Origin of the sequence: Roseovarius sp. THAF9 (assembly GCF_009363715.1) — a bacterium.
Taxonomy (GTDB): domain Bacteria; phylum Pseudomonadota; class Alphaproteobacteria; order Rhodobacterales; family Rhodobacteraceae; genus Roseovarius.
Map to the genome: position 1 here is coordinate 166,914 of NZ_CP045404.1, position 53,284 is coordinate 220,197.

Here is a 53,284-nt window from a genome sequence, read left to right on the forward strand (position 1 = left end):
TCTGGGCTTCATCGACATAGACGTGGAAGATGTGGTCGTCCTCGCCGGTGCCATGCACCTCGCTCGGCAGGACACGGCCGCCGGGGGCGCCATCGTGGCTGTCTTCACCATCGGTGAAATCGCCGGGCAGGTCGGGGCGGTCGCCCAAGCTGAAAATGCCGTCATTAGGGGACTTCGTGCCGGTGAAGTCGTCGCTGGCACTGTCGATGAATTGGAGGCTGTCGCGTTTCATTTTTGGTCCTCTGCGTTGAATCTGACGATGTGTCGGGTCGCAGAGCCGAAGCGTTCAAAGAAAGCGGCCCGGGATGACGACGCCCCGGGCCACACCTTTGCATCTCAGGTCAGCAGGCGCCGCAGCGGTGGGATGCGGGAGATCACCAGCACGTCGAGCGCGATGACCGCAATCAGGGTCAGGCCCGCTAGGGGGAAGGCCAGCGACACCAGAAGCCCCACCAGCACCGCGCCGGACCAGAGCGGCATGTTGGACGGCATCGGCGGCGGGGCGAGGCGGGCGCTGCCTGACGGGCGGCGTTTCCACCACATCACCACCGCCGTCACGCAAAGCATCAGCACGGTCAGGCAGAAGGCGGTGTTGGCCAGAACGCTCCACAGCCCCAGCGTGCCCATGTGAAGGGCGATGCCTACGGCCATGGCCTTGCCTGCCAGCGAGTAATCCTCGTAGCGGATATCTGCGAGAATGCGGCCGGTGTAGCGGTCCACATGGGTGGTGCGGTCGGTTGTGGGATTCACGTCGTCGGTGTTCATCGAATCCCGCCCGAACGTGTAGACGCCCGTTTCGCCCGAGGGCAGGTTCATCTGGTAGCGCCCGTCAAAGCCGATCTGCCGCGCGAGCGCGTCCATACTATCGATATTGACCGGGGTGCCGGGGGCGAGGCCGTCGGTGCCGGCTTGGCTGCCAGAGGCGGGCAGGGGTGTCTGTTCCAGCACCCAGGGCACGTCGGCGCGGCCCGCGTTGAGGCTGGCATGGGTGGCGTCGGAAAGGGGAACGCTGTCCCATTTCTCGGCTGGGAACTGGCTCCAGGCTTGGACCATCTTGGCGCCCCAAACACCAGTCCATGCGAGGCCCGACAGCAGGAAGAAGGTGAATATGATCGAGATCCAGAAGCCCGCTGCGCCGTGCAGGGCACGCCAGCCGGCGCGACCTTTGCCAAGCCGGGGCAACAGAGCCTCGCGCCAGGTGCCGCCGCCACGAGGCCACCACAAGTAAAGGCCGGTGGCGATCAGGACCATGCCGATGGAGGCGGCGATTTCCAGCATCCGGTCGCCGGTCACGCCAAGCTTGATATCGCTGTGCAGGCTGTCGGCAAAGTCGTACCAGCCGCTGCGGCGCGGCCAGCTTTGGATGACCTGAGCCGTGTAGGGATCGATGGCGACCATCTGCGGGCCGGTGGCGTCGTCCACGCGGAAGACGGCTGCGACATCATCGGTGCGGGGCGCGATATAGGCCCGCAACTCGCCGCCCTCGATGGCGGCGAGGGCGGCCTTGGCCTGGTCTGAGACGGCGGTGGGCGCGTCCAACGCGGTGACGGGTATGCGTTCGCCGTCGCGGCCATCGAGGTGCGCGATCCAGAGCATCATGAGGCCGGTGATGGCCAGAAGGGTGAAGAAGGGGATGACGTAGAGCCCGGCGTAGAAGTGCCAGCGCCACGCCGCGCGGTAGAGTTTCTGCGGGTCATGCGCAGCGGTCGGGGCCGCGCCCATGGGGGTTGGGTCGGAAACCATGACGGTTCTCCTTTGATGTGAAGCAGTTGGGTAAGTGCAGTCAGATCAAAGGTATGCAGGGGGTGCGCGGGGCTGCGCCGGCGGAAAGCCGGGGCGCGGAAGCGGGGCTGCCGCGAGGATGCGAACCGCGTCGCGATGGGTGGCGCGGATTGTGCGCGCTGCGACGATCGGGGCGATGACCGGATCGGCGGCCTTGGCGTGTGTGACCCAGGGGCAGGGTACATCCTTTGCCTCGACCGGGGTGCCGGTTTCATCGACGGTTATGCTGCGCTGGGCGTCGCCGGTACACAGCACGACGGTGATGCCACCGGGCTGGAACTGGGGCATGGTGCCCGGTGCGAAGGACGAAAAGGCGGTGAAGACGGAAAGAAACGCCCAGAGCAACATCAGGCTGATGCCGCAGGTCGCGCCGGACCGGGAAGGGCGTTTCGTTGTCATGGAAGATCAGTAGCGCGCCCTGACGGGGCGCGCCAGACCTCAAAGCGTTTCGCCTTTAACGAGAGCCATCCGCTAAAGGCGAAACGCCTGCCACGATCGAGAGTTTCGCGGCGTTTCACGACAAGCTGCACATCAGGTTTGCCGCGAAACGCTTCAGAAGCTGTAGCTGATGCCGAAATTGACCGCGTGGGTCAGCAGGTCGGTGCTGAGGCGGCCATCGGGCTGGCCGGGGTCGCCATCGATGGTGATGTCGTTCTCGGAATACGTCATCTGGTATTCGCCAAAGAGCGCCCAGCTTTCAGTGAAGTCGTACTTGATGCCCGCGATGCCGCGCACCGCGACGCCGGTGTTTTCGTAATCGTAGGTCCGGTTGGTCGCACCCACGGCCAGCGCATCCACATGCGGTATGGCGACGCCGAGGCCACCGCCGACATAGGGCGTGAAACGGCCCTGATTGAACGCGCCGGGCCAGCGTTTCATGACGTTGGCGGTGAAGATATTGTGGCCGTCCGACAGCTCGAACCGGGTGAGACCCACGGCGGCGGCGTCACCGGCAGGCATGTAGGCCTTGGTGTGCGTGCCCTCAAGCCCGAAGCCCCAGTTGGTGTCGGTCCAGTACATGACGCGGCCACCGTAATATATAGGCGCGTCGAAGGGCTTGCCTTCCCAGCCGATGTTGCGGCTGAAGCCGCCGCCGCCATTAGGCAGTGTGCCACTGGCGGTGCTTTCGGTCACGCCTTGCGCGCCAAGATAGAAGCTGAGCTCGATCTCGGCAGCGGCGGGGCTGGTCATGGCGACGAGGGCGAACAGGGAAACACGAACGGAATTCAGCATGATACGGGCCTTTTCAGCGACAGGGCAGGTTGGCTCGTGCTTACACCCACGTTCCGGACGTCACAAGCGCGACAGATGAGCGCCCTCTTCAAATGATTGGCATTGTGCACTGGACGCCTCAGGCAACCTTGGATAAATACCCGCATGACCGCGGTTTCGGGGGAGTCGTCCGTCCGCCGCATACGGGAATTTGCCGAGAAGGCTCAGACAGATTGGAGATTGGCTCGTGTCCCACGCAGAAGATCACGAAGGTACACGCAGAGATTTCATTTACTACGCGACCGGCGGCGCCGGTGCCGTGGCGGTCGGGGCAGCCGTTTGGCCGCTGATTGACCAGATGAACCCCTCTGCCGACGTTCAGGCGCTCAGTTCGATCCGTGTGGATGTATCCGGTGTCGACCAGGGCTCGCAGCTGACGGTGAAGTGGCTGGGCAAGCCGGTCTTCATCCGTCGCCGCACCGAGGCCGAGATCGAAGCCGCGCGCAGCGTGGACGTCTCCAGCCTGCCCGACCAGGTGGCGCGCAACGAGAACCTGCAGGGCGAGGCCGCGGCCACCGACGAGAACCGTGCGCTGGACGAGACCGGCGAGTGGCTGGTTCAGATCGGCGTTTGCACGCACCTTGGCTGTGTGCCGCTGAGCAATGCCGGCGATTACGTGCTGGACAGCGGCGTGGGCGGCTGGTTCTGCCCCTGCCACGGGTCGCACTACGACACGTCGGGCCGCATCCGGAAAGGCCCCGCGCCGGAAAACCTGCCGGTGCCGGTTGCCGAATTCGTCGACGAAACGACCGTTAAGCTGGGATAAGGAATAACACTCATGGCTGGAATTCCTCACGACCATTACGAACCGAAAAGCAGTGGTGAAAAGTGGCTGAACCGCCGCCTTCCCATTGTCGGTCTTCTCTATGACACGATCATGATCCCCACGCCCAAGAACCTGAACTGGATGTGGATCTGGGGGATCGTGCTCACCTTTTGCCTGGCGTTGCAGATCATCACCGGGATCGTCCTGGCGATGCATTACACGCCGCACGTGGACGAAGCGTTCGCGTCGATCGAGCACATCATGCGCAACGTCAACGGCGGGCACATGCTGCGGTACCTGCACATGAACGGTGCCTCGCTGTTCTTCTTTGCGGTCTACCTGCATATTTTCCGCGGTCTCTATTACGGCTCCTACAAGGCGCCGCGCGAGATCACGTGGATCGTGGGCATGCTGATCTACCTGTTGATGATGGGTACGGCCTTCATGGGCTACGTGCTGCCCTGGGGTCAGATGTCGTTCTGGGGCGCCACGGTGATCACCGGGCTGTTCGGGGCGATCCCGCTGATCGGTGAGCCGATCCAGACCTGGCTGCTGGGCGGACCGGCGGTGGACAACGCCACGCTGAACCGCTTCTTCAGCCTGCACTACCTTCTGCCCTTCGTGATTGCCGCACTGGTTGCGGTGCACATCTGGGCGTTCCACACCACGGGCAACAACAACCCCACTGGCGTCGAAGTGCGCCGCACGTCGAAGGCCGAGGCCGAGAAGGACACCGTTCCGTTCTGGCCCTACTTCGTGATCAAGGACCTGTTCGCGCTGGCCGTGATCCTGGCGGTGTTCTTCGCGATCGTGGGCTTCATGCCGAACTACCTGGGCCACCCCGACAACTATATCGAGGCGAACGCCCTGGCGACGCCGGCGCATATCGTGCCCGAATGGTATTTCCTGCCGTTCTACGCGATCCTGCGGGCGTTCACGTCGGAAGTGTGGGTGGTGCAGTTCGCATCGTTCATCACCGGCGGGATCATCGATGCCAAGTTCTTCGGCGTTCTGGCTATGTTCGGCGCGATCGCCGTGATGGCGCTTGCCCCGTGGCTGGACACCTCGATGGTGCGGTCGGGCCGGTATCGTCCGATGTTCAAGTGGTGGTTCTGGCTGCTGGCGCTCGACTTCGTCATCCTGATGTGGCTGGGTGCGCGTCCGGCGGAAGAGCCCTATGCGACCTACTCGCTGATCGCCTCGACCTATTGGTTCGCCTATTTCCTGGTGATCCTGCCGCTGTTGGGCGTGATCGAGAAACCGTTGCCGCAGCCTGAGACGATCGAGGAAGACTTCAAGGCGCATAAGGCGGCAAGCGGCGGCACGGCCACCGTAGCCAGCCCGGCAGAGTAAGAGAAAGGATCAGGCAAATGATGAAGACATTCGCGATCAGCGCAGTCACGGCCCTGGCCCTTTCGACTGGCGGCGCATTCGCCGCCGGTGAGGGCGGCGAGACCAAGGACGTGGACTTTTCGTTCGAAGGACCGTTCGGCAGCTTTGACCAAGCGCAACTTCAGCGTGGGCTCCAGGTTTATACCGAGATCTGTTCTGCCTGCCACGGCCTGCAATACGTGCCGCTGCGCACGCTCAGCGATCCGGGCGGTCCGCAGTTTTCGGACGCCGAGGTGCGCGCCTATGCCGAGCAGAACTATGAAGTGTTCGACGAGGAACTGGACGACTTCCGTGCGGCACGCCCGGTCGATCACTTCCCGGGGTCCAATCTGGAAAACGCGCCGGACCTGAGCCTGATGGCCAAGGCCCGCGCCGGTTTCCACGGGCCGGCCGGCACCGGGATCAACCAGTTGGTCAAAGGCATGGGCGGTGCAGAATACATCTATTCCCTGCTGACCAGCTATACCGGCGAAACCAAAGAAGAAGCGGGCACCACGTTCTACGAGAACAAGGCCTACCCGGGCACCTGGATCGCCATGGCCCCGCCGCTATACGGTGAAGACGTGGAATATGCCGATGGTCACGCAAACGACCTGAGCGCCATTTCCAAGGACGTGTCGGCCTTCCTGATGTGGACGGCGGAACCCAAGATGATGGACCGCAAGCAGGCGGGCCTGACCGGTGTGATCTTCCTGACGCTTCTGTCGGTGCTGCTGTACCTGACCAACAAGCGGATCTGGAAGCCGATCAAGAAGAAATACGAAAGCTGAGAGATCGGCCTTTGCTAAGATTTGGAAGTCCCCGTTGCGATGCAGCGGGGGCTTTTGCTTGGAGGGCCGCGCATAGGCGGGCCGTGGTGCGGCGACGCGCAAGGCTTTGATCGCTACCTTGGCAAAGGGTTCAGCGCCTTGTTGTAGGGCTTCCAGTCGGTGATCTCTGGATAGTATTTCTCGCGCCAGCGCCGCACGCGGGGGTTCATCACCCGGCGCCACAGCGGCGGGATCATCGCCGCCACTGTCATTACCGGGTAGCCGTAGGGCAGTTGCGGTGCCTCATCCTCGGAGTAATTCTGCAAGAGCGGGAAGCGGCGGTTGGGCTTGTAGTGGTGGTCGGAATGCCGTTGCAGGTTGATCAGCAGCCAGTTCGAGGCCTTCTGCGCGGCATTCCAGCTGTGGTGGGGCTTCACATGTTCATACCTGCCGCCGCCAAGGTGTTTGCGGGTCAGGCCGTAATGCTCGACGTAGTTGACCAGTTCCAGCTGCCAGATGGCGATGAAGGCCTGCCAGACAAAGAGTGCGAGGCCGATCCACCCGCCGATGAGGGCGGCGAGAAGCAGCATGAAGCCTTGCAGAGCCCAATACTTCCAGAACGGGTTCTTGAGGTCCCACCAAGGCTTGCCCTTGCGGGCCAGCATGGCCTTTTCGGCTTCCCACGAGGACACCAGGCTTTCGCGCAGGACGCGGGGGAAGAAACGATGGAAGCCCTCGTTGTAGCGGGCCGTCACCGGGTCGCGCGGGGTGCCGACGTGGCGGTGGTGGACCTGAAGGTGCTCGGACCGGAAATGCGAGTAAAGCACCATCGACAGGAGCGCGTCGCCCAGGAAACGCTCGCCCTTGCCCTTCTGGTGCATGAGTTCGTGCGAGAAGTTGATGCCGACGGTGCCGGAAATCACGCCCATGCCGAAGAAAAGCAGGATGGTTTCCAGCGCGTTCAGATGCGCGTCGCCGGGGCCGGTGGCGTACCAGATCATCCAGAAAAGCAGGGCGAACTGCACCGGCGGCCAAAGCACGGTAACGGCGGTGTACATGCGGATGTGGCTCTCACGCGTTTCGGGGTCGAGGTTGTCGAGTTCCAGACCCAGCACTGCGTCGAGCGCGGCAAAGAAATACCAGGTGAAAAGCGGCAGCAGGATCACCGTCCAACCGCCCTGCGTGGCGCTGACGATCGCCAGCGGGACGAGCGAGAAGGCGGCCCAGAAGGGCAGCGCACGTTGCAGGCGCGCAACCTTGTCGGGGCCGAGATACTTGGGCGTGGTGGTCTGCATGGCCTTCACCTTTTTGTCCGCGATTATAGCGCGATGCGCGGGGGCGGGGCGATAGCGGAAATCGCCTCAGGACGTGTTCGCGGCGCAGTCTTGCAAGGGTTCGCGCGCCAAGTCAAAAACCTTGCGCATGACGGTGGGTAACTCCGTCGGTTTGAAGGCGTGGGCAGGGACAAAGCGGGTGGTTTCACCCGGATTGTTTTCCTTCGCGCCGACGCAGGCATAGGCGATTTTCAGGCGCAGGTGGAAATGCGTGAAGGTATGGCGGGCCTCTGCATCCAGCATCTGCCAGTTTGCGTCGAGCGGCGGGGCGGGGGTGGGCGCGTCGGACCAGTCGCTGCCGGGCCAGCCGAGCATGCCCCCCAGCAGGCCGCTGTCGGGGCGGCGCTCCAGCAGCCAGGCGCCATCGGCGCGGCGGGCGACATAGGCGATGCCAAACCGGGTGGGCTTGGCCTTTTTGGGAGTCTTCTTGGGCAGTTCCGCCTGCGTGCCATTCGTGCGGGCAATGCAGGGCGTGCGCCACGGGCAGATGCCGCAGGCGGGCGAGCGGGGCGTGCAGATCGTGGCGCCAAGGTCCATCACCGCCTGGGCATAGTCGCCGGGGCGCTCGGGCGGCGTGAGGGTCGCCGCGGCCTCGGTCAATTCGGGTTTGGCGGCGGGAAGGGGGGTGTGGATTTCATGCAGTCGGGCCATGACCCGCTCGACATTGCCGTCGACCACCACCGACGGCTGATCGAAGGCGATGGCGGAAATGGCGGCGGCGGTATAGGGGCCGATGCCAGGCAGTTTTTGCAATTCGGCGGCGGTGCCGGGGAACTGGCCGTCATGGTCCGAGGCCACGACGCGCGCGCATTTCAGCAGGTTGCGGGCGCGAGCGTAATACCCAAGGCCCGCCCATTCGCCCATGACCTGCGCATCCTCGGCGGCGGCGAGGTCGGTGACGGTGGGCCAGAGCGCGGTGAAGCGTTCGAAATAGCTTTTGACGGCGGCGACGGTGGTTTGTTGCAGCATCACCTCCGACAGCCAGACGAAATAGGGATAGGGGCGCACGCCGGCCTTCTTGGCATCGGGGGGCACGCGCCAAGGCATCTGGCGTGCGTGGCGGTCGTACCAATCCAGCAGTGCTGTGCTCATCTCGCTGTCACGCATCTGTTATCCCGCCTTTGCCAGCTTTGCGTTTGTTGTTCACCCTCATACCCCCTACATTAGAGCGAGGAAACGGGAGGTCAGCCATGCCCGCATATCGGGGCACGACGAAAGGCTTCAAGCGCAGCGGCGCCCTGTTGGGGGCGCAGATCAGGAAAGCCTCGGAAAGTCGCGGCTTCGCGGTGTCGCGCGTTGTGACCCACTGGCCCGAGATCGCGGGCGAAGAGATCGCCGCCATCTGCCGCCCGGTCAAGGTGAGCTATGCACGTCAGGGGTTCGGTGCGACGCTGGTCGTGCTGACCACCGGCGCACAGGCGCCGATGCTGGAGATGCAGAAGGAAAAACTGCGCGCGCGGGTCAACACCGCCTATGGCTATAACGCCATCGCGCGGGTGCAGATCACGCAGACCGCGCCCACCGGCTTTGCCGAGGGGCAGGCGCGTTTCGAGCACCGGCCCAAGGCGGCCGAAAAGCCCGCGCCCAGCGAAATGACCGTGGCCGCGGCGGCAAAGCTCGCGCAGCCGGTGGGCGACGACGGGCTGCGCGATGCGCTGGAAATGCTGGGCCGGAACGTACTATCGAAAAGCAACACGCAGAAATCGTAAGGTGATGAGATGAAAAACGTGCTTCTTTCCGGGGCCGCGGCCCTTGTCCTGGCGGCCGGCGGCGGCTGGTGGATGAGCGGGCAGACCGGCAACACGACGCAAGGCAGTGGCATGACCGATCTGCCGGGGGCAGCCAATGCGCAGGAGGCCTCTGACGCGGAGGCGGAAGAGATCGACACCTCCTCGATCGTGGAAATGACGCTCGGCGAGGAAAGCGCACCGGTGAAGATCGTGGAATACGCATCCTTTACCTGCCCGCATTGCGCGAATTTCCACGAGAACCAGTTCAAGCAGCTGAAATCCGAATATATCGACAATGGCGACGTGCATTTCACCTATCGCGATGTCTATTTCGACCGCTATGGCCTGTGGGCGTCGATGGTGGCGCGGTGTGGCGGCGAAGAGCGGTTCTTTGGCATCACTGACATGATCTATGACCAGCAGAAGGACTGGATCGGCGACGGGCAGGACCCGGTTGAAATCGCCGACCGGCTGCGCAAGATCGGCAAGGTCGCGGGGCTGGACGACGAGCAGCTGGATGCGTGCCTGAACGATGCCGACAAGGCCAAGACGCTGGTGGCATGGTTCCAGGAGAACGCCGAGGCCGACGACGTGAATTCCACGCCAACGCTGGTGATCAATGGCGAGACGCATTCCAACATGTCCTATGAGGACTTGAAGGCGATGATCGACGAACAACTGGCCGAATGAAGCCTGCGCCGCTGACCGGGCTGAAGGTTGTCGAACTGGCCCGTATCCTGGCCGGCCCTTGGGCCGGGCAGGTGCTGGCCGATCTGGGCGCGGACGTGATCAAGGTGGAAAGCCCTGCCGGCGACGATACACGCCAATGGGGCCCGCCCTTTATCGAGCGGGAGGGCGACCGCTCGGCCGCCTATTTCCATTCCTGCAACCGCGGCAAGCAGAGCATCACGGTCGATTTTCGCACAGAGGCGGGTCAGGCGCGTGTCCGTGAGTTGGTGGCGGATGCCGACATCCTGATCGAGAATTTCAAGGTCGGCGGGCTGGCCAAGTACGGACTGGATTATGCCAGCCTCGCGACCGTGAACCCGGGGTTAATTTACTGCTCGATCACCGGGTTCGGGCAGGACGGACCTTATGCGGGAAAGGCCGGATATGACTATATCATCCAGGGTATGTCGGGGTTGATGAGCATGACCGGCGATCCGGAGGGGCAGCCGGTGAAAGTTGGCGTTGCGGTGACAGATATATTTACCGGCGTTTATGCCAGCACCGCGATCCTGGCGGCGCTTCACCAGAGGCAGGCAACCGGCAAGGGCCAGCATATCGACATGGCGCTTCTGGATACGGCGGTGGCGATGACGGCGAACCAGGCGATGAACTATCTTGCCACGGGCACGCCGCCGCAGAGGCTGGGCAACCAGCATCCGAACCTTGCGCCCTACCAGGTGTTCGAATGCTGCGACGGGTTCTTGATCGTGGCGGTGGGCAATGACGCGCAGTTCGGGCGGTTCTGTGACGTGCTGGGCGCGGTGGAGGTGAAGGCCGCGCCGCACTATGCGACCAACGCCGACCGGGTGGCGCATCGCGATGCCCTGACCGAGGCTTTGACGAGATACACGATGCGACTGACGAAGGCCGCGTTGCAAGCCGGGTGCGAGGCGCAGGGCGTGCCGGTGGGGCCGATCAATGACATGGCGGAGGTTTTCGCCGATCCCCAGGTCATGGCGCGGGGCCTGAAGGTGGAGGTGGACGGGGTGCCGGGCGTACGAAGCCCGATGCGGTTTTCCGATGCGGACCTGTCGCTGCGCCGAGCCTCGCCGAAACTGGGAGAGGACGATCCGGCGTGATCGGGATGAGTGGCTGCGCCACGCTTTATTTTTAGATTCGAGTATTTCTGGAACAATGAAAACCGGGTCAGAGGCCGAGGTCGTCCAGGTTTGCGTCGATTGCCGACCAATCGGAGAGGTTGAGACGGACCGGCAGGGTCAAAACCTTGCGGCGGAAGGCCAGAGGCAGGCGGACCGCGTCCTTTTCGGTGGTCACAAGCTGGGCATGGATGAGCGCGGCCTCGTTTTCCAGTCGGGTCATCAGCGCCTCGGTCAGCGGCTGGTGATCGTCCAGCGCCTCGGCCCGCGAGAGTGTGGCGCCGAGACCGCGCAGGGTGGCGAAGAATTTCTCGGGATGGCCGATACCGGCGAAGGCAAGAAATCGCGTGCCTGTCCAGTCCATGCCGGTTTGCAGCGGTTCCAGCCTGCCGCCCACATGTGGGATCAGGATGACATGACCCCATGCCTTGCGGAACTCGATCTGGGCGGCGTCGGGTCCGATGGACAAGAGCAGGTCGGCGCGGTCTAGACCGGTCTCTACGGGTTCGCGCAGAGGGCCGGCGGGAATGCAGCGGCCATTGCCGAAGCCCTTGACCGCGTCGACCACCACGATCGAGAGGTCGCGGGCCACCGACGGGTTCTGATGGCCGTCATCCATGACGATCACATCAGCGCCTGAGGCGGCCGCGGCCTCGGCTGCAAGCGTCCGGTCGCGGGCGATCCAGGTACGGGTGAAGGCGGCGATCAGCAGGGGTTCGTCGCCGACCTCGGCGGCGGTGTGGCTGCGCTCGTCAACCTCGACGGGGCCCTCGAGACTGCCGCCGTGACCGCGCGAGATGACGGCGGGGGTGCGCCCGCGCGCCTGCAGGTGCTGCACGAGCGCGATGACCGTGGGGGTCTTGCCGGTGCCGCCGGCATTGATGTTGCCGACGCAGATCACCGGGACGGGCGCGCGAAAGCCGGGCGGGGTGGCCACGCGGCGGGCGGTGGCGCGGGCATAGAGTGCGCCGAGTGGCGATAGGATACGGGCGCGCAGGGATGGGCGGCGCGGCGAGGTGTCCCAGAAGGCGGGTGCACGCATCAGCGGACCTCCAGTTGGTCGAGGCGGTCGTTCAGAAGATCGGCGATCCGGTCGGTCAGTTCGGCGCTGCGCGAGGCGACCTCCCACGCGGCATGGGCCATGGCGGCGGATTGATCCGGGGGGATCAGGCGCTTGACCGCGGCGGCCAGGGTTTCGGCATCGCGGACGATACGGGCGGCGCCAGCCTCGGCAAAGCGCGAATAGCTGGGCAGGTAGCGGCGGATGTTGGGGCCGTAAAGAATGGCCGAACCGTGGGCGGCGGGCTCGTTCGGGTCGCAGCCATGAGCGCCGGAGATCAGCGAACTGCCCATGAAGGTAATCGGCGCGAGGCGGTACCAAAGGCCCATCTCGCCGTAGGTATCGGCGAGGATGACCTGTGTCGTCTCGTCCGGAAAGGCGCCGGTGGACCAAGTGATATGGCGCATCCCGGCCTCGGCCAGGGCATCGGTGAAGTGGGTGGTGTCCTCGGGCGTGTCGGGGACGACGATCAGAAGGGTACGGTGGGAAAAGCGGCTGACCTCGCGGTGGGCGGAAAGGATTGTGCCGATTTCCTCGGGTCGAAGCATAGCGGCGAGCCAGACCGGACGCCCAAGCAGCAGGGCGGCGAGTTCGGTGCGGTCGGTTTCGTTATGGGGCAGCGAAACGGTGCCTTCGAGGAGCGGGCCGGTGACGGAGAGTGCGCGTTCCGGCACCCCCATGCGGCGCAGGTAGCGAGCCGATGCATCGTCGCGGGCCATGACGAACTCGAACTGCCGCAGCAGGGCACGGGGCAGGTCAGGAAACCAGCGCCAGGCGGGGCGGGACATGGCGGTTTCGGTGGCGTCGATCAGCGCCATGGGGATGTCAAGTTCGGCAGCGCGATCCATCAGCGCGGGGTGAAGGGCGCCGCCGGTCCAAAGGGCGATGTCGGGCTGCCAATGGGTGAGGAAGGATGCGGCGTTGGCGACGGTATCTTCGGGGAGTTGTTCGACCACCACCTCGGCCCGGGCCTTGAAGGGGGTGTCGGGCACGGGGCCGGCGGTGGTGAGCAGAAGCGACAGTTCAGGCCGGTGCAGGCGCAGCCGGTCGAAGAGTTGCAACAGTGCGTCGATATGGACCGTGTCGGCGGCGTGCGCCCAGAGCAGCCGGCCCGGCGGGCGCGGCGCGGTGGGCGTGTAACGGCGTGCGGGGCCGCGTCTGGCATAGGCGAGATAGGCGGCGAGGCTGAGCGAACGGCTCATGGCCGCAATACGCGGACTTGGGTGAATAAGTCCCGGAAATCAGGATTGTACGGGCGCTGCACCATGGTGTCCTTCGCGGCGGGCCGGGTTGCGCGCAGGGTATTGGATTACCGGGCGGGGTCAAGGGAGGGCGACGGGTTGACCCGGGCGTCGGAATGGGGCCAATGAACAGAGCAAGACCGGAGACCGCCCGATGACGAAGCCTTTTTTGATCCTGCAATTGCGGCCCGAGACGGAAGCCGCGGATGACGAGTTCGCCGCGATCCTGCGCAAGGGCGGGCTGGAGGCGGGCGACACGTGCCGTATCCGGATGGACCAGGAGCGGCTGCCGGAAGGTATTGATCTGGAAGACTATTCCGGCGTGATCGTGGGTGGTGGACCGGGCTGTGTCAGCGATGCGCCGAAGGACAAATCCGAGATCGAAGCGCGGATCGAGGCGGATGTGCTGGGGCTGATGCCGAAGCTGACGGAGCGGGATTTTCCTTTCCTGGGCTGCTGTTACGGGATCGGGATCCTTGGCGCTCACTTGGATGGCGATGTCAGCAAGAGGGCCTTTGGTGAGGCGGTGGGCACGTCGGCCTGCGAAGTCACGCCGGAGGGTAAGGAGGACGCGCTGCTCAACGGTGTGCCGACGGCGTTCGACGCCTTTGTGGGGCATAAGGAAGCGTTGCAGGATCTGCCGGAGGGATGCGTGCATCTTGTGAGGTCCGAGGCGTGCCCCTACCAGATGTTGCGGTATAAAGAGAATGTCTATGCCACGCAGTTTCACCCCGAGGCGGATGCGGCGGGGTTCGAGACGCGGATCAGGATCTACCGCGAGCGAGGTTATTTCCCGCCCGAGGACGCGGACGATCTGATTGCGATGTGCCGGGCGGCGGACGTGTTCGCGCCCGAGATGATCCTGCGGAATTTCGTGCAGCGCTACGCGAAAGGTTAACGCCTGCGAACAGGCGCAAACCTGTATCGGTATCGCGTCGGTATCCGGGTGGTATCGCGTCGGTGCGATTTGCCGGGCACGTGCCGGGTTAACGGATTGCGCAAGGCGCGCACCTGAAGTGAGTGGCGCCATGGCAGGTACGCGACCTCTCGGATTATAGCGGCGCGTTTACCCGGCCAGTTTCGCCTGCTGCGCGAAGGGGCTGAGGCCGAGCCAGGCCTGCATGTTGCGGATCAGTTCGGACGATCCCACCAGGACCAACGCGTCACGGTCGATGGCATCGGCGACGGACCTGAGGCCCATCCAGATTTCGGTCATCGTGCGCAGGTCGACATTGGCATAGAGGTCGACGTCGAAGCCGGGGTCGATGTGGCAGAGGTCGACGGTGCCGTCCGGTTCGACGATGAGCCACCACTTGCGCTGGGACGCGGGCAGTTCGGGATAGGTAAAGGCGATCACCACCCGCCGGTCCGGCACCGGTTCGGTGTCCAGGTTGCGGCGCATGTCCCACATCAGCAGTTCGGGGTCGAGGTTTTCCAGCGAAGGCTCTGTCTCGACCCATTTCTGGCCCCACATGCCGATCGCCTCGATCACCGGCTGCAGGTCGCGGCCCGCCGGGGTAAGGCGATAGGCGTCGACCTGTGGCGGGTCGGTGAGGCGGGTGCGTTCCACCACGCCGGCCGTCTCCAGTTCACCGAGGCGCTTGGACAGAAGGGCCGGTGACATGCGCGGCACGCCGCGTCGCAACTCGTTGAAGCGGGTCGATCCGGCGACCAGTTCGCGCAAGAGGACGATGGTCCAGCGGGTGCAGAGGACTTCGGCCGCCATCGCGACCGGGCAGAATTGCTTGTAGCTCGCGTTGGTCATGGTTGGCCTCCTTTCCGTTTCGGGGCCGCATCCTGACATATCGATGCCCCGTCCGGCCAGTTCAGAGTCTGTACCGGGCGGATTCAGATCGTGAACTGGCGCGGCGGGCGGCGGGTCTGTCACGTTTGGTCCATGCCGGTGAGCCCGGCGAGATGAACACAAGACAGAAAGGAAAGGACCGATGCCCCTTGTCGATATCGAACTGATCGAAGGTGTCTTCGACGATGACCAGAAACGAAGAATGATTCACGACGTGACCGAGGCGATGGTCGGCGTCGAGGGCGAGGCCATGCGCGGCGTCACCTGGGTGCGGATCAAGGAAGTGGCCGGTGGCGAATGGGCCATCGGCGGCAAGCCGTTGAGTGCGCCGGACGTGAAGGCGATGCAGGCGGAACCGGCCTGAGGCCAGCCAACACCGGAGGAGAAAGGAGGAGACATGACACCGCATGTCGCGGAAGACCTGAACGACGTGACGCTATACGAGCGCCTTGGCGGTCCGGCCGGAATCCGGCGGATCGTCGATGGCGCGGTTGCCGCGCATATGGAGAACCCGCTGATCGGTCACCGCTTCGCGCCCTATGTCGACCAGCCCGAGCGGGTCGAGGAGATCAAGGCGCATACCTGTGATTTCTTTGCCGCCGGGAGCGGCGGGCCGGACGCGTATGTCGGGCGGAGCATGCGCGACGCGCATCGCGGGATGGATATCGACGCCGCCGAGTATGACGCGGCCGCGGGGGATATCCTGCGGACGATGGACGCCCTGCGGTATGACGTGGAGACCTGCGCCGCGGTGGGCGAGATCCTGCAATCCCTGAAACCCGAGGTTACCCACGCATGAACGGTGCGGCCCGTTGGCCGGACCGTGGAAAGGAGACCGAGATGACAACCGAGATCGAGATTCGCCGCTTCGAGAACCCGGATGACAGGCTCGACATGAAAGAGCGGGGCGGGATCGACATCGTGAAGACCGGACAGGGCAGCACCGGGATGCATGCCGTGTTCGAGCCGGGATGGACCTGGGAGGCGGATGAGAAACCGCTGCTGGGCAATCCAGAGACCTGCCCGATGCATCACACGGGCTATTGCCTGTCGGGACGGCTGGTGGTGCGGATGGTCGAGAGCGGACAGGAAACCGAGATCACGCCCGGCGATTTCTTCGAGATCCCGCCGGGCCATGACGCCCATGTCGCGGGCGACACGCGGGTCGAACTTATCCTGTTCGAGAGTGCGAACGCGTAGGTCAGAGCCTGCTTTGCCGCCGGTTTGAGGGAAAAAAAGCCCGCCGCTGCACGCGGCGGGCGTCTTGACGTCTATTCAGCGTGTGCCGCGAGCGGCACGTCAGATCCGCAGGAACGGCTGCGCAATGCGCGGGATAAAGCCGCGGAAGCGCAGGGGCGCGTCGGTGACGGCGAGGCAGATGCAGTCGGCGCCGATCTCGGCCACGGGCGTGTGGTCGAGGTCCTGATCCGCGATCTCGATGTCGCCGGGGCCGAAGCGGTCGACTTCGTCGGCGAAGGCGCCTTGCAGCACCAGCGTCAGTTCCGTGCCCCGGTGGCCGTGGTCGGGCACGGCGGCGCCGGCGGGAATGTAGAGCAGGCGGGCCGTGGCGTCTTTCGAGGTGGGCAGGATGGCCTGTTTCACGCCCATACCGACGGGTTTCCATTTCACCGCGTCGAGGTCGCCGCCGATATAGTCCTGCACGGGGCGCGGCAGCGTGCCGGTGGCCGTATGGGTGGTCTCAGGGACGGTCGTGTCGGCCGCGTCGATCAGGGCCAATGTATCCTCGAAGGCGGTGTCGGACAGGTCGGAATCGCCGCAGTCTTCCATCAGGGCGCCGCCGACAGCGTCGAAGGACGCCAGCCGGGCGCGGCATTCGTCGCACATGGAAATATGCGCGGCCACCGCGAGGCTGAACGCCTCGGGGAGGGTGCCCGCGGAATAGCCGATGAGCAACTTGTCACTCAGGTGATGTTTGATCGTATCTGTCATCGTCGTGTTCACTTCATTTGATGGCGCAGGCGGTCCAGCGCCAGTCTGATCCTCGATTTGATGGTCCCGAGCGGAAGGCCGGTTTCCTCGGCGATCTCGGAATGGGTGAGGTCGCCAAAATAGGCCTTTTCGATCAGGTCCTTCTGTTTTTCGGGCAGCTGCGCGATGGCGGCGCCCAGTTTTTCGCTCTCCTGTTGCAGGGCCAGGGCATCGGCCTGATCTGGTTCCTGCTCCGGTCCCCAGGGCAATTCCTCGGGCTCGGGTCGTCTTTGCTTGCGGATCGCATCAATCCTGCGGTTCCGCGCGATAGTGAAGATCCAGGTCGCAGCGCTGGCGCGGGCGGGATCGAACATGTGGGCCTTTTGCCAGAGGGTCGCCATGACCTCCTGTGCGCATTCCTCGGCCAGTGACGCGTCTGCCCCCGATTTCATCAAGAAGGCTTTGACCCGTGGCGCGAAATGCGAAAACAGCCGCTGGAAAGCGGCGCGGTCGCGTTTGTCGCGGATCCGGGCGATGACTTGCGCCCAGTCCTGGGTGTGCTCTTCCGTCTTCTCGATCACCGGTTCAACACTCTTGCCGTTGCCACGGATCGAAAGCAGCGCGCCCACCGGAGGCGGGGCGTCGGCACTGGTGCCGGTGATCTCGATGGCGTCAGCATCACTGAACATGCCAAAGATACGCTGGTTCGATCAGACCGGATCAAAAATTCGGGCTTTTTCTTTGTCATCCGATAATGCTGGTTTCACGTAGACTTATGTAAAGACAAGTTAGGGTACTACACGGAATGCTAGTTACAAAAGTTGCGCTGACGCGCAAGAAGGTCGCAGTCGTCGGCGCGGGGATCAGTGGATTGGGGGCTGCGTGGCGGCTGGCCGGGGCGTGCGATGTCACGCTTTTCGAGGCCGAGAAGCGGCTGGGTGGACATGCGCGGACCAAGATGGCCGGGAAAGATGGGACGCAGCCGGTGGATACCGGGTTCATCGTGTTCAACTATGCCAATTACCCGCATCTGGCGGAGCTTTTCGCGGCGCTGGATGTGCCTGTGGTGGAAAGCAAGATGAGCTTTGGCGCCTCGTTCCGGGATACGCGCTTCGAATACGGGTTGGACGGGGCGCAGGCGTTCTTTGCCCAGACCCGCAACGTGCTGGACCCGCGTATGTGGCTGATGCTGCGCGATATCTTCCGGTTCAATGCGCGGGCGGTGCGCACGGCGGAGGCGCATCCGGAGGCCAGCATCGGGGAGTTGTTGCGGACGATGGGGCTGGGGCGCTGGTTCCGCGAGCGGTACCTGAGCCCGTTCACCGGCGCGATCTGGTCGACGCCCACCGAGAAAGTGATGGATTTCCCGGCGCACGCGCTGATCCGGTTTATGGAGAACCACGCGCTGCTTGGGTATGAAGGGCAGCACCAGTGGTACACCGTGAAGGGCGGGTCGATCGAGTATGTCTCGCGTTTGGAAGCGGCATTGCGGGAGTTCGGCGTCACCATCCGGACCGGCGCGCCGATTGCCGGGGTGCGGCGGGCGCAAGGTGGTGTCGAGGTGCGGGCGAATGGTGCCGAGTGGGAGACATTCGACGAGGTGATCTTTGCCACGCATGGCGATGACAGCCTGAACATGCTGGAAGACCCCACACCCGAAGAACAGGCCGCGCTGGGCCGCGTGAAGTACCAGCCCAACGACGTCGTGCTGCATTGCGATATGTCCGTGATGCCGAAGCGTCGCGCTGTGTGGTCGTCGTGGAATTACATGGAAGGGCCGGCCAAGCGGGACGGGCAGATCGACCTGACCTACTGGATGAACTCTTTGCAGCCCATCCCGATGGACGATCCGCATTTCGTGACGCTGAACACGACGCGGCCCATCCGCGACGAAATGATCTATGACCAGACGGTGCTGCGTCATCCTGTCTATGACATGGACATGCTGCGCGCTCAGCAGGAGGTGGCCCGGATCAACGGCGAAAACGGCACATGGTTCTGCGGCGCGTGGATGAAGAACGGGTTTCACGAGGACGGGTTGTCGAGCGCCTACGACGTGGCCGATGCGATCCTGGCGCGGGACAGCGCGGCGGCGGCGGCGTGAATGGGCCTGACCATATCGCGGGCCACACGTGGCATGGGCGAAAGGGCGATGTTCGCAACGCGTTTCGGTACAGCATCGATTACGTGATGGTGGATGCCGAAGCCGCGCTGCCATCCAGCCGAATTTTCGGGCGCAACCGCGCGGGGCTGTTCAGCTTGCGCGACCGGGATCATGGTGGCCCGCCCGGGCAGGGGCGTGGCGCGGCCTGGGTGCGCGAGGTGCTGGAGGCGCACCAGTTCGCGGCGCCCGTGCGGATCGAATTGCTGGCCCAACCGCGGGTGCTGGGGCATATCTTCAACCCGGTGGCGTTCTGGCTGTGTTACAACGCGGCGGATGACCTGATGGTGGTGATCGCGGAGGTGACCAACACCTATGGCGACCGACATTCGTACCTTTGTCACCATGACGATCGCAGTCCCATCGGCCCCGAAGACCGGTTGCAAGCACAGAAGGTGTTTCACGTCTCGCCGTTCCAGACCATTGAGGGGGAGTATACGTTTCGGTTCGACATCCGGCCCGACCGGATTGGGATCTGGATCGACCTTAGCCGGGGAAAGGGCGGGGTGATCGCGACGCTGGTGGGTGACCGCAAGCCATTGACGACCGCCGGCGTGCTGACGGCGCTGGCGCGGCGGCCGCTGGGATCGCGCCGGGTGCTGGCGCTGATCCACTGGCAGGCGCTGAAGCTGTGGTGGAAGGGCGCGAAATTCCAGAACCGGCCCGAGCCGCCGACGCGGGAAGTGAGCCGATGAGCGACGCGGGCAAGAGGCCGCGCCTGCCGGCCTTTGCGCTCTTCGCGGCGATGCTGTCGGCGGCGGGGCTGCCGCTTTATATGCACGCGCCGAAGTTTTTCGTCGACGAGTACGGTGTGTCGCTGGCGGCGCTGGGCACAGTCTTGGGTGTGCTGCGTTTGCTGGATTTCGTGCAGGACCCGCTGCTGGGGCGGGTGTCGGCGATGACGGCAGGCTATCGCGGTCTGACCGTGGTGATCGCGGGGGTGGCGATGATCGCGGGGATGCTGGGCCTCTTTGCGGTGGAGCCGATGCTGCCGCCGCTGTGGTGGTTTGCGGTGATGCTGACGCTGGTCTTTTCGGCGTTCAGCTACCTGACGATCTGTTTTTACGCCCAAGGGGTTTCGGTGGCGAGCCGCATGGGCGAAGGCGGGCACCTGCGCGTTGCGCGGTGGCGCGAGACCGGGGCGCTGTTGGGGATCTGTGCCGCCGCCGTGGCACCCGTTGCGCTGGGCGGGTACGCGGCCTTTGCCGTGGCGTTTGCCGGGCTGGGGTTGGTGGCGCTGTGGGCGATGGGGACCGAGTGGCGCGGGCAGCCGCCCGAAGAGGGCGTGAATTCGCAGATTGGCACGGTTCTGCGTGATCCGGTGGCGCGGCGTCTTTTGTTGGTGGCGCTGGCCAACTCGGCGCCGGTGGCGGTGAGTTCGACGCTGTTTCTGTTCTATGTCGAGGACCGGCTGGCGGCGCCGGGCTGGGAAGGGCCGCTGCTGTTGGTGTTTTTCCTGAGTGCGGCGGCGGCGGCGCCGATGTGGGGCAAGTTGGCCGAGGCGCACGGGCCGCGTCGGGTGCTGATCTGGGCGATGGTGCTGGCGATTGCGGCCTTCGGCTTTGCCGTGATGCTGAGCGCGGGCGATGCCTGGGCCTTTGCGGTGATCTGCGTGCTGACCGGTGTGGCGCTCGGCGCGGACATGACGCTGTTGCCCGCGCTTTTCGCGGACCGCATGGCGGAAGTTTCGCCGGGGGCGTCCGAGGGCTTCAGCCTGTGGTCGTTCGTGTCGAAGATCACGCTGGCGATTGCGGCGGTGGGCTTGCTGCCGCTTTTGGAGTCGGTCGGCTATGCCTCGGGGCAGGAGAATTCGGAAGACGCGTTGTGGGCGCTGAGCCTGCTTTACGGGGCGGTGCCCTGTGTTCTGAAATTGGCGGCGATTGCGCTGCTGGCAACGGTGCCCGGGGGCGGGGACGCGCCCCAAGGGACCATGGTTGAAGCGGGGAGACCGAGATGATGTTCGAAGGATTTCTGATCATGTGCGGGGCGGCGTTGGCGACCGGGGTTGCGGTGCTGCGCAATCGGTTCGCCGGGTTCCGGGCGCAAAGCGTGGAGGATTATGCCGAGACACTGCCGCGGTTCGATTTGCGCCAGCACCTGAACGGCGCGATGCGCTGCGAGGGGGTGATCTATGGGCCCTTGGGGCGCGTGGCATCGCGGTTTTCCGCCCGGTTCGACGCGCGCTGGGACGGCAACAAGGGGGTGATGGCCGAGCATTTCACCTATGACAGCGGCACGGTACAGGAGCGCGAGTGGCGGCTGGAGCTGGGCAATGACGGGCGCATCCGGGCCGAGGCCGATGACGTGGTCGGCACCGGGCAGGGCCGTCATGCAGGTGCGGCGGTGCAACTGTGCTATGATATTCGCCTGCCGGACGAGGCGGGTGGTCATGTTCTGAGCGTCGAGGACTGGATGTACCTGACGCCGGGTGGAACCATTGTGAACCGCAGCCAGTTCCGCAAGTATGGGATCAAGGTCGCCGAGCTTGTGGCGACCATGCACAAGTTGGACGACACGGAACTTCAGAAAGCGGCATAATGGACTGGACTGGAAAACGCTATTGGCTGGTGGGCGCGAGCGAAGGGCTTGGCGCGGCGCTTGCGCGGAAACTGAGCGCGGTGGGGGCGGAGGTGATCCTGTCGGCGCGCAGCGAGGACCGGCTGAAAGAGGTGGCGGAGATGCTGCCGGGGCGATCCAGTATCGTGACCGTGGACGTGACCGACGAGGAAAGCGTGAAGGCGGCTGCCGAAGAGGTGGGCGAGATCGACGGGGTGGTGACGCTGGCCGGGGTCTATTGGCCGATGAAGGCGACCGAGTGGGAGCCCGAGCAGGTCACCGCGATGGCGGACGTGAACTTCACCGGCACGGTGCGGGTGCTGAACCACGTGGTGCCGAAGATGGTCGCGCGGGATCACGGGCATATCGTCGTGACCGGTTCGCTGGTGGGCTTTCGCGGCTTGCCGGGGGCGATTGGATATGGCGCGTCGAAAGCCGGGATCATGTCGCTGGCGCAGAGTATGCGGGCGGATCTGTGGCGCACGGGTGTGCTGGTGCAATGCGCCAACCCCGGCTTTATCCGCACGCGGCTGACCGACAAAAACGATTTCAAGATGCCGGGCCTGATGGAGCCAGATGAGGCCGCGCAGATCATGTTCGAGCTGATGAATGACGAGAACGCGTTCGACCGGAATTTCCCGAGCTGGTTCAGCCTTGTTTTCCGCGGTGCGCGGTTCCTGCCCAACTGGCTCTATTTCCGCCTGTTTGCGTGAGATCAAAGCTGGCGCCTGTCCCGAAGGCCATATTTTTGGTAGAATCACTGCCGGAAAAGGAGGTCGGGACATGCTGGATATCAGCACTTACAAAGTCGCCCAAGTGATCCTCATGTCGCGCGAACTGGACCGCGCGGAGGGAGAGGTCAGGGCATTCATCGAAAGGTTGGCTGAGGAGGAGCAGGCGAGCCTGGTGGCGCTGATGTGGATTGGGCGCGGCAGTTTCGGAGCCGACGAGATCGAAGAGGCCAAGGCCACGGCGCGCGACGAGGCGACGACACCCACGGCGGATTACCTGCTGGGTACGCCGCATTTGTCGGATCATCTGGAGAACGGGTTGGACGAGCTGGGCCTGTCGGCGCAGGACGACGAGGACGACCTGGTGCGCGGGGGCTGATGTTTCGCGGCAAGGTGGGCGGAACCCCACCCGACGCGGTGTTGCGCCTTTGCCCGCGCAGTCCGAAAAATGTGACGGGTCGCGCCAAGACCGCTAGAAAGGGCGGTTTACGTGGTATCATCCGCTGAAAGCATTTTCAGGAGGATGATGAAATGAAAGCATTTGTACGCGTCGCAGCCATTGTTTCGATCACGGCCGCCCCCGCATTGGCGGGCAACATCACGCCGCCGGCGGACCCCTATGTGGCCCCGCCGCCCGAGCCGATTTCCGACTGGGCTGGCCCCTATGTCGGTGTGCAGCTGGGTTTTGGCGATTTTGACATCAACGCCACGAACCCCACCCCCGGCGCAAACCTGGCTGTGGTTAACCTCAGCGATGACGGGTTTCTGGGCGGTGTGCATGCCGGTTACAACTGGGACCGGGGCACGCTGGTTTACGGCGTCGAGGCGGATATCGACTTTACCGACATTTCGTTCAACACGGTTGATGTCGATACCATCGCGCGGCTGCGCCTGCGGGTGGGTGTCGATACCGGCAGCGCCTTTGTTTATGGCACCGCCGGCGCGGCGCACATGAGCGGCAGCGGCGGCGGATTCAGCCTGGATGGCTGGGGCTGGGTTGCCGGTGCAGGCGTTGATTACAAGCTGAACGAAAAATGGGTGATGGGCGCGGATGCGCTTTACCACGAGTTCGACGACGTCTCGCCGTCGGGCGGCGTAGATGGCATGACCTACCGCGCGCGGGTGTCGTACCGTTTCTAAAGACACATGCCCGCCAGACAGGTGTCTGGCGGGCAAGCGGACAGCGCAGAACTGGTGGGAATTAAAAAATTGTGTTGAAGTGTCGCGGCTCTGACCGTGGAGGGGGCGAGGCCGTGCCCTAGGTGCTTGCAAGATATGCGAGCACCGAAGGAGCGCGAGATGCCAGATCATGCCGACCGTCCCGGGAACCGTCTGATGGATCGCCCGGAATATGCCAGCAAACCGAAACCGCTGACCCGGTTACCGGATACCAGCGCCTATGATGCGGCCAAGGCGATGGCCGAGAAGAATTTCGGTTCGGTCATCGTGGTGGATTCAGACGACAAGGTCGTCGGCGTCGTGACCGAGCGTGATATGATGAACAAGCTGGTCGCCGGGGAGCGCGACGCCAAGACGACGAAACTGTCCGAGATCATGACCGAAAATCCGCGTGTGGCACGGGAGACGGATGACATGATCGACTGGCTGCGGATGATGTCGAACGAGCGATTCCGCCGCCTGCCGGTGGTCGACGAAGAGGGGCGCATCCAGGCGGTTCTGACACAGGGCGATTTCGTATCCTATACTTGGCCCGACCTGATGCATCAGGTGAAATCCATCGCGACCGCGACGATTTCGAAGAACTGGGCGGTTTTCCTGATCGGCGGCGGAATCGCAGTTTATTCGGTGGTGATCATCGCGCTGGTCAGCTCGCTGAGCTGACCTGAAGCGTTCCGCCTTTTACCTGAGGCACCAGCTAAAGGCGGAACGCGTGCAACGAACGAGCGGAGCACTGCGTTTCGCGAAAATCTGTGAGTCAGGTCTTTCGCGAAACGCTTTAGTGAGGTCCGGGATCAGGTCCGGGACGGTGCTGGACGCCGGTCAGGCGAGGTGGTCCACGACTTGAAGGTGCTGGGCGAGGCGGTCGACCTCCGACAGCAAGCGCGCGACCAGCTTGGGGTCGCTAGGGGCGGGGCTGACGCCGGCCGGGATTTCGTGGTTGGCCACGGCCTCGACCGCGAGGGAGACCGGGAAAGAAACCAGCCGGGACATGGCGGTGCCGCGGGCGTCGCCCCAGGCGTCCATCACGAAGGTTTTGTGCCAGACAGGGCTGCCGCCACGTTCGGCCTTGAGGTCGACGCAGAGAACGACGCGGTCGGGGTCATCCTCGCCATAGGCGTTGTCACGCCAGAACTGGTCGGACATTTCCTTGAGCCTTGCCTCGCCTTCGGGGCCTTCGAGCGTTTCGATCTCGGCGAAGACGTCGCTCCAGGCCTCGGACCAGCCATTGAGGCGCAGCGTACCGCGCACGAATTCCTTGACCCGCCAGGCAGGCTCGAAGCCGTAATCATCGAGGAAAGGCAGGCTGTCGCGGTTCGGGTAGACCTCGAAGGTTTCGGGCGTGGGCAAGGGCGCGGTATAGGTGCCGAGCGCATCCCAGGGGCGCTTGACGTTGAGTTCGGAGTAGTTGCGGATCGACCGGGAGGGCGAGCGCAGGGCCTTGAGCACGCCCAGCGGTGACCAGCTGAATTTGTAGCGGAAGGGATTGGGGTTTTTGGGGATGCCGCCGCAATAGCTGAGGAAGCTGAGGTCGTTTTCGGGGTTGAACGCCGCCGAGGAGCGGTAATCGGCCATCAGGTGATGGGCCATCAGGTGGTCGATGCCGGGATCGAGGCCGATTTCGTTCACCACGCTCACGCCGCGCAGGAGCGCCTTGGCATGGAGCGCGCGCATCTCGGGGGCGATGTAGGAGCTTGAGACGAAATGCGCGCCCTTGTTGATGCACATCTCGGCCAGCGGCACATGCCAGTCGCCGGGCAGCATGGAAACCACGATATCGCCCTCCTGCACCTCGGCGGACAGCATGTCGAAATCAAACGCGCGGATGCGGTTCGTGAGGTCGCCCACGGCGGCCTCGGCCTTGTCCAGAGAGCGGTTCCAGACGGTGACGTCGTGGCCTGCCTCGATCAGCCTGCGCAGGCCGGGCACGGCCGACAGGCCGGTGCCACACCAGTGAATTGTCATGACTGTGCCCCCTTCAAACGTGCTCGCGGAAGGTCCGTTCCGCGCGTGCCCACACTCCGGCGTCCAGTTTGTCGAGCGTTTTCAAGGATGGCAAGAGTTGGCTGGCATAGTCCTGCGAGGATTCCAGCGGCAGGAGCGACGGCAGGTTGTCAATTGCCATGACGTCAAGCGGGGGCGCGTCGTGCACGCGGGTGACGGGCGCGTCCCAAGTGGTGGCCTGGGAATAGACCGGCACGGGGTTGTAATCGCTGTCGGGATCGCAGGCGACGTCGCCGATGACGGTCAGGCGGCGTTGGGCGGTCAGGGCGTCCTTCGGCACGAAGACGGGCGTGCCGGGGCGGGCGAAGATGCAGTTGAGGAAAAGGTCGTGTTGCAGGATTTCTGGGAACGGGCCGCCATGGGCGGTTTCGTCCATGTCCCACTTGGTGGGGGTGACGTCCATCGCGGCGCAGAGGTCGGCCGCACCGGTGCCGACACGGCCCAGCGCGCCGATCACGATGGCGGAGGGGCGCTCAACGCCGGTGGCGTCGAGCGTTTCGGCGAGATCCTTGAGCAGCGCGTCCTTGTCCGGGTAGGCGGAGACGGGCCCGCAGGTCTGGCCCTGTTGCTGGGCGGCCCACGCGAAAAGGCTGACGGCAGCGCCGGCATAGCCCGCCCAGTAGCCGAAGGCGGCGACGCGGCGGCCCTGTTCGTCGACGAGGTATTCAAGATCGTAGAGCGTGCCGCCCCCGTCCTTGAAGCGGTCCAGAAGGCGCCGGCCGGAATGCTGACCCTTGAAGGCGTGGCCGAACATGATGTGGCGGTGCGGCAGGTGGGTGCCGTCGTCGGGCAGTTCCTTGAGCCCGAAGATGATGGCGTCGCGGGGCGCGTCGGGCCAGGAATTCTGCGGCACGATGGTGGCGCCCGCGTCGGCGTAGCGGTCGGTGGGGATGATGCGGTCGGGGCTGTCTTCGACGCTGATTTCCATGCCCTGCGCAATGAGGGCGGCGGCGCCCTCGGGCGTGAGGCCGGTGCGGTCTTCGTTGTCGCGCTGTTCGGCGCGCAGCCAGAGATGGGTCATGCGAAGTCTTTCGTCAGCAGGCCGTAGTCGCGGATCGCCGCCGCCGAGGGGCGGGCGGCCATCATGGCGCGGTGGGCCTTGATCTTGGGGAAGCGGTCGACATCGACCTTGTCCATTTCCAGCCAGCAGCAGATGGCGAACAGCCAGGGGTCGGCGATGGTCATCTCTTTGCCCATGACGAAGGGGGCGAGGGCGCAGGTTTCCTCGATATAGGCGCAGCTGTCGGCCATGTTTTTCGGCATCTTGGCCTTCATGTCAGCCAGTGCCGCGTCGCTGTCGGCCCAGCGGATGCCGCGGGGGCCGTGAGCGTGGTTCACATGCATGGTGGAGGCCAGATAGTAGCAGATCGCGCGGAGTTGGGCCGCATCCCACGGGTCGGCGGGTACGAGGCCTTTGTCGGGCACCTGGGCGGCGATGAATTCGGCGATGGCGCCCGTTTCAGTCAGGATGCCCTGATCGGTCACCAGTGCCGGGACGCGGCCCTTGGGGTTGAGCGCGAGGTAGTCGGGCTTGGTCTGGTCGCCGTCGGCGAAGCTGAGCGCGACGGGGGTATGGTCCAGTCCGGCCTCTTGCAGCAGCAGGCCGGTGGCGACCGAGATGGTGCCGGGGGCGTAGTAGAATTTCATGCGCGGGGTCCTTCAGACATAGGTGCGGGCATGGGCCCGATCCGGGCGGTCGAGATGGGGAATGGCGTTGAAGCCCGCGACCATGAGCGTGTCGTGCACGTAGCTGAGCCGGTGCATCGAGGCGTTGTTGATTTGCAGCATGACCCGGGCCATGGCGGTGTTGTCGAGGTCGAGCACGTGGCGCAGGGCCATGCCGATGACGCCGCCGGAGGTGACCAGCAGGGTGCGGCCCGCGTCGGCGCATTGCTCGGTCAGCACTTCGGTGATGCGGGCGGCGAAATCATCGAAGCTTTCGGGGACACCGGGCAGGTCGCCGGTGGTCCAGAGGGTGATGACCTGTGGCAGATGCGTGGCGAATTGCGAGGGATCGGTGGGAACCGGGATGGCATGGGCGTCGAATGCGGCCTGGGCGAGGGCGAAATAGCTGAGCTCGTTCAGGCGCGGATCCTGGGTGGTGACGGTGACGCCCATGTGGTGGGCGGTGTCGACCTGGCGTTGCAGCGTGCCGGTAAGGACGCGGTCGAAATGCGGGTTGGTGGCGGCGATATGCTCGCCCAGCCAGCGCGCCTGCTCGGCGCCGAGATCGGAGAGTTGGTCATAGCCCGCTTCGTCGGTGGCGTGGCTGTTGGCCTGCCCGTGCCTTACGAGAATAAGTTCCGCCACGCCTGATTCTCCCCCGGATGGTCGTTTCTTGTGGTTCCAAGTGTCATAGCGGCCCGCGCGCCGGGATTGAAGCGGAAGAAAGACCGCGATTGTGCAGGACATTGCCCAGTGTCAGGTCTCGTTGACATGGATCATCGCCTTTCAGTGCGAGATATGACAAGCTGAAGTCGTCCTGAACGTTTGGTGCGTATGCGAACCGGTTTCGCAATTGCGTTTCGGACGGGAGGAGTTGCAAACGGGACATACGACAATGCAACACAAGGACCAGACGAGGGTCTTCGACAAGACGTCGGACCAGGGTGACCTGCCACGTCCGCCGGGTGCGGATCTGGCGGGTTTGCAGGCGCATTGCTGTGCGTGCGGCGACTGTATGGCAGTGTGCCCGCGCGACGTGATAGGCCGGGATGACGAGGGCTTTCCGGTGTTGATTGACCGGCAGAGCTGCGGAGAGTGCGGGCTTTGCGCGGACGTCTGCACGCGCGGCGCGATCATGTTGACCAAGGAGACGTCGGCAGGTCTGAAAAAGACCCTGCGACGGGAACGGCGACTGGCGTTGCGGTTGCTGACACAATAGCGCGCGCTGGTGCCAGCCGGGTGTTACCGGTCGCGCCACGTGACATCGCCCAGAAAGATATAGCCCGCGCCGTAGATCGTCTTGATCAGGCGCGGGTTCTTGGGGTCCTCGCGCAGCTTGGTGCGCAGGCGCGAGATGCGCACGTCCATGGCACGGTCGAAGCTTTCGCCCGCCGCGCCTCCCAGCGCCTCTTGCATGGCCTGGCGCGAGATCAGGCGCTTGGGGCGGTCGAGAAAGAGGCGCAGAACCTCGCCTTCGGCATGGGAAAACGGGGTTTCCTGCCCGGTATCGTCTTCCAGAACGTAGCGGTCGAAATGCGCGGTCCAGGGGCCGAAGCGGGCGGTGTTGCCGGTATTCGGGCCGGGCGCGTCGCGACGCAGGCGGGCGCGGATGCGGGCCACGACCTCGGCCGGATCAAAGGGCTTGATGATGTAGTCGTCGGCGCCAAGTTCCAGCCCGGTCACGCGGTCCTGCACCTCGGCCCGGCCCGAGATGATGATGACCCGTGCGCCCTGTTCCAGCGCGAGCCGGTGCACGAGGGTCAGACCGTCACGGTCGGGCAGCGAGAGGTCGACGAGGCAGATATCGGGAGAGTGGGTGCGCAGCGCGGCCTCGAATTCGGTCGCGCGGGCGAAGGTGAGGGTGCGAAAGCCGGCCTCTTCCAGCGTTTGGGCCAGCATGGTGCGAATGGCCGGCTCGTCGTCGAGGATGGTGACGAGAGGGGCGGTTTCGGTCATGGCGTCGCCCCGCCCGACAGGGCGGCGCGCAGGGCGCCGGGCTGGAACGGTTTGCGCAGCACGGGCGCGCGGGCGAGGGCGGCGGCGTGCAGCGGATCGGAGGGGGGCAGCGAGGTCATCAGCACCGCCGGAGGGTGCCGCGTCGGCAGGGCGTCGATGAGGTCGAGCCCGGTGGCCTCGCCTTCGAGTGTGATGTCGCTGAGGATGGCGGTGATTTCGGGCAGGCCTTGCAGAAGCGCCTGCGCCTCGGTCGCGCTGGTGGCCTCGATGACCTGGTGGCCGTCGGCGCGAAGCATGGCGCGGATGCTTTCTCGCAGGTCGGCGCTGTCCTCGACCAGCAGCACGAAGCCGGGCGCGTCCGCCGCGCTGACCTCGCGCAGGGGCAGGCGCAGGGTGACCTGGCCGCCGGTATCGGTGTTGTCGATCATCACCCGCCCGCCGGCGAGCTTGGTCATGTTGTAGACCATGGTGAGGCCCAGCCCCGAGCCTTCGCCGCCCTTGGTGGTGAAGAACGGATCGAATGCATGGCTGCGGACGTGATCGGAAAAGCCGGGGCCGGTGTCGGACACGGCGACATCGAGCCAGGTGTCCTGCACGGTGGTGACGGTAAGGGTGATGCGGCCCGGCGCGGCGTTCGCGTCGCCGATGGCATCGCGGGCATTGAGCAGCAGGTTGATGAGCGAGTCCTGCAGCATGCCGGGATCGAGCAGGCAGGTGCGGGGTGCATTCCCGGCGGCGATGTTCAGCGTGATCTTGTCGGGCAGGACCGAGCGCGCCAGCGGTTCCAGATCGTGCAGGAAGGCGGGCAGGTCGGTGGGCACGGGCGTATGTTCGCGCGGGCCGGTCATGTCGGCGATGCGGTCGAGCAGAGTGCCGCCGCGCCGGGCCGCGCCCAGGGTGGCGGCGATGAGGTCTGTGGCCTCTTCGGGCAGGGACATGGATTGCAGGCGCGACTGCATCCCGAGGATGATGGTCAGCAGGTTGGAGAAGTCATGCGCGAGGCCGGAGGTCAGTTGCGCGGCCATTTCGCGGCGGCGGTGCTGGCCCAGGGCGGCGCGGGTCTGCGCCTCTTCGGTGATGTCCATGGACAGGATATAGACGCCGCCGGTGGCCGGATCGGGTGTGAGCGCCACGCGGATCCGGCGGGAACTGGCGGCGTGGGTGAATTCGAACACCGACGGCTCGCCGGCATAGGCGCGATCGAGATGCGGGGCGATGTTGGCGAAGGTCTCGTCCCCCAGCGCGTCGGCGGGGGCAAGGCCGACGGGGTCGGCGGTGCTGCCCGGCATGATGAGCGACAGGCGGCGGTTGGAATAGGTATAGCGCCGGTCCGGGCCGAGATGGGCGATATGGGCGGGCACCATCTCGGTCGTCAGGCGCATCCGGGCCTCGGCCTCGGAGGCCTGGCGCTGGGCCTCTTCCAGCGCCGTGATGGTGGATTCAAGCTGCCGGTTGGCCGCCGCCAGATCGTCGGAATAGGTGACGAGCCGGTCCGACAGTTCCTCGGACCGGGCGGCGAGCAGCGCCTCCTGCTGTTTGGCGCGGGTGATGTCGGTGTAGACGGTGACCCAGCCGCCCTGCGGCAGGGGCGAGCCTTCGACGCTGATGGTGCGGCCATTGGCGCGGGTGCGTTCCATGTAATGCGGCTTGAACGCGCGGGCGATGTCCACCCGGTCGGCGACGAAGCGGTCGAGGTCGGTCACTTCGCCGTAGTCGCCGCGTTCGGCCAGAAAGCGGATGGTGTCTTCGAAATGGGCGCCGGGGGTGACCAGCCGGTCGGGCAGGTCGAACATCTCCTGGAAGCGGCGGTTGCAGACGGCGAGGTTGAGATCGGCGTCGTAGATCGTCAGGGCCTGCTGGATGAGGTTGAGGCCCGCGGTGGTCATCTGCGTGGTGTCGCGTGGGCTCATGCGGCGTGCTCCTTGGCCCAGGCGAGGGCGGTGTCAAGCTGGTCGTCGCCCCAGAAAAGCTCGTTGTCCACGGTAAAGCTGGGGGCGCCGAAGATGCCGCGGCGCATGGCCTCTTCGGTGGTGTCGCGCAGGCGGTGCTTGTTGGCGTCGGCCTGGGCCTTGTCGATCAGGTCGCGGGGCAGTTTCGCGGCGTCGAGACAGGCGGCGATGACGTCACTGTCGGCGATGTCGAGGCCCTCGGCGAACTGCATGAGGTAGACGTTCTGGCAAAAGGCGATGCCTTCGGCGTGTTCGAGCGCCAGTTGTGCGGTGCGGGCGGCGAGGACGCTGTGCTGGGGCATGGTGTCGGAGCGTTGGAACGTGAGGCCGAGGGCGGCGCAGCGGCGTTCCATGTCGCGCCACATGTAGGTGCCTTTGGCGGCGTAGATCCTGAAGGGCGAGGTGTCCCAGCCCTGTGCGGCGAAGATCGGGCCGAGCAGGAAGGGGCGCCAGCGGACGGTGACCCCGGCCTCGGCTGCGCGGGCGGGCAGGCGCATGACGCTGAGATAGGAGTAGGTCGAGGCGAATTCGAACCAGAAATCCATCTGTGGTTTTGCCATGCTTACGGTCCTCTTGCGAGAGGGGCAATCGACGGGGAAATGGCGGGCATGTCAAGGGTGGGCTGGGGGAGCATGTGTCGCGCGGAATCAAGGCGCGGCTTTGCCGCGCCGCCGCGCGATCGTCCGCTGACCGAAAGGCGATTGCCTGCAATCGCCGAAAGGGGGGCCGCCCCCCGGGCTGGCGATTGGGTGACGTCAGCACCTCGATCCAAAGTTTCGCGGATTTGGCATTGATAAAGCGCGCTGAAGGAAGGTCGTTCGCCATCCCGCGGTCTGGCAATCGCGCGGCTTACGTTGCGCCTGTTACAATTCGTAAGGATTGGGCAAAGATCAGGAAAAAGTTGACGATCAGCCTCGGCTGCGCACTCTATGGAGGATCGAGACTCGGTCCCGGTGGGGCGCGGTCTGTTCGCGGGAGAGAGCGGACAAAGGGAGGACACAATTTGGCACAGTCGTCGAGAGGCGCGGATGGGCTTTCGTCCATTCCGGCCCTTTTGCAGCGCAACGCCGCGCAGTTCGGGACCAAGCCCGCCTATCGGGAGAAGGAATACGGGATCTGGCAAAGCTGGACCTGGGCAGAGGCGGAGCAGGAGATCGAAGCGCTGGCGCTGGGGCTGTTGAACCTTGGGGTGAACAAGGGCGACTTCATTGCCGTGATCGGGCGGAACCGGCCCTATTTCTACTGGTCCATGGTCGCCGCGCAGTCGGTGGGCGCGATCCCGGTGCCGGTCTACCAGGACAGCGCCAGCGAGGAGATGGCCTATGTGCTGGACCATTGCGGCGCGCGGTTCGCGATTGTCGAGGACCAGGAGCAGGTCGACAAGATTATCGACATCCAGGATGAGCTGCATCTGTTTGAGCATATCATCTATGTCGATCCACGTGGTCTGCGGAAATACGATCATCACAAGCTGCACCAGTTCAGCCACGTACAGGACCAAGGGCGCGCGGCGCGTGAGGAATTCATCGGCGATCTGAAGGCCCGGCGGGACGCTTTGGATTACGACAGCACCTGCGTGATGCTTTACACGTCGGGAACCACCGGCAAGCCCAAGGGCGTGGTGCTGTCCAACCGCAACATCATCGAGGCGTCGAAATCGTCGTCCGAGTTCGATCACCTGACGCGGAACGAGGAAGTTCTGGCTTACCTGCCGATGGCGTGGGTGGGGGATTTCATCTTTTCCATCGGGCAGGCCTATTGGTGCGGGTTCTGCGTGAACTGCCCGGAAAGCCCGGACACGATGCAGGTGGACCTGCGCGAGATCGGCCCGACTTATTATTTCGCGCCGCCGCGGGTGTTCGAGGGACAGCTGACCAACGTGATGATCCGGATGGAGGATGCCAGCCGAATGAAGCAATGGCTGTTCCATACCTTCATGGAGCATGCGCGGAAGGTGGGGCCGGCGATCTTGGACGGCAAGAGCGTCAGCGCGTGGGACCGGCTGAAATACCGCCTTGGCGGGTTGCTGGTGTACGGGCCGCTGAAGGATACGCTGGGGTTTGGGCGCGTGCGCGTGGGCTATACCGCGGGCGAGGCGATCGGGCCTGAGATCTTCGATTTCTATCGCTCGCTGGGGATCAACCTGAAGCAGCTTTACGGACAGACAGAGGCGTCGGTGTTCATCACGCTCCAGCCCGATGGCGAGGTCTACAGCGACACGGTGGGCGTGGCCGCGCCGGGGGTGGAGTTGAAGATCGCCGAGAGCGGCGAGGTGTTCTATCGCGGCGACGGCGTGTTCGAGGAGTACTACAAGAACGCCGAAAGCACGGCGAGCACCAAGGATGCCGAGGGCTGGGTCGCGACGGGCGATGCCGGGTTCATCGACGACAAGACCGGGCATCTGAAGATCATCGACCGGGCCAAGGATGTGGGCAAGATGGCCGATGGCAGCCTGTTCGCGCCGAAATACGTGGAAAACAAGCTGAAATTCTATCCCAACATCCTCGAGGCCGTGGTGTTCGGCAACCAGCGGGAGCAATGCACGGCCTTCATCAACATCGACCTGAATGCCGTGGGCAACTGGGCCGAGCGAAACAATATCGGCTATGCCTCCTACCAGGAATTGGCGGGGCATCCGCGCGTGCTGGAGACGGTGAAGGAACACGTGGAAGAGGTGAACCGGAGCCTTTCCGAAGACCCGATGCTGGCGCATTGCCAGGTGCATCGCTTCCTGGTGCTGCACAAGGAGCTGGATGCGGATGACGGCGAGATGACCCGGACGCGGAAGGTGCGGCGGGGCGTGATCTCGGAGAAGTTCGAGGAACTGCTGGGGGCGCTATATGACGGCTCGGAGGAGAAGTTCACCACGACGGAAGTCACCTATGAGGATGGGCGCAAGGGCAGCATCTCGGCCACGCTGAAGATCGTGGATGCGCAGGTGGTGCCGGTGGCGCAGGAAAAGGTGGCGGCGGAATGAGCTTTGAAACCTGGGCTGCGCTGACCGTCCTGGCCGCTTTCGCGGTCTGCATTCTGGCGGCCAAAGAAAAGTTTGCCAGGGCCGGGTCCGGCCTCGCTGTTGCTGCGTCGGCCTATTCCGCGCTGCAAATTCTGGAGGCCGTGGCACCGGAACAGACAGGAACAGCTGCGACAATCATCGCCGGAGCAACTGGCGCCGGTCTGGGCCTGACCATTTTCCTGCTGGCGGGAGGGCAGATATGAAGGACACCGAAGGATACACCACCGAGGACGGTCGCAAGATCGGCGGTGTCCTGATGGAGATGAAAAACATCACGCTGCGCTTTGGCGGGGTGGTTGCGATCCAGGATATCAGCTTTGACGTGCGCGAAGGGGAGATCCGGGCGATCATCGGGCCGAATGGCGCGGGCAAATCCTCGATGCTGAACGTCATTTCAGGCTTCTACAATCCGCAGGAGGGCGAGGTCTGGTACAAGGGTGAAAAGCGCCCGCAGATGAAGCCCTACCAGGTGGCGCAGCAGGGGATTGCGCGGACGTTCCAGAATATTGCCCTCTTCGAGGGGATGAGCGTGCTGGACAACGTCATGACGGGGCGCATCCGGCAGATGAAATCGGGGCTGTTTTCGCAATCGTTGTGGAAGGGCAAGGCGGAGCGCGAGGAGGTCGAGAACCGGGCGTTCGTGGAGCGGATCATCGATTTCCTGGAGATCCAGCACATCCGCAAGACGCCGGTGGGGCGGCTGCCTTACGGGTTGAAGAAGCGGGTGGAGCTGGCGCGGGCGCTGGCCGCCGAGCCCTCGATCCTGCTCTTGGACGAGCCGATGGCGGGGATGAACGTCGAGGAGAAGGAGGACATGAGCCGCTTTGTTCTTGATGTGAATGACGAGTTCGGGACGACTATCGTGCTGATCGAGCATGACATGGGCGTGGTGATGGATTTGTCCGACCGTGTGGTGGTGATGGATTACGGCAAGAAGATCGGGGACGGCACGCCGGACGAAGTGCGCAGCAACCAGGCGGTGATTGACGCTTACCTGGGGGTGGCGCATGACTGAGCGCGGTTGTCCGATGTCATGCCGCGGACGCGGTCTTGCGGCCTCAATCCGCCTGCTGGGTGCGGTCATGATCTTTGCGTGTCTGTCGCTCGCAGCCGAGCAGACATCCGCGTCAGACCTTCCGCCGGTGGTGCAACAGGAACTCTACGACGGGATCGAGAAATGCGCGGCGTTCTTCGGGACCCGCGACCTTTCGGAGTTCGCGCCGCTGCAGGAACGCGCCCTAGTGGGCAAGGACGGGCCGGACGTCGAGGGTGTCTATGCTCTGTCTTCCGGCGCACTGGGAATACGTGCGAAGCGTGTCGATTTCGGCGGACCGTCCTGCAAGGTTTTCGTCACCGGGTATTTCGACGACGACAGCGCTGCCACCGAACTGGACGCTGCGGTGGTGAATCATTTCGATGGGATGAAGAGCCTGAGGATCGGCAGCCTAACCTTCGAGGCGCGCGACGCGTTCTTCAACAAGGTGGACCGCGAAAGGCTTGTCTCCTGCATCGGGGGAGAAGAACGCGGTTTACTGGGCGAACGAAATGCGATCAACGGCAAGGGATCGATCGCCTTCATCTCGCCTTTGAGGGGAGATATTCCATGCTGAGAATAGCCTGTTGCCTTTGCATCGAGGAGGCTTGGAGTTTGTCTGGCGAGGAGATGGTCAATGCCTGATCAGTTGATTTTCGGGATGGAAGTGTTCCTGAACGGTCTTATGGCCGGGGTGCTGTATGCGCTGGTCGCGCTGGGCTTCGTGCTGATCTACAAGGCGTCGGGGATCTTCAATTATGCGCAAGGTGTCATGGCCCTCTTTGCGGCGCTGACGCTGGTGGGGATCATGGAAGGGCAGGTGCCGTTTTCGCACCTGATCAACGCGATCTTCGGCACGGAGATCCACCATTTCGGCTGGCACGTGCCGGCGCTGGCGGCGATTTTGCTGACGATGGTTGTGATGGTGGCGCTGGCCTGGGTCGTGAATGTGCTGATCTTCAAGCACCTGGTGAACCAGGAGCCGATCATCCTGTTCATGGCCACCATAGGCCTTGCCTATTTCCTCGAAGGGTTCGGGGACATGATGTGGGGGTCGGACATCAAGACGATGGATGTGGGCCTGCCGCAGGGGATCAACGAGGTGATCGACGAGACCACGGCGGGGTGGTTCGGCTATGGCTTTTTCATCGACAACCTGGACATCGTGGCGACGGTGATTGCCGCCGCGCTGGTCTTCACGCTGATCGTGTTCGCGCAATACACCAAGCAGGGGCGCGCGATGCGGGCCGTGGCGGATGACCACCAGGCGGCGCTGTCGGTGGGCATTTCGCTGAACTTCATCTGGGTGATGGTGTGGTCGCTGGCCGGATTTGTTGCGCTGGTCGCCGGGATCATGTGGGGCACCAAGTCGGGCGTGCAATTCTCGCTGAGCCTGATCGCGCTGAAGGCTTTGCCGGTGCTGATGCTGGGCGGGTTCACCTCGATCCCCGGGGCCATCGTGGGGGGCTTGCTGATCGGCGTGGGCGAGAAGCTGTTCGAGTTCGCCATCGGCGCGCCGTATCTGGGCGGGGCGACGGAGATCTGGTTCGCCTACGTGCTGGCGCTGATCTTTCTGGTGTTCCGGCCGCAGGGTCTCTTTGGCGAGAAGATTATCGAGAGGGTATGAGTCGTGAGCCTTGAGCAGAGCATTGACTGCCCGGACTGCGGCGCGCCCATCGCGATAGAGACGCGGGCGCTGATGGAAGGAGCTTCGTTCGCCTGTGGCGATTGCGGCGCGGAGATTTCGATGGCGGGACGCGCCGAGGAAAGCTGGGGCGCGGCGCAGGCGAAGTTCGCGGCGCTGAAGGCGGATATGCTGAAGGCCGGGGAGGGCAAGACATGAGACAGCTGATCGCGATTTTGAACGTCGTCGCGTGGTCGGGGTTCTGGGCCTTCGGGTACCTGGCGCTGACCTCGGACGTGGATCAGAGCGGACAGATGGTGGTTGCCGCGATCCTTGCGGCGCTGGGTGGCGGCACGGGGATGCTGGCATATTTCTGGCTGGTGCGGCACGCGGAGGAGACGGGCTATGCTCGGCCTGCGAACCGCGTGGCGAAGCGGGAGGACGACGATGCGGAACCGGTTTGAGCGGCCCCGCGCGAGCGACCGCGTGTCCCTGCGGGCCACGGCACCCGCCCGCCCGGGACCTTCGTTTCGGGCCTGTGACGTATCTGGAGGAGAGATCTGATGTTTTATCGTGAGGCGGGCGACTTCAAGACGTCCTACGTGGCGGACAGCCAGACCTTTCCGATCAAGTTCGACAGGTTCCGCTATTACGCGGTGTTGCTGGTGGCCTTTGCCATCGTGCCCTTCGTGATCAATGACTATTGGGTGAACGCGGTCTTCCTGCCGTTCCTGATCTATTCGATCGCGGCAATCGGGCTCAATATCCTCGTTGGCTATTGCGGGCAGGTCAGCCTTGGCACCGGGGGCTTCATGGCCGTGGGAGCCTATGCCTGTTACAAGCTGATGACCGGGTTTCCCGAGGTGAGCATTTTCATCCACGTGATCCTGTCGGGCGGGATCACGGCGGGGGTCTGCGTGCTGTTTGGCTTGCCGAGCTTGCGGATCAAGGGCTTCTACCTGGCGGTGGCGACGCTGGCGGCGCAGTTCTTTCTTGTCTGGCTCTTCAATCGGGTGGGGTGGTTCTACAACTACTCGGCCTCGGGGCAGATTAACGCGCCCGAGCGGACGGTCTTCGGTGTGCCCATTACGGGGGCCGAGACCGCGCCCTGGGCGGCGTATCTCTTTTGCCTGGTGTTCACCGTGGTTTGCGCGCTTGTGGCGCGGAACCTGACGCGGGGGATGCAGGGGCGGCAGTGGATGGCCATCCGGGACATGGATATCGCCGCCGAGATCATCGGGGTGAACCCGCTGAAGGCCAAGCTGAGCGCCTTTGCCGTGTCGGGCTTTTTCGTCGGCATCGCGGGGGCGCTGTTCTTTGCCGTCTACCTGGGCGCCGTGGAAGTGGGCGAGGTCTTTGGCATCAACAAGTCGTTCCTTGTGCTGTTCATGGTGATCATCGGCGGGCTGGGATCGATCTTTGGCTCGTTCGCCGGGGCGGCGTTTCTGGTGCTGTTGCCGGTGCTGCTGAAGAACGTGTTGGTGGGCGGGTTGGGCTGGCCCACGGACCTGGCGGCGCATTTCGAGTTCATCATCGTGGGTGGGCTGATCGTGATATTCCTGGTGGCCGAGCCGCACGGGCTGGCGCAGCTGTGGCGGGTGGCGAAGGAGAAATTGAGACTATGGCCGTTTCCGCATTAGCGGGGCGGCATGGCGGGATGAAATCCCGCCCTACGGGTTGGGCGCTCGCGCCCATGGCGAGACATCGGACATACCAAGGGAGGAACAAACCGATGAAACATAAACTGCTGACAGCGATTGCGGCTGTGGCGATGGTGGCGAGCCCCGCGCTTGCGGAGCTGACCATCGTCGATACCAGCTATCGCACCGGGCCCTATGCGGCGAACGGCATTCCGTTCTCGGATGGCTACCAGGACTATTTCACCCTGCTGAACGAACGTGACGGCGGCATCGGTGGCGAGATGATCAACCTGATCGAATGCGAGACCGGGTACAACACCGAGAAGGGTGTGGAGTGTTACGAGGCCACGAAGGGCGAAGGCGCGCTGGTGTATCAGCCGCTGTCCACCGGCATCACCTATCAGCTGATCCCCAAGGCGACCGCCGACGGCATCCCGCTTCACACGATGGGCTACGGTCGTACCAGCGCCAAGGCCGGCGAGGTGTTCAAGTGGGTGTTCAACTATCCGGCCAACTACTGGGACGGTGCGTCGCTCGCGATCACGCATCTGGCGGAGCAGAACGAGGGTGATCTGAGCGGCAAGAAAGTGGCGCTGGTCTATCACAACTCCGCCTATGGCAAGGAGCCGATCCGGACGCTGGAGAAGCTGGCCGAGAAGCATGGTTACGAGCTGATGTTGCTGCCGGTGGATCACCCGGGCCAGGAGCAGAAGTCGCAGTGGTTGCAGGTGCGCCAGCAGCGTCCGGACTATGTGATCATGTGGGGTTGGGGCGTGATGAACCAGGTCGCGATCCAGGAGGCCGTGAACATCCGGTTCCCGATGGAGAATTTCATCGGCATCTGGTGGTCCGGCTCGGAGAACGATGTGAAGTCGGCGGGCCCGAAGGCCGATGGCTACAAGGCGCTGACCTTCCACAACCTTGGGTCCGATTATCCGGTCTATGACGACATCCAGCAATATGTCGTGGATACCGGCAATGCCGCCGGTGCGGGCGATCAGATCGGCTCGGTCCTGTATAACCGGGGCATGTATGCCGCGATGCTGGCCGCCGAGGCGATCAAGACCGCGCAGGAGATGCATGGTACCGCCGCGATCAACGCTGCCCAGATGCGCGACGGGATGGAGAACCTGGAGATGACCGAGGAGAAGATGGCCGCACTTGGCCTCCCGAACTTTGGCCCCGAGTTCAAGGTGTCGTGCGAGAACCACGGCGGCAACGGCTTTGGCGCCGTGTCGCAGTGGAACGCGGAGGCCGGCGAGTTCGACCTGATCACGGAGTACTACCAGTCGGACCAGGAGATCATCCAGCCACTGGTGGAAGAGGATTCGACCGCGTTCGCCGAGGAGAACGGCATCGAGCCGGGTTGTTGATCTGACACTATTTCCCCGGCCGCTGCACGCGGTGGCGGCCGGGGATCATTGAGTATTTTTGGCAAGAAAAAGCGCGGGTCGCACGCTAGACCCGGCGTGATGGAGACCGACGCATGGCCGAGGCTGCTGTTCAGACCGAAGAGAACCTGCTTGAGGTGAACAATATCGAGGTGATCTACAACCACGTGATCCTCGTGTTGAAGGGTGTAAGCCTGAGCGTGCCGAAGGGCGGGATTACCGCTCTGTTGGGCGGCAACGGGGCGGGCAAGACCACCACGCTGAAGGCGATTTCCAACTTGCTGCGCTCGGAACGCGGCGAGGTCACGAAGGGCAATATCCGGTATCGTGGCGAGCGGGTACAGGACCTGGTGCCGTCGGAGCTGGTGAAGAAGGGCGTGATCCAGGTGATGGAGGGGCGGCATTGCTTCGAGCACCTGACGGTCGAGGAAAACCTGCTGACCGGGGCCTATACGCGCGGGTCGAGCAAGGGGGAGATCGAGAAGGATCTGGACCTTGTGTACGAATATTTTCCGCGGCTGAAGGAGCGGCGGCGGAGTCAGGCGGGATACACGTCAGGCGGGGAGCAGCAGATGTGCGCCATCGGGCGCGCGCTGATGTCCCGGCCCGAGACGATCCTGCTGGACGAGCCCAGCATGGGGCTGGCGCCGCAGCTGGTGGAGCAGATTTTCGGGATCGTGAAATCGCTGAACGAGGAGGAGGGCTATACCTTCCTGCTGGCGGAGCAGAACACCAACGTGGCGCTGCGGTTCGCGCAGTATGGATACATCCTGGAGTCGGGCCGCGTGGTGATGGATGGGCCCGCGAAGGAGCTACGCGAGAACCCGGACGTGAAGGAATTCTACCTGGGCATGTCCGACGAGGGGCGCAAATCTTTCCGCGACGTGCGCAGCTATCGCCGCCGCAAGCGGTGGCTGAGCTGATGACAGAAGCGCGCGTCGCTTGCAGGACGCCTGCCGAAGGGCGAGACGGGGCTACGAGCATTCCGGAATGGAAATTCGACGCTGTCCGCCGTGGCATTCACGCTGCATTGGCAGCGGGGCCACTTCCGTTCAAGGATTTACGCGAGGCGGTGTGTTCAAAGCTGTCCGAAGAACAACTTTCGCAGCTCGGATCACTGGGCTGGCATGTGACCACCGTGAAGCTGGAGTTGGAAGTGCGCGGCGAAGTGGCGCGCGTCGCTGGCAAAGGGCCGCAGGTGATCCAGCGCGCGGAGACCTAGGTATGTCAGTTTCCGGTCAGTTCCGCCCGCATTTCCTCGATAAGGGCCAGAGCCTCGGTGCGGGTGTTGCGGATGTTGGGGCGGAAGCCCTGGGATTCGGCGCGCAGGCGGATGTCTTCCTCGGTTTCCGCCCCGGCGGCGTAGCGCGCGGAGCCGAGCGACGCGGCCTCGTTCAGCCGCTTGCCGCGATGGGCGTATTGCACCCAGGCGGCGGGCAGGATTTCGCAGCCGTTGAGGTTGACGAGGAAGAACCAGCGGCGGTCGGTGGCGCGGATGCGTTCCTCGATGTGGTCGTAGAAATCATTGACGTCGCGGCTGTGATGGAAGGTGAAATGCGAGAAGTCCACGTCCATGATGACAGTTTCGGGATCGAACCGGATGCGGCGGACGAAATCGGCGGTTGTGTAGGTCGGGTCATGCGTGACGCGGGCGCGCCGCGTGCAGGGCATCTCGGCGATGCGGGCGATGGCGGCGTCGCGGTCGGAGAAGAGGTTGGGATCGAACGCCTCGGTATTGGCGGCGCGCAGGATCTGGCGCTTGGTTTCCTCGGACGCGTCGAAGCGGACAGAGCCCATGGAATGTGCGAGGTTGAGCGCGCGGCCCCGGCGGGAATAGGCCGTCCAGGCGGCGGGGTCGATGCGGGTGCCGTTGAGGTTGACGAGAAAGAACCATTTTTCCTCGCCGGTGGCAGCGATGCGCGCCTCGAGCCGGTCGTAGAAGGCGTTGACGGTGGCGCTATCGGGGAAATGGACCTCGCTGAAGTCGACCTCCATGATCTGCAGGTCGTCGTGGAAGGTGATGCGCGCATCCAGCGCGGCGCGGTCGAGAGCGGGCGCGGTATCGGTGTCGGTCATGGTAGCAGTCTCTGGTATCTGTCTGGCGAAAATTCAGTATACAAAAGTATGCAATCGGTAACACGGCGGCGCATGTCCGACCATCGGGCAAGCTGTCGCAGGGTCGAGGGCCGATGGAGGGCCAGCACATGAGCCAGTATTTCGATGATCTTGAAGCGCGCAAGTCTGAGGACCGCGCGTCGGCCATTGCTCGCGCATTGGGCGAGCAGATCGGACGGGCGCAGGGGCTTGGGGGCTATGGCGATACGCTGGCGGGGGTCGCGCCGGGGGATATCAAGAGCGTGGCTGACCTGGCCCGCTTGCCGGTGCTGCGCAAGGCGGATCTGGGGCAGGCGCAGAAAGCTGCGCCGCCGTTTGGCGGGCTGACGGCGGGGCCGGCGTCGGGCTTTGCGCATGTGTTTCAGAGCCCCGGGCCGATTTACGAGCCCGGCGGAGCCGGGGCAGACTGGTGGCGGATGGGACGGTTTCTGCATGCCTGCGGGATTGGTGCGGGCGATATCGTGCAGAACTGCTTCGGCTACCACCTGACGCCGGCGGGCATGATGTTCGAGAACGGCGCGCGGGCGGTGGGGGCCACAGTCCTGCCTGCCGGAACGGGCCAGACCGAGTTGCAGGTAAGGGCCGCGCATGACATCGGGACCACGGCCTATGCCGGGACGCCGGATTACCTGAAGGTGATCCTGGACAAGGCGGACGAGATGGGGCTGCGCCTGCGCATCACCAAGGCCGCCGTGGGGGGCGGTGCGCTGTTCCCGTCGCTGCGGCAGGAATATGCTGATCGGGGCATTCAATGCCTGCAATGCTATGCCACCGCCGACCTGGGCAACATCGCCTACGAGAGCCCGGCGCAGGAGGGACTGATCGTCGACGAGGGCGTGATCGTGGAGATCGTGACGCCCGGCACCGGCGATCCGGTTGCGCCCGGCGAAGTGGGAGAGGTCGTGGTGACCACGCTGAACCCGGATTATCCGCTGATCCGCTTTGCCACCGGCGATTTGAGCGCGGTGCTGGAGGGGGAAAGCCCCTGTGGGCGGACCAATATGCGGATCAAGGGCTGGATGGGGCGCGCCGACCAGACCACCAAGATCAAGGGCATGTTCGTGCGCCCCGAGCAGGTGGCCGCGCTGGTGGCCAAGCATGACGAGATCGCACGCGCCCGGGTCGTGGCCAGCCGCGAGGGCGAGATGGACGTGATGACCGTCCAGATCGAGGCCGATGGCGGCGCACCGGAGGCCTATGCGGCAACAGTGAGTGACGTGCTGAAGCTGAAAGGCAAGATCGAGGTCGTGGCGCGGGGCAGCCTGCCCAACGATGGCAAGGTGATCGAGGATTTGCGCAGCTACGAGTGACGCTGTCCGGGCGCGGCGTCACTGTTCGTCGCGGATGAAGGCCGGTTCGTCCTCGGTCGAGCGGGCGGCGTCATAGCGGTAGCCGCCGGAGTCGAAATCCTTGAGGGCTTCGGGATCGGTCAGGCGGTTCTGGACGATGAAGCGGGCCATGGCGCCGCGGGCCTTTTTGGCGAAGAAGCTGATGACCTTGGCTTCGCCATTTTTTGTGTCGAGGAAGGTGGGGGTGATGACCCGGAGCTTGAGCGCGTCGCGGTCGACGGCGCCGAAATATTCCTGGCTGGCGCAGTTGACCAGCACGTTTGTTTCCACCTCGTCGGCATAGCGATTGAGCGCCTTCGACAGGCGGTCGCCCCAGTAGTCGTAGAGCGATTTGCCCTTCTCGGTCTTGAGGCGGCTGCCCATTTCCAGACGGTAAGGCTCGATATTGTCCAGGGGGCGCAAAAGGCCGTAGAGGCCCGACAGGATGCGCAGGTGATCCTGCGCCCAGTCGAGTTCGTCGGCGTCGAGCGATCCGGCTTCGAGCCCTTGGTAGGTGTCGCCGGCAAAGGCGAGCGCGGCGGGCTTCCTGTCCTGCGAACCGAAATTGCTGAACCGTTCGGCGTTGAGTTTTGCGAGGTCGTCGGAGATGCCCATCAGCTTTTTCAGGTCGGCCTGGCTGAGTTCGCGGGCGACGTCGGCCAGCGCGTGCGCATCCTTGGCGAAGGCGGGGCCGGTGGGGTGGATCCCCTCGGCCGGGGACATGTCCATTTTCTTGGCAGGCGAGACGACGACGAGCATATGTGACCCTTGGCTGGTTCCGTGTTCGGGCTGATCTAGTCCGCCGCGTGCAGGACGTCCAGAAAGGCCGGGCCGAAACGCTCGGTCCTTTTGTCGCCCAGCAGGCGTTCGAGGTCGCCGAGGTCGCGGGGTTTCGAGGCCGCGACGCGGGCCAGCAGGCTGGCGGAGCAGGAGAGCGGCTTTTCGATGCCGTCCGCGCCGCGGGCGAGGTTTGCCTGCACCTCCATCAGACGGTCATAGACCGTGCCGGTCTCGCGGCCCGCCAGTTTGCGGCGGGTGGGGTGCATCGCCTCGGCCTCGCCATTGATGACCTCGAGGAAGGCTGCGCCGTATTGTTCGAGCTTCTTGGAGCCGACGCCGGAGATGCGGGCCATGTCGTCGAGCGTGCGGGGCCGGGTTTCGGCCATCTCGATCAGGGTGCGGTCGTTGAAGACGATATAGGCGGGCATCCTGGCGGCCTCGGCCAAGGCGCGGCGCTTGGCCTTGAGGGCCGACAGGAGCGGCGCGTCCTCTTCGGCCACCAGCGTCTTGGCGGCGGGGCGGCGGGACTTGGGCGCGAGGGTGTCGCGGCGCAGAGTGATCTCTTGCTCGCCCTTCAGGATCGGGATGGCACGGTCCGTCATGCGCAGGGCGCCGTGGCGTTCGGGATCGGGGCGGATGAGATCGTGACCCATCATCTGGCGGAAGATCCCCTGCCACGTGCGGCGGTCGGTGTCGCGGCCCACGCCGAAGGTGGGCAGGCCGTCATGGCCGCGGGCGCGGATCTTGTCGGTTTCGTTGCCCGTCAGGATGTCGATGAGGTGGCCGGCGCCGAAGAATTCCTCGGTGCGCAGGATGGCCGAGAGCGCCTTGCGCACATCCTGTGTGCCGTCGAAGGTTTCGGGCGGCGTGGTGCAGGTGTCGCAATTGTCGCAAGGGGCCGGATCCTCGCCGAAATAGCGCAGCAGGGCCTGACGGCGGCAGGCGTGGGTTTCGGCAAGGCCCAACAGGGCGTTCAGGCGAGCGTGATCGGCGGCGCGGCGCTCGGGTGGGGCGAGGCCCTCGTCGATTTGCGACCGGCGCAGACGGATGTCGTCGGGGCCGAAGAGGGTGAGCGTATCGGCGGGCGCGCCGTCGCGGCCCGCGCGGCCGATTTCCTGGTAGTAGCTTTCGATCGACTTGGGCAGATCGGCATGGGCCACCCAGCGGATGTCGGGCTTGTCCACCCCCATGCCGAAGGCAATGGTGGCGACGACCACGAGCCCGTCCTCGGTGCTAAAGCGGTGTTCGACTTGGCGGCGGTCGTCTGGGTCCATGCCGCCGTGGTAGTGGCAGGCGCTGTGGCCATCCTCGCGCAGGGCCTTGGCCAGCGTTTCGGTCTTGGCGCGCGTGCCGCAATAGACGATGCCGGACTGGCCCTTGCGGGCGGCGGCGAAGCTGAGAATTTGCTGGCGCGGGCTGTCCTTGGCCGAGAAAGCCAGCGTGATATTGGGCCGGTCGAAGCCGCGCAGGAAGGTTTGCGGCTGCTGGCCTTCGAACAGTTTCTCGATGATCTCAGCGCGGGTTTCGGCGTCGGCGGTGGCGGTGAAGGCCGCAAGTGGCACGCCCAAGGCGCGGCGCAGCTCGCCGATGCGCAGGTAGTCGGGGCGGAAGTCGTGGCCCCATTGGCTGACGCAATGGGCCTCGTCCACGGCGATAAGGCTGACGCCGATGCGGCGCAGCATCCCCATTGCGGACCCGGCGGCGAGGCGTTCGGGGGCGATGTAGAGGAGTTTGAGGCGGCCTTGGTCGAGGGCCTCCCAGACGGCCTGGGTTTCTTCCTCGGTATTGCCGGAGGTGAGTGCACCGGCCTCGACTCCCGCAGCCCTGAGGGCGCGGACCTGGTCGCGCATTAGCGCGATGAGGGGGGAGATGACGACTGTGACGCCGTCGCGCAGCAGGGCAGGGAGTTGATAGCAAAGAGATTTGCCGCCGCCGGTCGGCATGATGGCAAGGGTGTTGGATCCTTCGGCGACGGTCTGGACGATTTCTTCCTGCCCGGGACGGAAGGCGGAGAATCCGAAGACGTCTTGCAGCAGCGTGGCAGCGCTTTGCATGGGAAACCTGTAAGATTTTAGTTTTCTGCTCTTACGGGTGACAGTCCCACACTAAGGAATCGTAAACAAGTCCCGGATGAGCGCCATTGGTGCCTCGTTGCGCGGAAACAAGGCCGAAGGCCGCCGCGCCATCGCGGCCCCCCTCCCTGGGGGCGGCGATTTGGCAGATGACGGCGCATCGCTCGAACGTTTTTCGGATGTGGCAGAGATAAAGTGCCTTAGCCGGCGCACTGGATCGCCACCCCGGGGGGCCGCGATGGCGCGTCTATCCGCAGTAGCCGAGGGGCCTGCCGTTGCACAGCAGTTCCGGCAGGATGAAGTCGCGCAGCGAGATGAGGGCGACGAAGGCCACCAGCGGCGCGAGGTCCAAGGGGCGGGTGTCGGGCAGGATGCGGCGGATGGGTTCGTAGATCGGCTCCAACAGGCGGTTGAGGCCATACCAGATCTGGGCCACGAATTGCTGGCTGAGGTTCAGGACCTGGAAATTGATCAGCCAGCTCATGATGATGTGGATGATCATGATGAAGAACACCACGTCCAGAATGAGCCCGATGGGACCTGCGATTGCCTGCATCTAGAAAACCTCTTGCTTGCTGCGCGAAATAGGTAAGCCTCATGGCGGTATTCCGCAAGCTTTACGCGAGGTTGTGGTTGACGTATGCCGCGCCCGCGTCAAGACCACTGGGGAAAGGAGCGCCCGATGTATCCTGTCGTCCGCATGTTCTGGCAGCTTTATAAGCACCGCAATTCGCCGCCGCTGGCGCCGACCGATACCCATATGTCGCGGCATGTCTGCCTGCCGTGGGATATCGACCTGTGGATGGAGCTGAACAATGGGCGGACGCTGACGCTGTATGACCTGGGGCGTATTCCGCTGGCGCGGCGCGCGGGACTGGTCGGCGTGCTGCGGAAGAACCGCTGGGGGCTGACCATGGCGGGGGCGAGCGTGCGGTATCGCCGCCGGATCAGGATGTTCGAGACGGTCGAGATGCGGTCTCGCGCCGTGTGGTGGGATGCGCGGTTCGTCTATCTGGAACAGTCGATGTGGAAGGCGGATGGCGAATGCGCCAACCACATCGTCTATCGCTCGGCCGTGACCAGCAAGGACGGGATCGTGCCGCCCGAGACGGTGATGGCGGCGCTGGGCAAGACCGTGGAGCGGCCCGCCGCGCCCGAGTGGGTGACCGCCTGGATCGAGGCGGATGCCAAGCGGCCCTGGCCGCCGATGCAGGACTGACGCGGAAAGCCCAAGGAAAGGCTTGCCACGGGCCCGTGAACCGCGTTTGATCGCGGCGAGGCGAGGGGGCAAGATGGCAGAGGTTTCGGCACGCAAGCGGATCTGGGGCTGGTTCTTTTTCGACTGGGCCAGCCAGCCCTATCACACCCTGTTGGTGACCTTCGTGTTCGGGCCATTCTTTGCCGCTGTCGCCTCGAATTATTTCCTTGGCACGGGTCTGGAGGAAGAGGCGGCGGATGCGCGGGCGCAGACGCTGTGGTCATGGTGCCTGGCGCTGTCGGGACTGGTGATCGCGTTCGGCGCGCCGATCATGGGCGCGATGGCGGATTCCGCCGGGCGGCGCATTCCGTGGATGGTATTCTTTTCGGTGCTCTATGTCGTGGGCGCGGCGGGCCTGTGGTGGACGGCCCCGGACGGGTCGAACATGGTGCTGGCGCTGGTGCTGTTCGGCATCGGCTTTATCGGGGCGGAATACGCGCTGATCTTCGTCAATTCGCAATTGCCGTCGGTGGCGACGGCGGATGACGTGGGGTCGACCTCGGGCAGCGGGTTCGCCTTTGGTTACCTGGGCGGGCTGGTGTCGCTGGCGATCATGCTGGTGTTTTTTCAGACGATGGACGGAGGGCGCACAATCGTCGGTTTGGAGCCGGCGCTGGGGCTGGACGCCGCGCGGGACGAGGACAAGCGCATTGTCGGGCCGCTGGCGGCGGTGTGGTACGTGGTGTTCATGATCCCTTATTTCCTCTGGGTGCGCGATGCGGACACTGCGCCCAAGGGGGCGGGGTTCGTCGGTGCGATGACGCTGCTGAAGAAATCGGTGGCGAACCTGCCAAATCGCAAGAGCCTGCTGGCCTATCTGGGGTCGTCGATGTTTTACCGCGACGCGCTGAACGGGCTTTACAGTTTCGGGGGCACTTACGCGACGCTGGTGCTGGATTGGTCCATCGTGAGGGTGGGCATTTTCGGTATCATCAGCGTCATCGGTGCGGCGGCCTTCAGCTGGGTCGGCGGCAGGCTGGACAAGCGGTTCGGACCGAAGCCGGTGATCATCGTGGCGGTGTGGATCCTGATCGGGGTGTGCATCACCATCGTCAGCATGGACCGCACGATGTTCTTCGGTATCCCGCTGGAAGACGGCTCGGCCCTGCCGGACATGGTGTTCTTCGGCTGCGGTATCCTGATCGGGGGCCTGGGCGGCACGCTGCAATCGGCCAGCCGGTCCTTGATGGTGCGCCACACCGACCCGGCGGTGCCGACCGAAAGCTTTGGCCTTTACGGGTTGTCGGGGCGGGCGACGGCGTTTGTGGCCCCGGCGTTGATCGGGCTGGTGACCTATATCAGCGGAAGCGCGCGAATTGGGGTCACGCCCCTTATTCTGCTTTTCCTCGTGGGGTTGATCTTGCTACGCTGGGTTCAGGCAAAAGGGGATAGTGAAACATGGTCCGTATCGTAAAGCCGGTCCTGCTGGCGTTGGTGCTGGCAGGCTGTGGCGGGTCCACGGCAGAACAGGAGGGCGCCCAGCCCGCGGTGCTGTCGACGCAGAACATCCCGGCGGACATGCGCGGGGTGCAGGCAAAACAGCTGTTCGGCGCCAAGCGCGGCGGCTCGCAGCAGGCGGCGCGGCCCTTCGGCGGCTATGCCAAGGGATGCGTGGCGGGCGGTGTGCAACTGCCCGAGACGGGGCCGACATGGCAGGCGATGCGCCTGAGCCGGAACCGCAACTGGGGCCATCCCGAGGTAATCGACTTCGTGCAGAAACTGTCGCGCTTTGCGGCGACGCAGCCGGGGTGGAAAGGGCTTTACGTAGGCGACATCAGCCAGCCGCGGGGCGGGCCGATGCTGACCGGGCATCGCAGCCACCAGATGGGGCTGGACGTGGATATCTGGCTGCGGCCGGCGAACAACCTGAACCTCAGCCGGGCGCAGCGGGAAAGCCTGTCGTCGATTTCGCTGCGGCGGGCGAACGGGGCCTATACCAACGACAATTACAACCGCACCCATCACGAGATCATGAAGGCCGCGGCGAAGGACCCGCGCGTGGCGCGGATTTTCGTCTTTCCCGGCGCCAAGGTGCGGATGTGCGAGGAAGAGACCGGCGACCGCAGCTGGCTGCGCAAGATCCGGCCCTGGTACGGGCATCACTATCATTTCCACGTGCGGCTGAAATGTCCGCGCGGGGCGAAGGGCTGTGTCGATCAGGCCGCGCCCCCCGCCGGGGATGGCTGCGCCGATGCGCGGCAGTGGCAGCGCAACATCCTGAACCCGCCGCCGCCCGACCCCGACGCGCCGCCGCCCAAGCCGCGCCGCGAGCTGACCATGGCGGACCTGCCGGCGCAGTGCCTTGGCGTGCTGCAATCGGAGTGAGGTCTTGCGGTTCTGCCGCAAAGTGACTAGGCGCAGGCCCCTGATATAGACGCGTATCGGGGGCCTGTGCGCATGACATCCAAGATCCTACCCGGCGTTCTGGCGATGGCGGCGATTGTCGTCGCGTCGAACATCCTGGTTCAGTTCCTGTTCGGCAAGTGGCTGACCTGGGGGGCGTTCACTTATCCGCTGGCGTTCCTGGTGACGGACGTGATGAACCGCGTCTATGGCCGCGCGGCGGCGCGGCGCGTGGTGCTGGCAGGGTTCGTGGTGGGGCTGATCTGTTCGTTCATCGGCACGCAGATCTCGGGTGAGTTCGGGCCGCTGGTGACGGTGCGGATCGCGCTGGGCTCGGCCGTGGCGTTTCTGACCGCGCAACTTCTGGATATCGCGGTGTTCGACCGGTTCAGGGGCGGGGCGTGGTGGCGGGCGCCGGTGGTGTCGTCGCTGATCGGGGGCAGCGTGGACACGGGCCTGTTCTTTACCATCGCGTTTTCGGCCAGCCTGACATTCCTGGAGCCGGGCAACGATGTGGGCTGGGCCGGTGAGGCGCTGCCGCTGTTGGGCACAGGCCCGGTGGTGCCGTTGTGGGTGTCGCTGGCGGTGGCGGACTGGCTGGTGAAGCTGGTGCTGGCAATTTTGGCACTTGTGCCGTTTCGCATCATCGTGGGGTCACTTAGTGGCAGGACCACATGATTTTGTTTTGACAAATACAAAATCTGTGGCAGGCTACCCTTGAGTTCAACAACTGAAAGGAGGTGATCCAGTGTCTATAAAGGGATTGGAGAGAGGTGTCGGAACAGTCAGGGAGGTTCGTGTCTGAGGCAGCCCTTGGGCATGTAAACACTCGGATTGGCAGGGACGCTTTCGCGGTGTCCTGGGTCTAACCGACCTCGCCTCCGAAACTTTTAGAAGGGCCGTTCCACGAGGTTGGAGCGGCCCTTTTGATTTGAAAAAGACGCGTCGGTATCGCGTCGGTATTTGAGGCGCACCGCGTCGGTGCTATCTGACAGGGCATCATGAAGATCAACGACAGGATCACCATCGAGGATTGGGAACTGACCGAGCAGTTCACCCGCGCGTCCGGACCGGGCGGGCAGAACGTGAACAAGGTGTCTTCGGCGGTGGAGTTGCGGTTCGAGGCGGAGCGCTCGCCCAACCTGCCCGACCCGGTGAAGCGGCGGCTGCGGCGGCTGGCCGGGCGGCGCTGGACCAAGGACGGCGCGGTGGTGTTGCAGGTGTCGGAGGAACGCAGCCAGGCCCGCAACCGCGAGATCGCGCGGGAGCGGCTGGCGGAGTTGATTGCCAAGGCCTGCGAAAAGCCGAAGCGGCGGATCCCCACGAAAGTGTCGAAGAACCAGAAACGCAAGCGTGTCGAGGCGAAGAAGAAGCGGGCCGAGGTGAAGGCGCTCAGGGGGAAGGTCGACGGGGTTTGATGCGCCGTGTGCCGCACGCGTGGGTTTCCACCCACCCTACGCGGGTTTGATCGCAATGCCTCGCGTGGTGGCGGCGTCCAGCAGACGACCGATCTGGGCTTGGCTGCTGTAGAAACCCGGGCCGGTTTTGCGGTCCCTGATGTCGTGGCCTGTGAAGACCGCGAGGCCGTCCGTCTTGGCGATGAGGTCGAGCAGGTGGTGCTGCTGGCGCCAGCCGGGGAAGGCCTTGTGCTGCATGTCGGCGAAACCGAGGGTGTCGAGGCAGCGCGAGGCTGGGATTTCACCGTAGATACGGCTTGCGGGGTTGGCGCGGTCGAGGCTGCGGGGGCCGGCGGCGCGGATGACCTCGAAGCGGGAGGCGAGGGCCGCGCGGGTCTCGGGCGTGGAGGCGTGGAAGGGGCAGGCGAAGCTGCGTGCCGGGAAGCCTGCCGCGCGGTGCTCGGTGATGGCAAGGTCGACCTCGTGTTCGAGCCAGTGGTCGAGGCCGTGGGTGGCTAGGTAGGGCTTCAGTTTCGGGTGGGTGCGTGTGTGGCAGGCGATCTCGTGGCCATCGGATTGCAGCAGGTGCAGGCCTTCTATCTGGTCCGGCGTGGCCGTGTGCAGGTGCGACACGCAGAAGGTGACGCGGGCATCATGGGCGTCGAACACGGGTCGGGCGGCGACCCAGTTTGCGACGAAGAGGTCGTCGAAGGTGAGGCAGAGCGTGCCGGGCAAATGCGGTCCCCCATGCGACTAAGGTCTTGATGCGCGAGACGCCTTGGGTCTGTCAATTTATACTGCGCATCGGTCTTGGAGGGTTCGGGGCGGTGCGGTAGGATCGGGCCAACCAAGGAGGAGACGTGTCATGCAGATGAGTGGCGAGCGCGAGATCGCGGCGGACCGGGAGACGGTCTGGGCCGCGCTGATGGAGCCGGAAGTCCTGAAGGAATGCGTGCCGGGCGCGCAGGAGGTCACCGGCAACCCGCAGGAGGGGTACGAGGCGACGGTCACGCAAAAGGTCGGGCCGGTGAAGGCCACGTTCAAGGGCATGGTCACGTTCAGCGAGATGACCCAGCCCGAGAGCCTGCGCCTGGAAGGCGAGGGCAAGGGCGGGGCCGCGGGCTTTGCCAAGGGCGCGGCGGATGTGCAGCTGGAGGAGGTCGAGGGCGGCACGAAGCTGACCTATGACGTGGAGGCCAAGGTGGGCGGCAAGCTGGCGCAGCTGGGCAGCCGGATCGTCGACGGGTTTGCCAAGAAGATGGCCGACCAGTTCTTTTCTAACCTCGAGGAGGTCATCGAGGGGCCGAAAGAGGACGAGCCGGAAGAGCAGGCCGAGAAGAAAGGCTGGCTGAAGCGGATGATCTCGAAGGGGTGAGCCTTCGTTTCAGGCCGGGTTGATTGCGTCCCCGTCGGAGCCTCCGGCGGGGATATTTTTGGCCAGAGGAAAAGGCGCGCGCGTGATCCGGGCGCCGGGGCCTGGAGGCGTCTGTCGGGACGCCTCCGGCGTTTTACCAATTACCGGCGCGGTCCGGTCTGGCGGATGAGCTCGGCGATGCGGCTGCCGATGGCGTCGGAGCCCTTGGGTGAGGGGTGGATGAGGTCGACCGCGTGATAGGTGCGGTCGCCGGGCGGGACTACGTCGCTCATCGGGATGAAGTACACGCCGCGGTCGAGCGCGGCGAGGCGGGCCATGCGGGCGTCCATCTCGCGGCCCTCATCCACGCAGCCTTCGATGGGGGAGCGGATGCCGGGGGTGTGCAGGTAGCCCACCATCACCACGTTGGCGCCGGTCTTGCGCATCTTCGAGACGAAGCCGGGGATGACGCCGGTGGTGCCGTCCTCGGAGATCAGGCGGTCGATGCGGCGGTCGCAGAGGCCGCAGCCGCAGCCGAACAGGATGTCGTTGCCGCCGCCGTTCATCACGATCCAGTCCCAGTTGCCCGCGCGGAATTGTTTCGTGATGTTCATGCCCGCCGCGCCCGAGATCGGTAGGGAATAGAGGAAGCGGGCGCCGGAGACGGAGCGGTCGATGACCGGCTCGCCCAGGCGGCGTTCCATGGCGTGAGAGACGGATTTCCCGGACATGCCGTGGAAAGCCATCATGGAGTCGCCCATGAGAAGGATACGGGAGTTATCGGCACGCGTCACCGTCTCGGTGCAGGCACCGAGCGCGAATATGATGAGCGGCCAGACAAAACGAG

Annotated in this window: 61 protein-coding genes (2 of these 61 only partly in view); 37 read left to right on the forward strand and 24 right to left on the reverse strand. The window is 64.4% G+C overall.

From position 1 onward, the window contains the following. The 4 genes from FIU86_RS00800 to FIU86_RS00815 form a co-directional block, all read right to left on the reverse strand. Positions 1–232, reverse strand: partial view of a calcium-binding protein gene (locus FIU86_RS00800; protein ID WP_152473336.1) — the 5' portion only. The gene continues 470 nt to the left of window position 1, outside the view; only the first 232 of its 702 coding nucleotides appear in the window; its start codon is at positions 230–232; the stop codon falls past the left edge of the window. 104 nt (positions 233–336) lie between these two features. Further along, a complete protein-coding gene (locus tag FIU86_RS00805; RefSeq protein WP_152473337.1) occupies positions 337–1,743 on the reverse strand; it encodes a PepSY domain-containing protein in 1,407 nt (468 codons plus the stop codon). A 45-nt stretch (positions 1,744–1,788) separates the two neighbouring features. Beyond that, positions 1,789–2,181 (reverse strand): hypothetical protein, encoded by a 393-nt coding sequence (locus tag FIU86_RS00810; protein ID WP_152473338.1) that lies wholly within the window; start codon positions 2,179–2,181, stop codon positions 1,789–1,791. Positions 2,182–2,334: 153 nt separating this feature from the next. Further along, a complete protein-coding gene (locus FIU86_RS00815; RefSeq protein WP_152473339.1) occupies positions 2,335–3,015 on the reverse strand; it encodes an outer membrane protein in 681 nt (226 codons plus the stop codon). Between the two features lie 226 nt (positions 3,016–3,241). Between FIU86_RS00815 and petA the strand changes: the two genes are divergently transcribed. The 3 genes from petA to FIU86_RS00830 are packed head-to-tail and all read left to right on the forward strand — an operon-like array spanning position 3,242 to position 5,982. Continuing rightward, the gene (petA, locus tag FIU86_RS00820) at positions 3,242–3,820 is read left to right on the forward strand and encodes a ubiquinol-cytochrome c reductase iron-sulfur subunit (RefSeq protein ID WP_152473340.1); all 579 of its coding nucleotides are present in this window, start codon (positions 3,242–3,244) and stop codon (positions 3,818–3,820) included. Between the two features lie 12 nt (positions 3,821–3,832). Continuing rightward, positions 3,833–5,173: a cytochrome b gene (petB, locus tag FIU86_RS00825; RefSeq protein ID WP_152473341.1), complete on the forward strand. Its 1,341-nt coding sequence runs from the start codon at positions 3,833–3,835 to the stop codon at positions 5,171–5,173. A 17-nt stretch (positions 5,174–5,190) separates the two neighbouring features. Beyond that, positions 5,191–5,982, forward strand: a complete 792-nt coding sequence (locus FIU86_RS00830; RefSeq protein WP_152473342.1) for a cytochrome c1 — start codon at positions 5,191–5,193, stop codon at positions 5,980–5,982. Positions 5,983–6,095: 113 nt separating this feature from the next. Here FIU86_RS00830 and FIU86_RS00835 read toward each other — a convergent pair whose 3' ends face one another. After that, positions 6,096–7,256 (reverse strand): alkane 1-monooxygenase, encoded by a 1,161-nt coding sequence (locus tag FIU86_RS00835; RefSeq protein ID WP_152473343.1) that lies wholly within the window; start codon positions 7,254–7,256, stop codon positions 6,096–6,098. Positions 7,257–7,322: 66 nt separating this feature from the next. Beyond that, positions 7,323–8,402: an A/G-specific adenine glycosylase gene (gene mutY, locus FIU86_RS00840; protein WP_152473344.1), complete on the reverse strand. Its 1,080-nt coding sequence runs from the start codon at positions 8,400–8,402 to the stop codon at positions 7,323–7,325. A gap of 83 nt (positions 8,403–8,485) precedes the next feature. Here mutY and FIU86_RS00845 point away from each other — a divergent pair, with 83 nt between their 5' ends. From FIU86_RS00845 to FIU86_RS00855, 3 genes are read left to right on the forward strand one after another with little or no spacing between them, the layout of a single operon-like run. Continuing rightward, entirely contained in the window at positions 8,486–9,004 is a 519-nt protein-coding gene (locus tag FIU86_RS00845; RefSeq protein ID WP_152473345.1) for a DUF721 domain-containing protein, read from the forward strand. Between the two features lie 9 nt (positions 9,005–9,013). Continuing rightward, positions 9,014–9,715, forward strand: coding sequence for a DsbA family protein (locus FIU86_RS00850; RefSeq protein WP_152473346.1), 702 nt, complete (start codon positions 9,014–9,016; stop codon positions 9,713–9,715). After that, entirely contained in the window at positions 9,712–10,833 is a 1,122-nt protein-coding gene (locus FIU86_RS00855) for a CaiB/BaiF CoA-transferase family protein (protein WP_152473347.1), read from the forward strand. The genes FIU86_RS00850 and FIU86_RS00855 overlap by 4 nt, the downstream gene beginning before the upstream one ends. A gap of 67 nt (positions 10,834–10,900) precedes the next feature. Here FIU86_RS00855 and lpxK read toward each other — a convergent pair whose 3' ends face one another. Both lpxK and FIU86_RS00865 read right to left on the reverse strand, forming a co-directional pair. Next, positions 10,901–11,893 carry a tetraacyldisaccharide 4'-kinase gene (gene lpxK, locus FIU86_RS00860; protein WP_152473348.1) on the reverse strand — a complete coding sequence of 331 codons (993 nt, stop codon included), beginning with the start codon at positions 11,891–11,893 and terminating at the stop codon, positions 10,901–10,903. Further along, positions 11,893–13,113 carry a 3-deoxy-D-manno-octulosonic acid transferase gene (locus FIU86_RS00865; RefSeq protein ID WP_152473349.1) on the reverse strand — a complete coding sequence of 407 codons (1,221 nt, stop codon included), beginning with the start codon at positions 13,111–13,113 and terminating at the stop codon, positions 11,893–11,895. The genes lpxK and FIU86_RS00865 overlap by 1 nt, the downstream gene beginning before the upstream one ends. 193 nt (positions 13,114–13,306) lie before the next feature. Here FIU86_RS00865 and FIU86_RS00870 point away from each other — a divergent pair, with 193 nt between their 5' ends. After that, the gene (locus FIU86_RS00870) at positions 13,307–14,050 is read left to right on the forward strand and encodes a glutamine amidotransferase (protein ID WP_152473350.1); all 744 of its coding nucleotides are present in this window, start codon (positions 13,307–13,309) and stop codon (positions 14,048–14,050) included. A 168-nt stretch (positions 14,051–14,218) separates the two neighbouring features. On the opposite strand, the gene FIU86_RS00875 is transcribed toward FIU86_RS00870, so the two are convergent. Further along, positions 14,219–14,917: a helix-turn-helix domain-containing protein gene (locus FIU86_RS00875; RefSeq protein ID WP_152473351.1), complete on the reverse strand. Its 699-nt coding sequence runs from the start codon at positions 14,915–14,917 to the stop codon at positions 14,219–14,221. A 181-nt stretch (positions 14,918–15,098) separates the two neighbouring features. On the opposite strand from FIU86_RS00875, the gene FIU86_RS00880 reads away from it, so the two are divergent. The 3 genes from FIU86_RS00880 to FIU86_RS00890 are packed head-to-tail and all read left to right on the forward strand — an operon-like array spanning position 15,099 to position 16,156. Continuing rightward, positions 15,099–15,320 (forward strand): tautomerase family protein, encoded by a 222-nt coding sequence (locus tag FIU86_RS00880; RefSeq protein ID WP_152473352.1) that lies wholly within the window; start codon positions 15,099–15,101, stop codon positions 15,318–15,320. Positions 15,321–15,353: 33 nt separating this feature from the next. Continuing rightward, positions 15,354–15,755 carry a group 1 truncated hemoglobin gene (locus FIU86_RS00885; RefSeq protein WP_152473353.1) on the forward strand — a complete coding sequence of 134 codons (402 nt, stop codon included), beginning with the start codon at positions 15,354–15,356 and terminating at the stop codon, positions 15,753–15,755. 41 nt (positions 15,756–15,796) lie between these two features. Next, entirely contained in the window at positions 15,797–16,156 is a 360-nt protein-coding gene (locus FIU86_RS00890) for a cupin domain-containing protein (RefSeq protein ID WP_152473354.1), read from the forward strand. 99 nt (positions 16,157–16,255) lie between these two features. On the opposite strand, the gene FIU86_RS00895 is transcribed toward FIU86_RS00890, so the two are convergent. Next, entirely contained in the window at positions 16,256–16,906 is a 651-nt protein-coding gene (locus tag FIU86_RS00895; protein WP_152473355.1) for a ChrR family anti-sigma-E factor, read from the reverse strand. 8 nt (positions 16,907–16,914) lie between these two features. Further along, positions 16,915–17,574 (reverse strand): sigma-70 family RNA polymerase sigma factor, encoded by a 660-nt coding sequence (locus FIU86_RS00900; RefSeq protein ID WP_152473356.1) that lies wholly within the window; start codon positions 17,572–17,574, stop codon positions 16,915–16,917. A gap of 116 nt (positions 17,575–17,690) precedes the next feature. On the opposite strand from FIU86_RS00900, the gene FIU86_RS00905 reads away from it, so the two are divergent. From FIU86_RS00905 to FIU86_RS00940, 8 genes are all read left to right on the forward strand, one after another. Further along, complete coding sequence (locus FIU86_RS00905; protein WP_152473357.1) at positions 17,691–18,989, forward strand: NAD(P)/FAD-dependent oxidoreductase; 1,299 nt, start codon at positions 17,691–17,693, stop codon at positions 18,987–18,989. After that, positions 18,986–19,741 carry a DUF1365 domain-containing protein gene (locus tag FIU86_RS00910; protein WP_254703908.1) on the forward strand — a complete coding sequence of 252 codons (756 nt, stop codon included), beginning with the start codon at positions 18,986–18,988 and terminating at the stop codon, positions 19,739–19,741. The genes FIU86_RS00905 and FIU86_RS00910 overlap by 4 nt, the downstream gene beginning before the upstream one ends. Then, the gene (locus FIU86_RS00915) at positions 19,738–21,003 is read left to right on the forward strand and encodes an MFS transporter (RefSeq protein WP_152473359.1); all 1,266 of its coding nucleotides are present in this window, start codon (positions 19,738–19,740) and stop codon (positions 21,001–21,003) included. The genes FIU86_RS00910 and FIU86_RS00915 overlap by 4 nt, the downstream gene beginning before the upstream one ends. Continuing rightward, complete coding sequence (locus FIU86_RS00920; protein ID WP_152473360.1) at positions 21,000–21,584, forward strand: DUF3833 domain-containing protein; 585 nt, start codon at positions 21,000–21,002, stop codon at positions 21,582–21,584. Before FIU86_RS00915 ends, FIU86_RS00920 begins: the two co-directional genes overlap by 4 nt. Next, on the forward strand, positions 21,581–22,315 hold the full coding sequence (locus FIU86_RS00925) for an SDR family oxidoreductase (RefSeq protein WP_152473361.1): 735 nt from the start codon (positions 21,581–21,583) through the stop codon (positions 22,313–22,315). The genes FIU86_RS00920 and FIU86_RS00925 overlap by 4 nt, the downstream gene beginning before the upstream one ends. A gap of 70 nt (positions 22,316–22,385) precedes the next feature. After that, positions 22,386–22,712, forward strand: coding sequence for a DUF3775 domain-containing protein (locus FIU86_RS00930; protein ID WP_152473362.1), 327 nt, complete (start codon positions 22,386–22,388; stop codon positions 22,710–22,712). Positions 22,713–22,864: 152 nt separating this feature from the next. Continuing rightward, positions 22,865–23,473 (forward strand): outer membrane protein, encoded by a 609-nt coding sequence (locus tag FIU86_RS00935; RefSeq protein ID WP_152473363.1) that lies wholly within the window; start codon positions 22,865–22,867, stop codon positions 23,471–23,473. 159 nt (positions 23,474–23,632) lie between these two features. Then, a complete protein-coding gene (locus FIU86_RS00940; protein ID WP_152473364.1) occupies positions 23,633–24,175 on the forward strand; it encodes a cyclic nucleotide-binding/CBS domain-containing protein in 543 nt (180 codons plus the stop codon). A 159-nt stretch (positions 24,176–24,334) separates the two neighbouring features. Here FIU86_RS00940 and FIU86_RS00945 read toward each other — a convergent pair whose 3' ends face one another. From FIU86_RS00945 to FIU86_RS00960, 4 genes are read right to left on the reverse strand one after another with little or no spacing between them, the layout of a single operon-like run. After that, complete coding sequence (locus FIU86_RS00945) at positions 24,335–25,477, reverse strand: saccharopine dehydrogenase family protein (RefSeq protein ID WP_152473365.1); 1,143 nt, start codon at positions 25,475–25,477, stop codon at positions 24,335–24,337. A gap of 13 nt (positions 25,478–25,490) precedes the next feature. Beyond that, the gene (locus FIU86_RS00950; RefSeq protein WP_152473366.1) at positions 25,491–26,537 is read right to left on the reverse strand and encodes a saccharopine dehydrogenase; all 1,047 of its coding nucleotides are present in this window, start codon (positions 26,535–26,537) and stop codon (positions 25,491–25,493) included. After that, positions 26,534–27,163, reverse strand: coding sequence for a glutathione S-transferase family protein (locus FIU86_RS00955; RefSeq protein WP_152473367.1), 630 nt, complete (start codon positions 27,161–27,163; stop codon positions 26,534–26,536). Before FIU86_RS00955 ends, FIU86_RS00950 begins: the two co-directional genes overlap by 4 nt. A gap of 12 nt (positions 27,164–27,175) precedes the next feature. Further along, complete coding sequence (locus FIU86_RS00960) at positions 27,176–27,826, reverse strand: histidine phosphatase family protein (protein ID WP_152473368.1); 651 nt, start codon at positions 27,824–27,826, stop codon at positions 27,176–27,178. A gap of 250 nt (positions 27,827–28,076) precedes the next feature. Between FIU86_RS00960 and FIU86_RS00965 the strand changes: the two genes are divergently transcribed. Next, complete coding sequence (locus tag FIU86_RS00965) at positions 28,077–28,400, forward strand: 4Fe-4S dicluster domain-containing protein (protein ID WP_152473369.1); 324 nt, start codon at positions 28,077–28,079, stop codon at positions 28,398–28,400. Between the two features lie 23 nt (positions 28,401–28,423). On the opposite strand, the gene FIU86_RS00970 is transcribed toward FIU86_RS00965, so the two are convergent. The 3 genes from FIU86_RS00970 to FIU86_RS00980 are packed head-to-tail and all read right to left on the reverse strand — an operon-like array spanning position 28,424 to position 31,646. Beyond that, the gene (locus FIU86_RS00970) at positions 28,424–29,137 is read right to left on the reverse strand and encodes a response regulator transcription factor (RefSeq protein ID WP_152473370.1); all 714 of its coding nucleotides are present in this window, start codon (positions 29,135–29,137) and stop codon (positions 28,424–28,426) included. After that, the gene (locus tag FIU86_RS00975) at positions 29,134–31,047 is read right to left on the reverse strand and encodes a PAS-domain containing protein (RefSeq protein WP_254703909.1); all 1,914 of its coding nucleotides are present in this window, start codon (positions 31,045–31,047) and stop codon (positions 29,134–29,136) included. Before FIU86_RS00975 ends, FIU86_RS00970 begins: the two co-directional genes overlap by 4 nt. Further along, positions 31,044–31,646 (reverse strand): 2-hydroxychromene-2-carboxylate isomerase, encoded by a 603-nt coding sequence (locus tag FIU86_RS00980; RefSeq protein WP_152473371.1) that lies wholly within the window; start codon positions 31,644–31,646, stop codon positions 31,044–31,046. Before FIU86_RS00980 ends, FIU86_RS00975 begins: the two co-directional genes overlap by 4 nt. Positions 31,647–32,089: 443 nt before the next feature. Between FIU86_RS00980 and FIU86_RS00985 the strand changes: the two genes are divergently transcribed. The 11 genes from FIU86_RS00985 to FIU86_RS01035 all read left to right on the forward strand — a co-directional run bounded on the left by FIU86_RS00985 (position 32,090) and on the right by FIU86_RS01035 (position 41,012). After that, a complete protein-coding gene (locus FIU86_RS00985; RefSeq protein ID WP_152473372.1) occupies positions 32,090–34,063 on the forward strand; it encodes an AMP-binding protein in 1,974 nt (657 codons plus the stop codon). Continuing rightward, positions 34,060–34,305 carry a hypothetical protein gene (locus FIU86_RS00990; protein ID WP_152473373.1) on the forward strand — a complete coding sequence of 82 codons (246 nt, stop codon included), beginning with the start codon at positions 34,060–34,062 and terminating at the stop codon, positions 34,303–34,305. The genes FIU86_RS00985 and FIU86_RS00990 overlap by 4 nt, the downstream gene beginning before the upstream one ends. Then, positions 34,302–35,117 carry an ABC transporter ATP-binding protein gene (locus tag FIU86_RS00995; RefSeq protein ID WP_152473374.1) on the forward strand — a complete coding sequence of 272 codons (816 nt, stop codon included), beginning with the start codon at positions 34,302–34,304 and terminating at the stop codon, positions 35,115–35,117. The genes FIU86_RS00990 and FIU86_RS00995 overlap by 4 nt, the downstream gene beginning before the upstream one ends. Next, positions 35,110–35,712: a hypothetical protein gene (locus FIU86_RS01000; protein ID WP_152473375.1), complete on the forward strand. Its 603-nt coding sequence runs from the start codon at positions 35,110–35,112 to the stop codon at positions 35,710–35,712. The genes FIU86_RS00995 and FIU86_RS01000 overlap by 8 nt, the downstream gene beginning before the upstream one ends. 60 nt (positions 35,713–35,772) lie before the next feature. Further along, entirely contained in the window at positions 35,773–36,762 is a 990-nt protein-coding gene (locus FIU86_RS01005) for a branched-chain amino acid ABC transporter permease (protein WP_152473376.1), read from the forward strand. 3 nt (positions 36,763–36,765) lie between these two features. Next, positions 36,766–36,978: a hypothetical protein gene (locus FIU86_RS01010; protein ID WP_152473377.1), complete on the forward strand. Its 213-nt coding sequence runs from the start codon at positions 36,766–36,768 to the stop codon at positions 36,976–36,978. Then, complete coding sequence (locus FIU86_RS01015) at positions 36,975–37,223, forward strand: hypothetical protein (protein WP_152473378.1); 249 nt, start codon at positions 36,975–36,977, stop codon at positions 37,221–37,223. Before FIU86_RS01010 ends, FIU86_RS01015 begins: the two co-directional genes overlap by 4 nt. A gap of 99 nt (positions 37,224–37,322) precedes the next feature. Continuing rightward, the gene (locus FIU86_RS01020; RefSeq protein ID WP_152473379.1) at positions 37,323–38,399 is read left to right on the forward strand and encodes a branched-chain amino acid ABC transporter permease; all 1,077 of its coding nucleotides are present in this window, start codon (positions 37,323–37,325) and stop codon (positions 38,397–38,399) included. 92 nt (positions 38,400–38,491) lie between these two features. Beyond that, entirely contained in the window at positions 38,492–39,772 is a 1,281-nt protein-coding gene (locus tag FIU86_RS01025) for an ABC transporter substrate-binding protein (protein WP_152473380.1), read from the forward strand. A gap of 113 nt (positions 39,773–39,885) precedes the next feature. Beyond that, entirely contained in the window at positions 39,886–40,713 is an 828-nt protein-coding gene (locus FIU86_RS01030; protein ID WP_152473381.1) for an ABC transporter ATP-binding protein, read from the forward strand. Next, positions 40,713–41,012: a hypothetical protein gene (locus tag FIU86_RS01035; RefSeq protein ID WP_152473382.1), complete on the forward strand. Its 300-nt coding sequence runs from the start codon at positions 40,713–40,715 to the stop codon at positions 41,010–41,012. Before FIU86_RS01030 ends, FIU86_RS01035 begins: the two co-directional genes overlap by 1 nt. Before the next feature lie 5 nt (positions 41,013–41,017). Here FIU86_RS01035 and FIU86_RS01040 read toward each other — a convergent pair whose 3' ends face one another. Further along, the gene (locus FIU86_RS01040) at positions 41,018–41,866 is read right to left on the reverse strand and encodes a hypothetical protein (RefSeq protein ID WP_152473383.1); all 849 of its coding nucleotides are present in this window, start codon (positions 41,864–41,866) and stop codon (positions 41,018–41,020) included. Positions 41,867–41,994: 128 nt separating this feature from the next. Here FIU86_RS01040 and FIU86_RS01045 point away from each other — a divergent pair, with 128 nt between their 5' ends. Beyond that, positions 41,995–43,215, forward strand: coding sequence for a phenylacetate--CoA ligase family protein (locus tag FIU86_RS01045; protein ID WP_152473384.1), 1,221 nt, complete (start codon positions 41,995–41,997; stop codon positions 43,213–43,215). 18 nt (positions 43,216–43,233) lie between these two features. Here the strand turns inward: FIU86_RS01045 and yaaA are convergent, their stop codons facing one another. From yaaA to FIU86_RS01060, 3 genes are all read right to left on the reverse strand, one after another. After that, positions 43,234–43,992, reverse strand: coding sequence for a peroxide stress protein YaaA (yaaA, locus tag FIU86_RS01050; protein WP_152473385.1), 759 nt, complete (start codon positions 43,990–43,992; stop codon positions 43,234–43,236). 35 nt (positions 43,993–44,027) lie between these two features. Next, positions 44,028–46,067: a DNA helicase RecQ gene (gene recQ, locus FIU86_RS01055; RefSeq protein ID WP_152473386.1), complete on the reverse strand. Its 2,040-nt coding sequence runs from the start codon at positions 46,065–46,067 to the stop codon at positions 44,028–44,030. Positions 46,068–46,332: 265 nt separating this feature from the next. Then, a complete protein-coding gene (locus FIU86_RS01060; RefSeq protein ID WP_152473387.1) occupies positions 46,333–46,641 on the reverse strand; it encodes a YggT family protein in 309 nt (102 codons plus the stop codon). Between the two features lie 126 nt (positions 46,642–46,767). Between FIU86_RS01060 and FIU86_RS01065 the strand changes: the two genes are divergently transcribed. From FIU86_RS01065 to arfB, 5 genes are all read left to right on the forward strand, one after another. Beyond that, positions 46,768–47,304, forward strand: a complete 537-nt coding sequence (locus tag FIU86_RS01065) for an acyl-CoA thioesterase (RefSeq protein WP_152473388.1) — start codon at positions 46,768–46,770, stop codon at positions 47,302–47,304. A 73-nt stretch (positions 47,305–47,377) separates the two neighbouring features. Then, a complete protein-coding gene (locus tag FIU86_RS01070) occupies positions 47,378–48,757 on the forward strand; it encodes an MFS transporter (protein WP_152473389.1) in 1,380 nt (459 codons plus the stop codon). Continuing rightward, complete coding sequence (mepA, locus tag FIU86_RS01075) at positions 48,742–49,668, forward strand: penicillin-insensitive murein endopeptidase (RefSeq protein WP_152473390.1); 927 nt, start codon at positions 48,742–48,744, stop codon at positions 49,666–49,668. Before FIU86_RS01070 ends, mepA begins: the two co-directional genes overlap by 16 nt. 72 nt (positions 49,669–49,740) lie before the next feature. After that, positions 49,741–50,364 carry a queuosine precursor transporter gene (locus FIU86_RS01080; RefSeq protein WP_152473391.1) on the forward strand — a complete coding sequence of 208 codons (624 nt, stop codon included), beginning with the start codon at positions 49,741–49,743 and terminating at the stop codon, positions 50,362–50,364. 320 nt (positions 50,365–50,684) lie between these two features. After that, on the forward strand, positions 50,685–51,104 hold the full coding sequence (gene arfB / locus FIU86_RS01085) for an alternative ribosome rescue aminoacyl-tRNA hydrolase ArfB (RefSeq protein ID WP_152473392.1): 420 nt from the start codon (positions 50,685–50,687) through the stop codon (positions 51,102–51,104). A 36-nt stretch (positions 51,105–51,140) separates the two neighbouring features. On the opposite strand, the gene FIU86_RS01090 is transcribed toward arfB, so the two are convergent. Continuing rightward, on the reverse strand, positions 51,141–51,818 hold the full coding sequence (locus FIU86_RS01090) for a polysaccharide deacetylase family protein (RefSeq protein ID WP_152473393.1): 678 nt from the start codon (positions 51,816–51,818) through the stop codon (positions 51,141–51,143). A gap of 130 nt (positions 51,819–51,948) precedes the next feature. Between FIU86_RS01090 and FIU86_RS01095 the strand changes: the two genes are divergently transcribed. Further along, complete coding sequence (locus tag FIU86_RS01095; protein ID WP_152473394.1) at positions 51,949–52,458, forward strand: CoxG family protein; 510 nt, start codon at positions 51,949–51,951, stop codon at positions 52,456–52,458. Between the two features lie 140 nt (positions 52,459–52,598). Here FIU86_RS01095 and FIU86_RS01100 read toward each other — a convergent pair whose 3' ends face one another. Continuing rightward, a protein-coding gene (locus FIU86_RS01100; protein ID WP_254703910.1) for an SGNH/GDSL hydrolase family protein crosses the window boundary here: on the reverse strand, positions 52,599–53,284 show its 3' portion. It continues 13 nt past the right edge of the window; the window shows 686 of its 699 coding nt (coding positions 14–699); the start codon falls outside the window, past its right edge; the stop codon is at positions 52,599–52,601.

Excerpts from the sequence above, each read along its gene's own strand:
- FIU86_RS00805 (WP_152473337.1), bottom strand. The coding sequence starts at position 1,743 with ATGGTTTCCGACCCAACCCCCATGGGCGCGGCCCCGACCGCTGCGCAT.
- FIU86_RS00810 (WP_152473338.1), bottom strand. The coding sequence starts at position 2,181 with ATGACAACGAAACGCCCTTCCCGGTCCGGCGCGACCTGCGGCATCAGC.
- FIU86_RS00815 (WP_152473339.1), bottom strand. The coding sequence starts at position 3,015 with ATGCTGAATTCCGTTCGTGTTTCCCTGTTCGCCCTCGTCGCCATGACC.
- petB (WP_152473341.1), top strand. The coding sequence starts at position 3,833 with ATGGCTGGAATTCCTCACGACCATTACGAACCGAAAAGCAGTGGTGAA.
- FIU86_RS00830 (WP_152473342.1), top strand. The coding sequence starts at position 5,191 with ATGATGAAGACATTCGCGATCAGCGCAGTCACGGCCCTGGCCCTTTCG.
- FIU86_RS00835 (WP_152473343.1), bottom strand. The coding sequence starts at position 7,256 with ATGCAGACCACCACGCCCAAGTATCTCGGCCCCGACAAGGTTGCGCGC.
- mutY (WP_152473344.1), bottom strand. The coding sequence starts at position 8,402 with ATGCGTGACAGCGAGATGAGCACAGCACTGCTGGATTGGTACGACCGC.
- FIU86_RS00845 (WP_152473345.1), top strand. The coding sequence starts at position 8,486 with ATGCCCGCATATCGGGGCACGACGAAAGGCTTCAAGCGCAGCGGCGCC.
- FIU86_RS00850 (WP_152473346.1), top strand. The coding sequence starts at position 9,014 with ATGAAAAACGTGCTTCTTTCCGGGGCCGCGGCCCTTGTCCTGGCGGCC.
- FIU86_RS00855 (WP_152473347.1), top strand. The coding sequence starts at position 9,712 with ATGAAGCCTGCGCCGCTGACCGGGCTGAAGGTTGTCGAACTGGCCCGT.
- lpxK (WP_152473348.1), bottom strand. The coding sequence starts at position 11,893 with ATGCGTGCACCCGCCTTCTGGGACACCTCGCCGCGCCGCCCATCCCTG.
- FIU86_RS00865 (WP_152473349.1), bottom strand. The coding sequence starts at position 13,113 with ATGAGCCGTTCGCTCAGCCTCGCCGCCTATCTCGCCTATGCCAGACGC.
- FIU86_RS00870 (WP_152473350.1), top strand. The coding sequence starts at position 13,307 with ATGACGAAGCCTTTTTTGATCCTGCAATTGCGGCCCGAGACGGAAGCC.
- FIU86_RS00875 (WP_152473351.1), bottom strand. The coding sequence starts at position 14,917 with ATGACCAACGCGAGCTACAAGCAATTCTGCCCGGTCGCGATGGCGGCC.
- FIU86_RS00880 (WP_152473352.1), top strand. The coding sequence starts at position 15,099 with ATGCCCCTTGTCGATATCGAACTGATCGAAGGTGTCTTCGACGATGAC.
- FIU86_RS00885 (WP_152473353.1), top strand. The coding sequence starts at position 15,354 with ATGACACCGCATGTCGCGGAAGACCTGAACGACGTGACGCTATACGAG.
- FIU86_RS00890 (WP_152473354.1), top strand. The coding sequence starts at position 15,797 with ATGACAACCGAGATCGAGATTCGCCGCTTCGAGAACCCGGATGACAGG.
- FIU86_RS00895 (WP_152473355.1), bottom strand. The coding sequence starts at position 16,906 with ATGACAGATACGATCAAACATCACCTGAGTGACAAGTTGCTCATCGGC.
- FIU86_RS00900 (WP_152473356.1), bottom strand. The coding sequence starts at position 17,574 with ATGTTCAGTGATGCTGACGCCATCGAGATCACCGGCACCAGTGCCGAC.
- FIU86_RS00905 (WP_152473357.1), top strand. The coding sequence starts at position 17,691 with ATGCTAGTTACAAAAGTTGCGCTGACGCGCAAGAAGGTCGCAGTCGTC.
- FIU86_RS00915 (WP_152473359.1), top strand. The coding sequence starts at position 19,738 with ATGAGCGACGCGGGCAAGAGGCCGCGCCTGCCGGCCTTTGCGCTCTTC.
- FIU86_RS00920 (WP_152473360.1), top strand. The coding sequence starts at position 21,000 with ATGATGTTCGAAGGATTTCTGATCATGTGCGGGGCGGCGTTGGCGACC.
- FIU86_RS00930 (WP_152473362.1), top strand. The coding sequence starts at position 22,386 with ATGCTGGATATCAGCACTTACAAAGTCGCCCAAGTGATCCTCATGTCG.
- FIU86_RS00935 (WP_152473363.1), top strand. The coding sequence starts at position 22,865 with ATGAAAGCATTTGTACGCGTCGCAGCCATTGTTTCGATCACGGCCGCC.
- FIU86_RS00940 (WP_152473364.1), top strand. The coding sequence starts at position 23,633 with ATGCCAGATCATGCCGACCGTCCCGGGAACCGTCTGATGGATCGCCCG.
- FIU86_RS00945 (WP_152473365.1), bottom strand. The coding sequence starts at position 25,477 with ATGACAATTCACTGGTGTGGCACCGGCCTGTCGGCCGTGCCCGGCCTG.
- FIU86_RS00950 (WP_152473366.1), bottom strand. The coding sequence starts at position 26,537 with ATGACCCATCTCTGGCTGCGCGCCGAACAGCGCGACAACGAAGACCGC.
- FIU86_RS00955 (WP_152473367.1), bottom strand. The coding sequence starts at position 27,163 with ATGAAATTCTACTACGCCCCCGGCACCATCTCGGTCGCCACCGGCCTG.
- FIU86_RS00965 (WP_152473369.1), top strand. The coding sequence starts at position 28,077 with ATGCAACACAAGGACCAGACGAGGGTCTTCGACAAGACGTCGGACCAG.
- FIU86_RS00970 (WP_152473370.1), bottom strand. The coding sequence starts at position 29,137 with ATGACCGAAACCGCCCCTCTCGTCACCATCCTCGACGACGAGCCGGCC.
- FIU86_RS00975 (WP_254703909.1), bottom strand. The coding sequence starts at position 31,047 with ATGAGCCCACGCGACACCACGCAGATGACCACCGCGGGCCTCAACCTC.
- FIU86_RS00980 (WP_152473371.1), bottom strand. The coding sequence starts at position 31,646 with ATGGCAAAACCACAGATGGATTTCTGGTTCGAATTCGCCTCGACCTAC.
- FIU86_RS00990 (WP_152473373.1), top strand. The coding sequence starts at position 34,060 with ATGAGCTTTGAAACCTGGGCTGCGCTGACCGTCCTGGCCGCTTTCGCG.
- FIU86_RS00995 (WP_152473374.1), top strand. The coding sequence starts at position 34,302 with ATGAAGGACACCGAAGGATACACCACCGAGGACGGTCGCAAGATCGGC.
- FIU86_RS01000 (WP_152473375.1), top strand. The coding sequence starts at position 35,110 with ATGACTGAGCGCGGTTGTCCGATGTCATGCCGCGGACGCGGTCTTGCG.
- FIU86_RS01005 (WP_152473376.1), top strand. The coding sequence starts at position 35,773 with ATGCCTGATCAGTTGATTTTCGGGATGGAAGTGTTCCTGAACGGTCTT.
- FIU86_RS01015 (WP_152473378.1), top strand. The coding sequence starts at position 36,975 with ATGAGACAGCTGATCGCGATTTTGAACGTCGTCGCGTGGTCGGGGTTC.
- FIU86_RS01020 (WP_152473379.1), top strand. The coding sequence starts at position 37,323 with ATGTTTTATCGTGAGGCGGGCGACTTCAAGACGTCCTACGTGGCGGAC.
- FIU86_RS01025 (WP_152473380.1), top strand. The coding sequence starts at position 38,492 with ATGAAACATAAACTGCTGACAGCGATTGCGGCTGTGGCGATGGTGGCG.
- FIU86_RS01030 (WP_152473381.1), top strand. The coding sequence starts at position 39,886 with ATGGCCGAGGCTGCTGTTCAGACCGAAGAGAACCTGCTTGAGGTGAAC.
- FIU86_RS01035 (WP_152473382.1), top strand. The coding sequence starts at position 40,713 with ATGACAGAAGCGCGCGTCGCTTGCAGGACGCCTGCCGAAGGGCGAGAC.
- FIU86_RS01040 (WP_152473383.1), bottom strand. The coding sequence starts at position 41,866 with ATGACCGACACCGATACCGCGCCCGCTCTCGACCGCGCCGCGCTGGAT.
- FIU86_RS01045 (WP_152473384.1), top strand. The coding sequence starts at position 41,995 with ATGAGCCAGTATTTCGATGATCTTGAAGCGCGCAAGTCTGAGGACCGC.
- yaaA (WP_152473385.1), bottom strand. The coding sequence starts at position 43,992 with ATGCTCGTCGTCGTCTCGCCTGCCAAGAAAATGGACATGTCCCCGGCC.
- recQ (WP_152473386.1), bottom strand. The coding sequence starts at position 46,067 with ATGCAAAGCGCTGCCACGCTGCTGCAAGACGTCTTCGGATTCTCCGCC.
- FIU86_RS01060 (WP_152473387.1), bottom strand. The coding sequence starts at position 46,641 with ATGCAGGCAATCGCAGGTCCCATCGGGCTCATTCTGGACGTGGTGTTC.
- FIU86_RS01065 (WP_152473388.1), top strand. The coding sequence starts at position 46,768 with ATGTATCCTGTCGTCCGCATGTTCTGGCAGCTTTATAAGCACCGCAAT.
- FIU86_RS01070 (WP_152473389.1), top strand. The coding sequence starts at position 47,378 with ATGGCAGAGGTTTCGGCACGCAAGCGGATCTGGGGCTGGTTCTTTTTC.
- mepA (WP_152473390.1), top strand. The coding sequence starts at position 48,742 with ATGGTCCGTATCGTAAAGCCGGTCCTGCTGGCGTTGGTGCTGGCAGGC.
- FIU86_RS01080 (WP_152473391.1), top strand. The coding sequence starts at position 49,741 with ATGACATCCAAGATCCTACCCGGCGTTCTGGCGATGGCGGCGATTGTC.
- FIU86_RS01095 (WP_152473394.1), top strand. The coding sequence starts at position 51,949 with ATGCAGATGAGTGGCGAGCGCGAGATCGCGGCGGACCGGGAGACGGTC.